Here is a 53,444-nt window from a genome sequence, read left to right as displayed (position 1 = left end):
CATATATTATGGCTCTGGTTTGTAAAACTAACCCACGGTCAGAGGCTAGCACCTCGTGGGGAGTCATTGTGTCTATGCGAATAGAACTATGCCATACACTCTTTCACACGCAGTAGTTGCAATACCCATATCGATTATTTCTCGAGGAATAGTTCCATTTGCATCGCTAGCAGTTGGGAGTTTGTCTCCTGACTTTCCATATCTTTTGGCTCTAACACCAACAAATGCTCCTGGTCATTCAGTTAATGGAGTGCTTATATACTGCCTTATTCCTTCGCTAATAATGCTTTTTGCATGGTATCGCTTGTTGGAGGCTCCAACTCTTCAGTTGCTGGGTTTGCCGAAAAGGAGTTGGTCACTCTGTTTGTCATCATGGTTCTTTATTTTGGTTGGTGTCTTATTTGGTGCTTATAGCCACGCCCTGTGGGATGCAACGAGTCATTCATATGGAGCATTTGTAATAAATAGTGAGTTCTGGAACTCAGAAATTTTCTCATTGCCTTTGTACAAATGGAATCAGTATGGTAGTGGTGTGTTGGGCCTCTCAACTCTGGCTGTATGGTATCTGTATGCTTTGGTTCTTAACCGTAAAGAGAATTACGAAGGTCAGTTGGTTACCGGTATACTGATATATTCAGTAAGCATTGCTTTTTTTGTTGTTCTAGCAAACCTCATTCATGGTTCTGATGTCTTGTCAGAATACGCTGTCCGCTCAGCTATTGGGATAATGGTTGGTGTTGTTTGTGGGATGTGCTTGTATACGCTGGTAGTATACTGGCAGGCGCGGGGAAAATTCGTCTAACAAGCAAATCAACAAGGACACGTAACAGTTGGCTACGTTTCGCTTTGATCTTGTACCACTTTAGCAAACTATTATTTAGCCGCTTATGCGGGCGTTATCGATACAAAATCTAATGAAAATCAACTTATGCCTTACATAGCTTAATGTCCGCTGTGTGGTAGCTACAGCCCTTTGAACAGTCTGCTGCATGCACTTTGATTTAACTTTAGAAACTTAATATTTCAATCACACCCTAACGGCTCTTTGGTGCGCATTATAGTCCTTTAAGTCTGAATACCACCATAATTAACGTGTTCAGATCATGTGCCTGCATCATACGAATAAATGACTTTACATACTCCAATAGAGTTATATCGACTAAATGATAATACTTTATTTCACGCGGTTAGAGAAAGCTTTACGCCTCCTTAAGTATTGCTTTAGTATATCCTCCTGAATTTTATATATTTGACGTTTAACAGTTTTTTTAAAGGCTTTACAATGGAGTATTATTACGGTGAGTGAAATAGCGGATACAGATACAGGGGATAGTCAGGATGATATTAAGTTTCCTCTTTGGCTTTATTGGTTTTTCGGTGGCGTGATTATTTTGGCCTGTTCTTTATTATGGCGATATTTTTCATTGTTTGATGGTACTTGGGGTGACCAAGAACTATTTGCCCAATTCGGTGACTTTGTTGGCGGTACGTTAAATCCTGTTTTGGGGTTCGCCACCATTGCTTTGCTGGTTTGGTCTATTAACGTGCAGATGAGAGAGTTGAGGTTAACCAGGGAAGAAGTTAAAGAAACAAAAAATGAAGCAGCGATGAGTCGTAAGGCGATGCAAGATCAAGTTGAACATTTAGAAAAAGAAGCGAAGCTTAGTGAAATATTTAGGCTAATTAAAGAACAACAACTGGAATTAGACGAACTTTTGTCTACGCCAATTGAGAATAAGTTAGAGGTCAGTAGAATCGTTCTTACGGGTAAAAGAGAATTACCGCTAACCTATAGTAACTTTATCTACAACGTGTATTGCGGTGCAGCATTAGATTTTGAGACAATAAGTGAGTTAACAGAACACTTCAATGATCAGAAAGGACTTAACTCTTTGAATGGTCAGAAATGGTTTCTAATACAGGATACCGCTCTTCAAGTTGGCAACTTAATAATCAAGTATATTGAGTTGAGTGGAAGTAAAGAGTTTGGCCATATCTATGCTAGAAGATCTACAAAACTAATTGGGCACTTGAGAGCCCTAACTATGTTCAAAGATTTTAAGTACTTAGAAAAATGTGAAAAAAGTTTAGATGTTTTAATGTATAAACTAAGCAATTAACATTTACTACCCACACAAAGTTTGCTGTTTTAACTTTGTATTCTCTGTGTTGGGATCAGTGGACTGTACCGTTGATTATACAAACCTAACGAATTTCAGCTATTACCTACTGTATATTTTATAGCTGATATCGATACAAAATCTAATCCGAAACTGTGTCTGACACTTATTAGCTAATGTCCGCAATGTGGTAGGAGCTGACAAAACATATTTAGTGGCAGTATGGCTTCTCATTGCTCTGATAGGACGAAATAGGGAAGCGTAGTACATATTTTTACTTCCGCTTGGCAGTGTGATTCAAAAAATTAAATCTACATATATTCCAGCTACTATCCCCAATTCATATAATTAAGTATCTATATGAATCATAAAGGCTCTATCCCCGCTCTCATCAACCATTATTCTATTTTATATAGCTAGATGTTAAATGCAGTGTGAACCATATTATGGCGATGAAATAAAATTCACATGTACATTTCAGTTACAAATCTGTTGACAATAATTACACTTGAAGTATGATGACGATTCGTCAGTGACGAATCGTCACATATTATATAAGTAGATTTTATGACACCACCTAAGTTACTCGATGAAGCTGCACTTAAGGAAAGAGAGTTGCTAATAATCAACTCGGCAGTATTACTTATCCAGACAAATGGTATTGAAAACTTGACCATGGATAAAGTTGTTGCCCAAGTGCCGTTTTCGAAAGGTACGGTTTACAAACACTTTATTGGTAAAGAAGATTTATTGTTAGCCATCAGTAATTACTCAATTAAAGTATTAGGTGATTTATTTTATCGCGCCTACCAATTTAAGGGTTGTGCACGTTCACGCATGTTACTTTTAAATTTCTCTTATCTGATATATGCAATGTTATACCCGGCACTTTTTCAATGTGTAATGTGTTCTAAATCACCGAATGTAGTGGGTAAATCAAGTGAAAAACATATTAATGAGGGTGAACTATTAGAAGTTAAGTTAATGACGTCTATTCACGGCATTGTCGAAGATGGCTTAAATGATGGCAGTTTATCCTTGCCGTTAAATATGGATATCCAGCAAATATGTTTTAGCAATTGGTCAATGGCATATGGCGCTATCACCTTGCTTTCAGGCGAAGTTGAACAGTGTAGTGGCAGAACAAGTTTGATTGTAGAACGTGAATTATTTAATCACAGTAATTTACTTCATGACGGTATGGGCTGGCAGCCTTTAAGCAAAGATCGAAACCACTGTGCAGAGTTAAAAACCGCTTTGGCAGAGTTATTCCCTGAAGAGCTAATGCAAATCAAAGCAAAAGGGCGCGAGCTAAATTTTGAAAGTTTTAGCTAGCCTGCTTAGCTATTTCTTTTTAGGAAAGTGAATACAAATAACGTGCGGTATCTAACCGCATTTTTTTGATAGATAAAGTGACGATTCGTCATCTAAAGAATCGTTTTCAATGATGAAAATTTATAATTTAAGGAGCTTAACAATGAGAGACAAACTCTATAATTTTGTCGGCAAGAATCCATTTTGGGTAATACTTGTTTGTATTACCTTCGCCATGGTAGCTGGTATGGGGGCACAAAAGTTAGAATTTAAAAGTGACTATCGTGTGTTCTTTAGTGAAGAAAACCCACAGTTAACGGCTTTTGAGTCAATGCAAAAGGTCTATGCCAAAAGTGATAATGTTTCTTTTGTCGTGGTACCAAAAGACGGTAATGTTTTTACCGCAGAGCATTTGGCGGCACTAAAAAAATTAACTAAAGAAAGTTGGCAAGTGCCTTATTCAACACGGGTTGATTCAGTCACTAATTTTCAATATACCTATGCAGAAGAAGATGACATGATCGTTGAAGATCTTGTTATGTCTACCCGTAACTTAACCAGCGACAAGCTTGATAAAATCAAACAAATTGCCATTAGCGAGCCTTTGCTGGTTAATAAGATTATCTCTAAAACAGGCCATGTTTCTGTTGTTAACGTTACTGTGCAGCTGCCAGGTGTTGACCCTATGGCGGAAACACCTGAAGTTGCCGCTAGTGTTCGTGCTATAAAAGCGCAGTTTTTAGCAGAACATCCTGAAGTAGAAGTGTATTTGTCGGGCATGATTATGATGAACACCTCTTTTGGTGAAGCTTCAATTAATGATGGTACAACACTTATTCCGTTAATGTTTCTTGTGGTTGTTATCACCATAGGCTTATTGCTAAGAACCATTACCGGTACTATCGCAACGGTACTTGTTATCATTATGAGTATTGTTACTACCATGGGACTTGCTGGTTGGTTAGGCTTTTATCTGACGGGACCATCATCATCAGCGCCAACGATGATATTGACCTTAGCGGTAGCAGATTGTATTCACATACTAACCTCTATGTTTTATGAAATGCGGCAAGGTGCTGATAAACGTACCGCCATTGCCCGTAGTATCAAAATCAACTTACAACCTATTTTCTTAACCAGTATTACCACAGCGATTGGCTTTTTAAGCATGAACTTCTCTGATTCGCCACCGTTTAGAGACTTAGGTAATTTAGTCGCTATTGGCGTAATGTTAGCCTTTGTTTTTTCTGTCACTATTTTTCCAGCATTACTTACGGTATTACCAGTGCGCGTTAAAATGCAGAGTGAAGGTAAAAAAGACATTATGGCTAAATTGGCAGACTTTGTTATTGCCAAGCGTAAAGCCTTATTACCTTTAACCAGTGTGCTCATTATCGCTTCAATAATGCTCATTCCTAACAATGAACTCAATGATGATTTTGTTAAGTATTTCGATGAAACAGTGCCATATCGTGCGGCAACTGATTTTATGCAAGATAACTTGTCGGGCATGATGATTGTTGAGATCTCAGTGAAAACAGGTAAATCTAGTGGCATTAATAATCCGCAATATTTACACAGTGTTAGTGACTTTACTGATTGGTTACGTGACCGTCCTGAAACGGATCATGTAAATACTATTACTGATACCTTAAAGCGTCTCAATAAGAATATGCATGGTGATGATCCTAGCTGGTATAAATTACCAGACAGCCAGGAAATGTCAGCGCAATACCTACTGTTGTATGAAATGTCTTTACCTTATGGCTTAGATTTAAATAACCAATTAGATGTTGATAAATCAGCGTCAAGAATCGTGGTGACCTTTAAAAATATGACCAGCAACGAGCTGATTAATATTGAAGAAGACATGATTGTCTGGTTTGCTAAACACGCGCCACAGTATGAGGTTGATTTTTCTAGCCCAAGTCTAATGTTCGCCCATATTGGCCAACGTAATATTATTAGCATGCTTATTGGTACCACACTGGCACTGATCTTAATTTCAATTTTATTAGGTGTAGCCTTAAAAAGCTGGCGCTTTGGTTTGATCAGTTTATTACCTAACCTAGCACCGGCGGCGATAGGCTTTGGTATTTGGGGCTTATATAGTGGGCAAGTAGGTCTTGGTTTATCGGTTGTTATTGGTATGACTTTAGGCATTGTTGTTGATGATACCGTGCACTTTTTAAGTAAGTATCTTCATGCTAGACGCGATAAAAATGCCAGCCCGCAAGAAGCAGTACATTATGCTTTTGATAATGTCGGACGTGCACTATGGATAACTACTTTTGTACTCGTGGCCGGTTTTACTGTGTTGGCACAATCATCATTTAAAATGAATGCTGATATGGGTTTCCTAACAGCATTGACCATCTTTATCGCACTTATCGTTGATTTCTTATTCTTGCCACCATTACTTATGTTGCTTGATAAAGATAAGAAAAAATCGACACAAAGCACTGGTGCAGTTGTTGAAGCACCGATTAAAAAAGCGATTGAAGCGGCGTAAGTTGGCTGTTATTTCTCAAAATAACTTTATTACTCAAGATTACTTTGCGGTACGTGTTGTCGCAAAGTTAAGTATAAAAAATTAGTCAAAAAAAATTATTAGAAAATTAATAAGGAATTTATATGTTAACTAAAACAATATTACTCAGCGCAGCATTATCGATAAGTGCGTTAAGTTTGACACTGGTCTCAAATAGCTCTTTTGCCTTAAGTGCAGAAGAGAAAAAAGGCTTAGATATTTCCATGGAAGCCAAAAAACGCGATCTAGGTTGGCAAGATAGTACCGCTGATATGGTGATGTTATTACGTAACAAGCAAGGCCAAGAAAGTATTCGTGAAATTAAGATGAAGTCACTTGAAGTGTTAGATGATGGTGATAAAAGTCTAACTATTTTTAATAAACCTCGTGATGTTAAAGGCACTGCTTTTTTAAGCTTCTCACATCCGGTTGATGCCGATGAACAATGGTTGTATTTACCGGCATTAAAACGTGTTAAACGTATTTCTTCACGTAATAAATCAGGACCTTTTATGGGCTCAGAGTTTGCTTTTGAAGATTTAAGTTCTTTTGAAGTAGAAAAATACAGCTACAAATATTTAGGCGTAGAAGAGCTTAATGGTTTAACAAACTTCAAAGTTGAGCAATACCCAGTAGACGAAAATTCAGGTTACACTCGTCGTATCGTTTGGCTTGACACGTTAGAGTATCGCATTCATAAAATTGATTTTTATGACCGTAAAAACTCATTACTTAAAACGTTAACTTTCAGCGATTATAAGCAATATTTAGCTAAACACTGGCGCGCGGATAACCAAGAGATGATCAACCATCAAAACGGTAAAAGCACTGAATTGAAGTGGACTAATTATGACTTTAAAACAGGCTTAACTGACAGTGACTTTAATCGTAACTCGTTAAAACGAGCGCGTTAAGTCGATGTCCTTATCATTAAAAAAGCCTTTAAATAAGTCGTCAAGTAACAAACTTACCGGCTCACTAATAGCAATAGCCGTAAGTGCAAGCTTACTGCTTAGTAACCTTATTTTTGCTAGTGAGGGGGCGAGTGATGTCGAATTTGAAGCCTCTGGTAATATTACTGTAGAGCAGCGCTACTTTTTTAAAGAAGCGTTGGATCCTCAGCAGTTAAGTCATAGTCAAACATCACTATCAGTAGAGCCTGAGCTTTATTGGCAGTGGAATGGTGGCGACGACAGTGTAATATTTACGCCTTTTTATCGTGTTGATAGCCAAGACTCGCAACGTACTCATGGTGATATTCGCGAGCTGGCGTATGTTCACGCCAGTGATGATTGGGAACTGCGTGTTGGTATTCGTAAAGAGTTTTGGGGTGTTACCGAGTTTCAACATCTGGTTGATGTAATTAACCAAACTGATGGTGTTGAAGATTTTGACGGTGAAGATAAATTAGGTCAGCAAATGATTAACCTTTCAGTGGTTAATGATTGGGGCATAGTTGATGTGTTTTTACTGCCAGGTTTTCGAGAAAGAACCTATGCTGGCGAGGAAGGACGTTTACGTGGACCGTTAGTGGTTGATGAAGATAATGTTAACTATGAATCTTCAGCAGGGCAACAGCATCTTGATCTCGCTTTGCGTTGGGCGCATAGCGTTGGTGATTATGATTTAGGTGCTTATTGGTTTCATGGTACTAACCGAGAAGCTTATTTAAGTCCATCGTCACAAAGTACTTTGCAGCCTACCTTGCAGCAATACTATAGCCAAATGGATCAACTAGGTGTTGACGTTCAAGCGACCTTAGGTGATTGGTTATGGAAATTTGAGGGCATACATCGCAGCACTAGCCTGGAAGATTTTTGGGCAACACAAGGTGGTTTTGAATACAGCTTTATCGGTGTGTTTGAGTCGAATATCGACTTAGGTTTGTTGATGGAGCATAGCTGGGATTCACGTGGTGAGGTTGCGCTTGGCGCACAAGGCTCGCTGATGCAAAATGATTTATTTGTCGGCGCTAGGTTAGCCTTTAACGACATGCAAAGTAGCGAGTTTTTAATGGGCTTTGGTAGTGACTTAGACCACAATGCTTTTAGCTTTCTCATTGAAGCTAATCGTCGCTTTGGTGATAACGTTATTGTCAGTGTTGATGTCAGATTGCTACAAAGCAATGATGAAAATGATTTACTTTATACCTTAAGTAATGATGACCATGCGCAATTATCTTTAGCTTGGTATTTCTAAGCCTCGCTTTATCCTTAACGAAAAGTGCGAATGAATTCCCGCCTACGGTAGGCGGGATTTTAATCGCGCGAGTTCTTAATATTTAATCACCATTAATTACCAATCAAACCATTAATATGGGCAACAACACTTCTGCCTAGTGCACTGGGTGCATAGCCGCCTTCAAGGACCGAAACTATCTTGCCGCCACTGTATTCATTAGCAATAACTTTAAGCTCATCGGTTATCCAACGATAATCCGCTTCAGTTAAGCTTACCTGCGACATATCATCTTCAATATGGGCATCAAATCCGGCCGAGATTATGATCAGCTCAGGTTTGAATTTATGTAATGCCGGCAACCAGTGCGCGCTTAACTTTTCACGGAACTCCTTGCCTTTAGTTGTTGCGGCTAACGGGGTATTGATAATCGGCGGAGTATCACTTTCTTCAATGTCAAAAGGGTAGAGCGGGTACTGATAACTTGAGCAAAAAAGGTAACCTTTATCATCTTTGGGGCTAGCTTTAAAAACGTTTTTTATAATATCTTCAGTACCATTACCATGGTGAACATCAAAATCGACTATCGCCACGCGTTTCAAGCCATACTTTTGTTTTGCATAAGCTGCAGCGATGGCAACATTATTAAAGAAACAAAAACCCATGCCTTTATCATGTTCTGCATGATGCCCGGGTGGCCGTGTCGCACAAAATGCCGAGCCTAAGGTGCCGTCCATGACTAAATCAACCGCATCAACAGCAGCGCCGGCAGAATATAAAATAGAGGTAAGTGTTTTGCTATTCATTACTGCATCTTCACCGACAGTAAAGTTTTCACCTGCTTCGCCCTTATCTTCACCTTTAGCTTCAGTAGGCGCATTATCAAAAACAAAATCGATATATTTTTGTGTATGCGCTAAAGCTAACAAACTTTTATCAATAGGTTTTGAATCAAACTGGCGAACAACATAATCTAAACCACTACGAATTAACTGGTCTGAAATAGCGGTCAAACGATTACCATTTTCAGGATGATGATCACCCATGTCATGTTCGCCACATTTGTAGTGGCCTATTATTCCAACTGGCATAGTTCTTCTCATAATTGTTAGTGACTATTCATCTTGTTGCGTTAAAGTCCAATTAATGCGTTAAAAGTACTCATTGACTAACGTCAACTCCGTGCTTTTGCCTTTTACTTGAACTCTAACGCTTAAAGCTGAACAGTCACTGGGCATTCAACCTGATTGCTTTTGATCGGTAATATTACTCGTTTTGATTACTCAGCTTTAAGCGTGAGCTTTAAACTCACTTCATCAAAATCTTCACTGGCTTGACGGACAAAACCGGAACGTTCGAATACTTTTAACATAGAGCCATTATCACTGCGCACACAAGCCACTAAGCTATCAAGTTTTCGAATCTTAGCTATGGCAATCATTTCACCCAGTAAGGTACTTGCCATACCGCGGCCGCGCAAGCTTTCTTTAATGACAAAAGCGACTTCACCACTGTTCATACTTTCGATAAAGTAATATCTTGCAACCGCTTGTATTGCTTCGCCTAAAGAGTCTTTTTTAGTAAAACATAAGGCAAGATCTACGTGTTGATTAACACTCACTAAGTTACACGACTTTTCCCGTGTCATCTGGGTAATGTGATGGTTGTAGCGCATCATCAAGGTTTCTTTATTATGCGAATAGAAAAACTCTTGCAACTTGCGCTCATCAGCCGGCGCTAACGGTCTTAAAATATAATTAACATCGGCAAAATTAAAGCGCTTCATTTCAATTGAGCCTAGTTCAGGTACCGAGCTAGGTGAACTTTCTTGGTATTCCGGCACCCAATAATGTTTGCGAACATCGGCAAGTAATTTATCCCTAAATTTAGGGTGAGCAATTCTGATCAGCTCTAAGGCTCGCTCTCTAATACTCTTACCTCTTAATGAGGCAATACCAAACTCGGTCACCACATAGGAAACATGACCACGCGAAGTTACTACGCCGCCACCTTCAGTGATATGGGCAACAATACGTGATATTTTGCCATCTCGGGTAGTTGAGGGTAGGGCAATAATAGGCATACCGCCCTTACTCAGAGATGCGCCACGAATAAAGTCAACTTGTCCGCCAATGCCGCTGTAAAATTGATAACCAATAGAGTCTGAAACTACCTGGCCGGTTAAGTCGACTTCAATGGCACTATTAATCGATACCATATTGTCATTTTTAGCGATTTTTACCGGTGAGTTGATATGTTCTGACGGATAAAACTCTATGTGAGGATTACCATCAACAAAGTCATAAACCTTTTGACTACCAATACAAAAAGTCGCTACCGCTTTACCTTTATGGTAGGTTTTTCGGCGGTTATTAATTACGCCTTTTAACATCAAATCAACGACACCGTCGGAGATCATTTCGCTGTGAATGCCTAAGTCTTTGTGATTACCTAAATAACGTAATACCGCTTCGGGTATTTTACCTATACCTATTTGTAAGGTAGCGCCATTTTCAACCAACATAGCAACATATTGACCAATTTGTTCGTTACGGCGATCCACTTCTGGTGGTATTACTTGCGGTAAATCTTGTGCAACGTTTATCCAAGCATGAATTTGATTTACATGAACAAAGCTATGACCATTGGTGCGCGGCATCTTCGGATTTATCTGGGCAATAACATATTTGGCCGCTTTTACTGCTGAAGAAACGATATCAACACTCACGCCTAACGAACAGTAACCATATTCATCTGGCGGACTGACCATAATAAGTGCCACGTCGAGGGGTAAAATATTTTCATGAAATAAGCGTGGCACATCGGAAATAAAACAAGGGGTATAATCACCACGCCCCTCGGCAATGGCTTCGCGAATATTTTTACCGCCAATAAATAAACTATTTACTTTAAATAAATCTTTATGTTCACGCTTGGCCCAAACATTTTCAGAAAGGGTTAAAATATGGACGGTTTCAATATCATGCAAGCCTTGGCTATTGGCAATTAAATCATCTATTAAGGCATTAGGTACCGCGGCATTGGAGCCGATAAAAATGCGATTGCCAGATTTTAGGTAATCAGCCCAGTTAACACTGTCGCGATGCTCATCTTGTGCTGTCATGAAATTTCCTTGGCTACTGCCTACTCTCAGAATGGACTAGGTTTGTGTTTGCTATGAACTCAGTATGCTCTCATAAATAAGGTATTTATTGATCACTGTCAATTGTGTGTTTGTTATATTAACAAATAAGTTATAATCAGCTATTTTTAATTTAATTAATTTTCAATTTTCTTTTTAATATAAAGGCTTAGCTTAGTGTCTGACGGAAAAATTTTTATCATAGGTTTACCCAGAACAGCAACTACCAGTGTTTGTTTAGCCATGTTAGAGCAGGGTTTTAAAACTGCACATAATGCCTATACCCAAGATGCTTTTATTCAAGCGCAGGTATTAGCCGATACACCAATATTTTGTGATTACCAAAAATTGGATAAACACTATGTTAATAGTAAGTTTATTTACCTGACTCGTGCCCCGGAAAAATGGCTGCCATCAATCAAGCAGTTATTACAACGCATGATTGTTAACTTACAACGCACTGATGGAGGTTTTAACCCTCACTTAAAGCGTTGTTATAATGAAATATTCTCGCCACTAAACGAAGAAAACCTTAACAGTGACGAGTTTTTACTTAACTGTTATAACCGTCATCAACAAGGTATTGAAGCTTATTTTAAAGACCGATCACAAGATTTACTTACCATAGATGTTGGTGATGAAAGTAGTTACCTCAAGATGTTAGCCTTTCTTGATATTGATAGTAGCAAGGCCAGAGAGGGCGGCTTTAAACAAATTAACCTTGGCGGCAAAGTAAAAGCTTGGCAAGGGCTTCATAACAAGCTAAAAGTAGAATCTACTAATAATGGTAAAATTGATAAGCTGCTTTATTAACATTTACCTGTAGCTTTTTTATTGAGGTCATTATATTAAACGAGAGTAGTTTAGCTATTGTAGAGTGAAAAGTTCACAGGTAAAATCACGCCAATTGTATTGTATAAATATTGTCTTAGAGAGTAGTAAATATGTTTGAATTAAAACACCACACTGGCCAAGATTGGGTTGATGCAGTTATGGCTGACTTTAACCTGTTTTTACAAGACCACGCCGCTGCTGAGAAGAAAGCTTCAGGTATGGCAATGTCAATGTTGTCTCATTATCCAGACAAAGCTAAATTGGTTCGAGCGATGACAGATTTAGCCATTGAAGAGCTTATTCATTTCAAGCAGGTATTAAAGTTACTTGTCGCCCGCGATGTTACCTTAGGTCAAGATAAAAAAGACCCTTACATCAACCAGCTTCGTGCCTTATTTCGTAACGGTACCAGTTATTTTATGATGGATAGATTACTGGTTGCCGCAGTAATTGAAGCGCGCGGTTATGAGAAGTTCTGGTTAGTTTCACAAGCTTTACCTGAAGGTAAAGACAAAGACCTATATGTCGCTATTGCTAAGTCAGAAGAGAAACATAAAAACTTATTTGTTGAGCTGGCGTATGAGTATTGTGATAAAGAAGAAGTTGACCAGCGTTTAGAAGAAATTCTAATTGCCGAAGCTAAAATTTGTGCAGCTTTACCTATTCGCGCAGTCCTCCACTAAATTTTATGACGGAAATACTGCAGTAAAGCTTCGTTCATTTTGCTGCAGCCCTTCCTCCTTATATAAGCCGGCTTACCAAGTCCCTGCTATTTTAATTGCCCTATAAAGTCTATTCGATGCAGTAATTCACCATCTTAAACCATTACTAATTTCATTTTTTATTTGATTAGGTTATTTAAGTTACTAGCACTAACAATAATAACTCACCGATAAGGCGCTATTACTATAGCGAGAAGGAAATTAGCCAATGTACTCGTCACCTGATAAAACCAAGCAAGAGTTAGATACGCCAGCAATTATTGATGAGCAAGAAGATAAGGTAATGATAGTAAACTACCCATTATCCTTTTTGCTGTTAGAAAGTGAAGAAGATAGTTTTGTAAGAGGTTATAACTAACCTCTACTCCGTAGTGGCATAGTTAAATAAAATCACCGATAAAAGCTGTGGGAGTTCAGCTTCTACCGATGAAGTGACTTTAGAGTGCGTTGGATTTAGCTCAACTCAGCTCAGCTAAATCCAACGCAGCTCAATTAGCACGGCTCAACTTAATTAGCGTTAGCCTTGCTTAGTTATTTTATTCCGCAAAGGTAAGATGAATAGACTGGCAAGAAATAGCAGTGCGCTGCTTGGCTCAGGTATCTCATTTACAGTGTCTATGTAGCCAGCAGTTCCAGTGGACGTCTCTTTAATTGCACCAACAATGGCATTGGCAAAATAGGTATCTCGTTTGGTTCGACTGCCGCGGATATTATAAGAAGCTTCTATATGAACAAAGCTGCCGCCCGCATCTCTTGAAAACTGTCCCTGTGGGTTATTAAAAGCGCGTAAATGATAAAATGGGTCATGGCCACTTTGATCCATACCGTTGACTTGAATATTGAGCGGGTCATCTTTATCTAATAAATTGTAAACATAGGAACTGCCAAATTTACTGTCATCAATATCCTCTAAAAACCTATCTAATGTGGCTAGTTCATTAGTGACATTACCGGCACCATCGGATAATACCGCATCGGTGCCATCGGGAAACTTTCTACCCGTGCTAGAGCCAAAGCCATGCAATTGCCATGCGGTGCTGTCACCATAACCGCCATTAAATATTTGATGCACCTCTTGGAATATTGAAAACTCTAGACTGGTTGGGTTAGCTGTTTGATAACCATTGGCTGAGCGATGTGCGCCGGCAATGGCAAATGCATTAGCCTCAGAGCGTTCAAACACTCTTGCGCCTAATCTATGGGTATTGGTATCGTTAGATGGATGAGCAACTTCAATGGTTACGTTGCTCGTCGATGCGGCATTGACAAAGTAGGAGCCCCAACCCTTAGCTTGTTTACCGCCAATTAGCTGTTCAGCAACGCCCCAATAGACATCTTGGGTGGTGGTATTATTAAATTGAATTAAGTCATAACCTAAGTTATTCGCTTGTGTCTCGGCAATCGACCAGTTGTGATCATACAAGTTCTTGGCTAACAGGCTAAAGTCAGATCTTTGTGTAACTGTTGGCGTTACATAATCGCCAGAATCCTTTTTGAATGCTTGGTTTTTTAATCCCGCGACATAGTCATAGAAGCTACCATCTTTTATTATCGCGGATTGAGCTGGTAGGGCAACCAAGGCTAATAAAGCTGAAAGGTATATTTTTTTCATAGAATTTCCTTATTGTTTTTCTATGATAATGGCTTAATAAACAACCACTAACCAATAGCCAATCGTGGCAAGGGTATAACCTTGGTTTATGGCTTGTGGCATAAAAACTTTAAATTTATTATTTTATTTCAGCTAGTTATGGATAGTGATCTTTAGTCAAAGTCATTGAAGAGCAAATAAAGGTTATTGGTGGTTGGGTTTCTGTATTTGGTGACAATGAACTTCGGGCTGCCGATATTTGTGGGGTTTTTGTTATTGCTTAGGGTTTTTAATAGCAATGTCTTATAAATAAAGTGGTGACAAAAATATCACCACTTTTAAGTTTGTATTAGAGCCATTTAACTATAAATAAAGCTAAAGTGATTAAATAAAGCTCAACTGATTAAGAAAGGTCAAACCAAGTGGTTTTCACTTCACTGTATTGGTCAAAGGCCATTAAGGAGTTATCTCTCCCACCAAAGCCAGATAACTTGTAACCACCAAAAGGTGTGCTGATATCACCTTCACTAAAACAATTAACTGAAACAGTGCCAGCCTTGAGCGCTTGGGAATACAAATGGGCTTTCTTCAAGTCACGAGTATATAACGAAGCCTGTAAGCCATAACAACTATCATTGGCGATAGCGATAGCTTCATCATCTGAATCAGCCTCAATAAGGCCAAATACCGGACCAAATATTTCTTCGGTGGCAATGGTCATAGTGGGTGTTACCGCATCAAAAATAGTGGGTTCGATAAAATAACCATTATTTAGCGAGATGGCATTACCGCCATAAATTAGTGTCGCGCCTTCTTTTTTGCCAATTTCGATATAGTTAAGTATTTTTTCATATTGCTGGCGGTTAATGATTGAGCCCAGCATAAACTGCGGATCAAGCGGGTCACCTGTTTGCCAAGCATCAAGCTTGGCGACTATCTTCTGGGTTAACTCAGCTTTTAAATCTTTATGAATAATGATGCGTGAGTTAGCGGTACAATTTTGGCCCATATTCCACAAGGCTGCGCCAACAACATGTTCGGCAATCGAGTCTAAATCATCAGCGTCACTAAGCACAACACTAGGGCTTTTACCGCCACACTCAAGCACTACACGCTTTAGGTTACTTAAGGCTGAATAATTAAGAAAGTGCCTACCTGTTGCTGTTGAGCCGGTAAAGGAGACAACATCAATATCATTATGTAATCCCAACGGCTCACCAACATTAGGACCGAAGCCAGGTAATACATTAAACACTCCAGGTGGAATACCTGCTTTTATCGCCAATTCAGCAACTTTAAGTGTGGTCATACTGGTTGATTCTGCCGGTTTGACAATAACCGAGTTGCCCATCATTAATGCCGGACCTAATTTCCAAGCTAACATCATCAAGGGAAAATTCCACGGTAGAATACAAGCAACAACCCCAGCAGCCTCTCGTCTAATGGTTGCCAAAGTATCACTTGCTGTCGGCGATATTTGATCATAAACCTTATCCGCGGCCTCAGCATACCAACGTATGCAGCTTATTGTTTCGGGCAGATCAGTTAAAACACACTCATGAATAGGTTTACCGGCCTCTAAGGTTTCTAGTACCGCTAACTCTGTTGCGTGCTCTTCGATTAAATCAGCTAACTTTAAAACGGCTGACTTTCTTTCACTTGGCGCTAATTTAGACCAAATGCCACTTTCAAATACCGCTTTGGCATTGGCAACCGCAACATCAACATCCTCGGCGTCACACGAGACTATTTCTGTCAGTACTACTTTTGTCGCCGGGTTTTCAGTCACCATGCTATTGCCATTAATGGCATTAACAAACTGACCATTAATAAAGGCTTTATTCGGTAGCTCAATGTCTTTGGCGAGGGCAACATAGGCTTGTTTTGATAATAACTCAGACATTACTTACTCCTACTTATCATTGATTAACGTTTCTAAGGTATTGGCGGCTTGTAACACCACGGCTTTAATTTGTGACTGCATTTCATCGGTTAATGCTTGCATAGGAAGGCGAACTGGACCTGTGCTTAGTCCTTGCAGTTGTGCGCCAAACTTAACACATTGCACAAACTTGCCACTTTGCTCTAAAAACGTCATTAACGGCATCAAAGCTGCCATGTACTTTTTCCCTTTGACAAAATCTTTTTCAATAACACATGTTTGATAGAATTCAACACAGGCCTGAGGGAATATGTTGGCACAAGCACATACCCAGCTTTGTGCTCCCCAAACGAAAAACTCCAATACTTGATCTTCAGCACCCGCGCTTAGCTGCAGTTGTGGGTAATCTAAGCTAAGTTGATGAATACGGTTAATATCGCCACTGGACTCTTTAATGGCGACAATATTTTCTCTATCGGCAATAAGATCAAGGAATTCAGAGCCCATTTCAACGCCAGTTCTGCCTGGGTAGTTATACAAAATAATGGCTAAGTCAGCCGCTTCATCAATACGGATAATATGTTCGGCAAGTTCTTTTTCATTGGGTAATGAATAAGGCGGCGCTGCCACTAACATGCCACTTGCTCCTGCTAATTTTGCTGCTTTGGCATAACTGTATACTTCAGTTGCCCTGACATCATTGATACCAGCAATCCAAGGAACTCTTTGAGCAATATAGTCATTAGCAAATTCGAATTGTTGTAAACGCTCTTCCTTTGACATGGCATAAAATTCGCCAGTTGAACCACCAATGATTAAACCATGCACACCGGCATCAATTTGATTATCTAATATTGTTTTCCAAGCTTGATAATCAATATTTCCATCAGGGTCAAAAGAAGTCAGTACTGGGGTATATATGCCTTGTAGTTTCATGGGTAAGTTCTCAATAATATTATCGGTAAAGCAACTAAAGTCGCTTGCTCGCTAGTGAATTATTAGCCGCTGTCAGCTAATATAAATTCAACATAACACTTGAGATATACAATATACAATGTGTTTTTTTATCACGTTTCCCCTCCGTTTTTAGCGAACTTCAGCTCGAGTCATATCTCAGTTATTTGGTGACAGCTACGAGCTGTTTGATGACATTAGCGCTTTTATTCATCGGCAAAATTAATTTTCATAGGGTTGAGGTTATTATTTTTGCTGGTAATTTTTATGCAATTCGAGTGAATAGAAATAACCGCGCTAAATAATAAAAACACCAGTTACAACATGAATTACAACACTAACGACAACAATAAAAAAAATGAGGAATACCCATGAAACCAAACCCTACCTTCAAGCTTTCAACACTTTCCGTGGCGATGCTTTCTGCTTCCGTTTTATTTTCGGCACCGGCGGTAATCGCCGCTGAAAAATCGGACTCGCTCAAAGAAGTTGAACGAATTTCTGTCACTGGCTCTCGTATTGCTCGCACAGAGCTGGTCGGTACAGCGCCGGTAACTGTTTTAGACCGCGCACAAATAGACGCGTCTGGCGCGGTTGATATCGCCTCACTCTTACAAGATATTCCCGCAGCTAATGGCGCAAGTTTAAGTACTAATCGCGCGTTCTCTAATGGTGTGGCAACGGTGGCCTTACGCGGTTTAAGTGCTAGAAACACCTTAGTTTTAGTGAACGGTCGCCGTTTATCTACGGTAAATCCAAGTGGCACCGTTGATTTAAATAACATTCCATTTGGCGCTATCGAGCGTGTTGAAGTATTACAAGATGGTGCTTCTGCTGTTTACGGCTCAGATGCGATTGCCGGCGTTGTTAACATCATCATGAAATCTGATTTTGAAGGCTTAGAAGTTCAACTTGAAACCGGTGAGAGTTCACGTGGTGATGCACAGCGTAATATTGTTGATATGACCTTTGGTGCAGATTTCGATAAAGGTAACTTCTTAATTAGTGCCAATAGAACCAGTCAAAAAGCCTATTTTATGTCAGAACGTAATGTCACGGCGACGCCTGATCGTAGAAGTTATGGCGGTCTTGATTTACGGGACCCAATTCCAGAGCATAGCGCGGTTGTTACTCACCCAGACGGAGGCCAAATGGTGATAAAGCCAGGAAGCGACCGGATAAATTCTTGGGGTGATATGGAAGCATTTGATTGGGAAAATGACGATCATATGCAAAATTACTGGGAGTACATGACTGCTGGCCCTGACATCCAGCGAGAATCCATTTGGACAAGTGGTACTTATGAATTGTCTGATACCATCACCGGCTATTTTGAATACAGTTACACCCACGCAGAAAACCAGGGTAAGAACCAAATACAATCACCGTTAGATATTTGGGGAGAGGGCATCGCTGTTTCTGCCAACAATAGTTATAACCCTTTTGGTGAAGAGGTTAGAGTCGGTCGTGCTATGTGGGAAACCACCTCTACTGGCACACGTCACTACATTGATAATAAAACCAATGACCGCCGTTATACCCTTGGCGCTTTTGGTGAATTAGGCTCTTGGGACTGGGATGTTTCTTATACTAGTGAGAAGTTTGACTCAACCAATTTGGCAACCGAAGTCTCTGCCAGTCGTTTAGCCGCAGCAGCCGGCGACTCAGCAGCTTGTGCCGCACGCAATGATGGTTGTGTAGCTATCGACTTATTTGGTCGTCGCGGCTCTATGACCCCAGAAATGGCGTCTTATATTTCTGAGCAGGGCACTGTGGTCAACGAAGGCATGATGAATACTTGGATGTTTAATGCCAGCGGTGCTGCTTTTGAGTTACCAGCAGGTGAAGTCTACTTAGCAATTGGCGCTGAACTCCGTGAAGAAGATGCTTCTACCAATGTTTCTCGCATTTATGAAGCGGGTGATACTGTTTTTGGTGGCGGTAGTGCCGATACCAGTACACCAGAGCCTAGGGAGATTACCGAGTTTTATGCTGAAGCCGTGGTACCTCTGTTAGCCGATGTCTTTTTAGCAAAGGGTTTAGAACTTGATTTTGCCGTACGTTATTCTGATTACAGTGACTTTGGTGATACTACTAATCCGAAAGTGGGCATTAAGTGGCGTCCAATTGAAGAAGTACTAGTTCGGGGCTCATGGAGTGAGGGCTTTAGAGCACCAGGCTTGTCTGAATTATATGCTGGACAATCAAGAGGCTATGATACTGGTGTACAAGATCCCTGTCGCAATGACAACTGGGCGTCGTTACCCGGTTGTAGTCAGCAAAATCCGACACCTGTGGCCGGTTCATGGACAGTGAGTGGCGGCGAACCAAGTGTACAGCCGGAAACATCAGAAAGTGTTACCGCAGGTATTGTTTGGACACCTGATTACCTTGAAGGTTTATCGGTAACCATTGATTACTTTAACATTAAGAAAGAGAACTTGATTTTTGGCCCAAGTGCTAATGAAGTAGTTAACGATGTCGCTAATGGCGGTGGCGTTTATGATCCTGCCCTTGTTATGCGTAATGCTGACGGCACCATTGATGCCATACGTGCGACCTTGTCAAATGTTGGTGAGCAAGAGATAAGCGGTATGGATTATGCCGTAAGTTATTTATTGCCATCAACCGAATTCGGTGATTTTGGTATTCATTGGGCCGCTTCTAATTTACAAAAGTATAAAAATGCCGGACAAGAGCGTTTAGGCCGCTACTTCCAAGAAGAAGGTTCTTGGACTGAATGGCGACAAACACTGCGAGCAAACTGGCGTTTAGATGACATTCAAGTGAGTTATAACAGCAGTTACACCGGTAGTGTCACCCAAGAAGAAAACTCTTGGGCATACCCTGAAGGCGCGGAACATTTGAAAGAGCTAGACCCATACTTTGTTCATAACATTCAAGGTGCTTATACCTTTGATAGTTTCGCCACCACGGTCACTCTAGGTATTGACAACTTTACCGATGAAGAGCCAGCGCCAGTGATGGGCGATTATCGTAACGGTTTTGATGGTTATGGTGCTATCACCTCTGTTGGCCGTTATTACTACTTAAGAGTGAAAAAATCGTTTTAAGGTAGCGTTAAAATGAAACACTGTTTTAATAGATAAGTTGTTATTTGAGTTAGTGTTTTCATTGTGACTTAAGCTGATTTATAGCGAGGGTATTTATTCGCTATAAATCAGCAAGTCGCTGATAATCATTTTTGCAACTTTATGACTTTTAAGTTAATTTGAACAGAGTTCGCTGATAAACATCAGCACAAACTGTTTTACCATTTAGGCAAAATTTACTATGCGTCATGTTTCGAGCAGATTAAAAACCATTGCATCTCTTATTTCTTTAAAGAGTATATTGGTGGTTTTCTTTATTAATTCTATGTGTGCATTTCTCAAAACGGTTTATCACCTGACCGTGGTTGAAAGCAGTTATGATTTCTTCTTTGCTGAATTTTATGGTTATTTTAAAACCATGAATACCCTAGGTTTTTCCCTGGCTTTTTCCTATTTAATCTTGTCTCGTGGGCCCGATAGTAAAATGTCAGTTGCTCGCATCGCCATGATAGGTTTGTTAGCCTTTGCGGTAAGCTACCCGTTTATTTTCATTACCGGCCAACCTTGGAATGAAAGCTCACTGCATCCTATCTTTCAAGTAACTATCTACTCACTGTCAACGCTGATATTTTCTGCTTGGGCGATAATGCTTATTATCTATGTGCAAAGTAGGGAGTCTCAGCCAAAATTTCAAATGCTCAAACAACAAATTGCCGAACAGTCCATTGAACGAGAGCGAGTTGAAATGGAGCTACACCTGCTGCAAGCGCAAATTGAACCACATTTTTTCTATAATACCCTCGCCAACTTACATAACCTTATTGATTACGATGCCGAAAAGGCTAAACATTTACTGGAAGAGTTGACCGAGTATTTACGCTCTACCGTACATCAATATCGCCATAAGTTTATTAACTTATCTGAAGAAGAAGATATGATTCGTCGCTATCTTAATATTCAAAAAATCCGCTTTGGTGAGCAGTTAACTTATCAAATAGATATTCCTAAAACTTTGCAGCATTATCCTATTCTACCAATGTCACTATTAACTCTCGTTGAAAATGCTATTAAACATGCGGTGGAAAAAAATAATGGCCAAGGGCTGATTATTATTAGTGCCAGCTTGCATAATAAAGATTCATTGATGCTGTCGGTTACCGATAACGTCGGCATATTAAAAGATAAATCCCACGGTACCGGTATTGCTAATCTTATTGCGCGTTTAGAGGTTACTTATGGTAATCGAGCTAAATTTAGTATCGATTGTAATCCGAATAAAAATACTTGTGCGCAACTTGAGGTACCCGCTAATGGTTAATATTGTTATCGCAGAAGATGAAGAAATATTACGCTTAAACCTAGAGAGAAAATTACAAAGCCATTGGCCACAAGGCAATATCATTGCCTCTGTTAAATGTGGCAAAGATGCGCTGTCATCCATTGACACTTTGAAGCCTGATGTGGTTTTTTTAGATATTCAAATGGGTGACTTAACCGGCATAGAAGTTATTCAGCAAAGTAAACATAATTGCCATGTAGTTTTTATTACCGCCTATGATAAATATGCTATAGAAGCCTTTGAAGCTGGCGCTATTGATTATTTGTTAAAACCCTATTCAGATAAACGTCTTAAGGATTGTATTGATAGGCTTAATGTCCGCCTGGCCTCAACACCTATCGACATAAAGCAACTATTAGGCAATATTTCATCGAGCAATGACCGCTATTTAAAATGGCTTAAAATTCAAATAGGCAGTAAATTCTGGTTATTAGATATTAAAGATATTATCTGCTTTAAGGCCTGTGGTCGTTATGTCAAAGTGCTGACCAAGGACAGAGAAGCGCTCGTGCGTATGCCGTTAAAAAGTTTATCTTTGCAACTTGACCCTGATGTTTTTTGGCAGGTACATCGCAGTACTATCTTGAGTATTGAACATCTCGACTATGTGCAAACCTCTGACGCAGAACAGATGCATGCTCATATGAAAAAATTAGTAGAGCCACTGGCGGTAAGTCGAAGCTTTGCTCACCTGTTTAGAAACCTTACCGTGGAATAAGCTGAGTTAATATCAGTCATATTTATCAATTATACCTATCAACCCATCTATCAGTTTCAAACTAATGTTGAGCTGATAGATTTTGATCTGCCAATTTTGTGCTTTTAATACCCTATGTCAGCAGTTGAGAACATCTGCGCTACTTTTTATTGTTTAGTTAAGTTATTAACTTATTTGATTTTGTATTAATCACTCGCTGGTAAGTATTTTAGCGAATCAAAAAACAATAAAAATAATCAGAGGTAATTATGGCTTTATTACAAAAAGTGGCCAAGGTTTTGTTAACCCTATCTTGCTGTCTATCGACTTATGCAGATGCCGGAAATAGGCAAATTAATTTAACCTTACACAGCTTCACAGAAGCAAAGATTAATGGCGAAAACGGAACAGCACAAAATACAGCGGATAAAACAGCAAACAGCGACAAAAAAAGTAGCAACACTGCAAGTCAAGCCAGTCAAGCCAGTCAAACGAATCAATCCATGCAACCATCGCTAACGCTTAACCGGGTTAGTCAAAGCCCGGTCAGTCAAAGTAAAGCGAAGTTCAATTTACAAGATCTAGTGGCGGTGTCTTTAGATGAACAGGGTAATGAATTGAGTCGACAAATTATTAAAAACCCATTGTATTTTCGTGCTGAAGTTTTTGATGAAGGCACTGGCGCTATGACTTTTTCAAAAGATATCAAAAGGCCTTCTGCGGTTTTAAACTTGATATTGCCAGATGATAATAAACTCCATAGTGTAAAAATTTACCAACCAATACAAGAAAAAAACCAGCTTGTTTTACAACAGCTTGACGAAATCACTCTCGAGCTTCCACAAGCCCAAGCTGCTATTAGCGATAGCCTTAACAGTAAAGCAATGAGCCAAAATGCGGCCAGTTCAAATGTGATAAAAGTCTTAGATAATGGCGATTCAACTAACCGAGTTGATTTAGTCTTTTTAAGTGAAGGTTATACCAATTACCAGTTAGCGCAGTTTTCTACCGATGTGAATAATATTGTTAATGGTTACTTTGATGTGCCGCCCTACAAAGAATATAAAAACCTCTATAACGTTTGGCGAGTAGAAGTTGCGTCAAACCAAACCGGGGCAGGTACTGGCGGCAGACCAATCGATACCCGTTTTGGTGCAAACTTTGGTTGTTATGGTATTGACCGTCTTTTGTGTGTTGATGAAGGCAAGGTGCTCAGTTATATAAATAGCATTATGCCATCACATCAAGCAGACCAAGTGGTGGTGGTGGTAAATACCACTACTTATGGTGGCGCGGGTGGCACAGTAGCGACCATGTCATTAGCACCAGCGGCAATCGACTTAGCACTACATGAAGTAGGGCATTCTTTTGGCCATTTAGGTGATGAATATACTAACGGTACATGTATCACGTCAGAGCCCTTTGAGCCTAATGTCACCACAAGCGCTTATGGTAGTAAATGGTCACATTGGTTAAGTGCCAGTAATGTAGATGCTTATCAAGGTGCTCGATATTGTACCAGCGGCATGTATCGTCCTACTTATGATTCTATGATGAACCACCTAGGTGTACCTTTTTATCAAGTGAATGAAGAAGCGTTGGTATTAAGAACCTATGATTTTGTCAGCCCAATAGACAGTGTAACTCCTACAAGCAATATGATAGAAATGCTGGCAGGACAGCAGCAAACTTTTACTGTTAATACAGTGCGTCCTAATCCCGATACTATGCAAGTGAACTGGTATATTGACCAAGTGTTTCAGGCATCAGGCAAGCAATTAACAATCCACGCTGATGTATTAGGCAATGGCACATTTAATTTAGTGGCTCAGGTAAAAGACAATACCGACAAAGTTATTAAAGATGATTATCAGAATACTCAAGCAAGCCACAGCTGGAGCATTAAAACCAATGGCAGCTGTAGCAATACAGTACCTACGGCGTTGGTCGCCAGTAATATCAGCAGTAATGCATTTTCACTTTCATGGGCGGCTACAGCAAATGCTAGCAGTTACCTAATTGAAGTGAATGATGGTAGCGGTTGGCAGGATAAAGCAACGGTTACACAAAATTCAGCTAGCTTAACAGGATTGAGCGCAGGCGCAGATCTACAAGTGAGGGTTAGCGCAATAAGTACCTGTGGTAGCAGTGATCCTTCAATAAGCCTAATGGTGTCTTTGACTAATGATTTAGAAATACCAGCGGTGCCGACAAATTTAACTGCTAGTGCTGTTACCAATAATTCTATGACTTTGTCTTGGGCAAGTTCAGCGCAAGCGAGTAGTTATAGTGTTGAGCGCTGGCTTGATAGTGATGGCTGGGTTAGTGTTGGCAACACCAATACCGCTTCAATTGCCGTTAATGGTTTAGTAATCAAAGATCAATGGTTACATGTTAAAGCCAACAACACCCTAGGAAGTAGCGCTTTTAGCGAATATCTTTATGTAGTCTTAGCGGATATAGCAACTTGTAGTGCAATTGCTGTACAGGAAAAACCAACAGCGAGTAATATTAGTGCCAGTGGTTTTACCTTAAATTGGAGCCAAACAACCGGCGCTGATTTTTATCAAGTACAGCTTTGGCAGGATGCAACATCATCGTGGCAGACTATCGAAACTGTCACTACTACCAATTATAACGTCAGCGGTTTAACAAGCACTACTACTTATGCACGTATCGTTGCTGGTAATGATTGTGATGATGAACCCAAAGCCAGTGACTGGCTTAGCATAACACTGGCAGAGTCATGTCAATATGCGCCAAATGTACCAACAGCTTTAAGTTTTTCTTCGCTAACCTTAAGTAACTTCACCGCTAACTGGCAAGCAGTGGCTGAAGCGACAAGTTATCAAGTTCAGCTTTGGAATGGTCAATGGCTTGATGCAGGCACAAGCGCTAGTACTGCGGTATCGGTGGATAAACTCAACGGCGGCAATGCTGAGTATTTCCATGTTAAAGCCAGTAATGCCTGCGGTAGCAGTGAATATAGTGACTACCTTACGGTTCAGTAATTAGTGGTAAATATTAATCACTAAGCAAAAATTATCAGCTTTACTTGTTTGTACTGGTCTTTTCTACGGATGATTAATCCGTTGGGTATAAGTACTAACAAGTAAAGTTATCTATTTTATCTTTAGCAGCTATCAGTCATTGCTTAAAACATATTCTTACCTATTGCCGCCCGGCTAAATTTTAATCACCAAATTCACTCGTTTGAATGCCCTTAGTTGTCTGTTGGTAACTTTGCTTATACCCATGTAACTATTGTTTTGCTAGTTTTTTAATGGCGAGTTATCAGCCTAAATATCACATTTTAAACCTGTCATAAAATATTATTTTTATGACAAACCTTTAGTGAAATAAAATATTGGTAACTAGCAATGATAAATAACAATTCATAAAAAATAACAAGTCATAAAAAGTAATAACCAATAAAAACAAGTTAACAATAATAATAGAGGGAAGCTTTATCATGAATAAATCATCTTTACTTACTAAAGGCATTAAATCAGGTCTGAGCGCTGGAGTTAGTGCTGGAATTAGCGCTGGTATTGTTGCAGCCACTTTACTTACTAGCTCAATGGCATTTGCTGCCGATAGTAGCCGTACAGACAAAGATAACCTGATGGGTTTTTCCAGTGAAGGCCGCGAACTGGTAACAATTAAAACCAATGACGGTAATGAAATTACTGCGGTAGATATTGATGGCCAAGCCTTTGTTGGCGATATCTTATTAGGTAATACTCAAGAATTGCTCAAACATGGCTTAATCGTGGTGGATAACTCCCAGCAGGTTTACCAAAGTGATGTTAATGCCAATGCTGCCATTATCTATCCTAACTCAGGAGCGGTATGGCCTAATGGCGTAGTGCCATATGTAATGAGCAGTAGCTTATCTAGCAGCGCGCGCAATGCGCTTTATTATGCTATTGATCATTGGAATAATAGTGGTACGGGCATTCAATTAGTAGCAAGAACGAATGAAGGTTCATACATTAACATGATCAATGCTGGCGGTTGTTATTCAATGATCGGCCGTCAAGGTGGTGTGCAAAATCTTGGCTTAGCAGCTAATTGTGGTAATGGTGCAGCGGTGCATGAAATTGGCCATGCGGTCGGTTTTTATCATGAGCAATCACGCAATGACCGCGATAACTACCTTACTATAAATTGGAGTAACATCTCATCTAGCATGCAGTATAACTTCCAAAAAATGGGCTCTGGTGGCATGGACCATGGCAGTTATGACTATTACTCCATCATGCATTATTTCTCTACCGCCTTTAGTATTAATGGTTACCCCACTATGGTGCCGACCGACAGTTCAATTAACTTAAGTGTTATGGGCTTTGCGCAAGTGTTAAGTAATAAAGACCTTAGTGCCGCTAGCTATTTATACGGCGGCGGAGTAAACCCTTCCTTACCAGCAACGCCAAGTAACTTAGTTGCAAGTGCCGTTACTAATAGCGCCTTTAACCTAACATGGTCCGCAGTCAGTGGTGCTAGCCAATATGATGTTGAGCGCTGGCTTGATAATACCGGTTGGGTATCGGCAGGCACAAGCACCAGTAATACCATTAATATTTCTGGATTAAGCAATACCGATCAATGGGTGCATGTTAAAGCGAAAAATAATGCTGGTAGCAGTGATTACAGTGATTATATTCATGTGCAACTTGCAGATGTTGCCCAATGTGATGGTATTGCCACACCAGCAGAGCCAGTAACTAGCAATATTAGTAGCGATGGTTTTACTTTAACGTGGTCAGCAACAACTGGTGCTGATTATTATCAAGTGCAAATTTGGAATCAAGACACCAGTGCTTGGAAAACTGTCGCTAATGTAAATGGAACTAGCCATGATATTACCGGCTTAACAGGAACAACAGCTTATGCCCGTGTGGTAGCACATAACAATTGTGATGATGAGCCACAGGCAAGCAGTTGGCTCACTATTACTTTAGCGGCTACTTCATGTACTGCCGCGCCAACTACACCAACGGGCTTAACTTATAGCAATTCTACTTATTATCAATTTGATGCTAGCTGGAACCAAGTGGCTGGTGCGACAAGTTATGATGTGCAGCTGTGGAATGGTCAGTGGGTTGATACCGCTAGTAGTGCCAATACTTCAGTAAGTGTTGATAAACTTTATCCTGGCGGAAGCAACTACCTACAAGTTAGTGCCAGCAATGCTTGTGGTAGCAGTAGTTACAGTAATTACATCGCAGTAAATTAATACTTAGTGTAATGCCTGATTAATACCTAGGTAATAGCATATTGATAGTATAAAACGAAGTATTTACAGGCTTTTGACGGTAACAACAGCTGTTGTTACCGTTTTTATTGAGGTTAAATAAAGTTACAGACGCAATGCTTTGTTATTCATTAAGTACCTGTGAGTAGGTAGCTATAAAGAACTATAAATATGTATCTGTAAATAAAGAGCAGGAAATAAGTTAACTGATAATTATTGTAGCTAGCTCTTCATTGGCAGGGCGTTTTTCGCCAACGCGTTTTCCCGTCGCACAGTGATATGCTAAGCCAGTCATAACTTTCTTGAAAACACTTTTCATCACAGGTCGCATTATTAACTGTCCCAATAACCAACCTAATGGGCCAGCTTTAACAACAAAATTCGCAGACATATATAGTTCACAGCTGTTTGCATCAATTGCTTTGACACGCATTTCTGCTTGCATACTTTTTAACGGTAGCGAAAACTCAGAAAGCGCCATTTTATAACCTTGGCCTTCTTGGTATTCAATAATCTCTTCCACTAAGCTTGAGCCATCAGTAAAGGTACATAATCTTTTTGCGCCTAATCCAGAGCTGATATCGTTCACAATGGGTGATGACTTTATCGTTGCAGCAAATTTTTCTACGCTGCTGAAGTCCTCTAATACTTGCCAAATTTTTTCTACTGAGATATTAACTTTGATGGTGTTTTCAGTGTGATGCGCCATGATATATTTCCTTATTTTAAATTAAATGTTTTCAGCTGTCTGAATATGGCTAGCCAAGCCGCTGTTGTCTGATTAACTTGCTCTTAAACCCCGAATAATGATTTCAATTGATGTGGTTAAATCTTTTTCAAAATCTGGTTTTAATGCTTGGAACTCATCGAGTTGATATATTTTCTTCAGTGCATCACTTTGCATCGTTGCAGCCCAATAATTAGCGGTTGCGGCATAACTTAGCGTTAGAAACTTAAACGCTTTTTCACCTGCTATTTCTGGGTATATTCTGCTGATATCGAGGGTGGTGCTATAGAGTAAATTCATCGCTAAGCGCTTAAATTTAAGTAGCTGTTCAAATGAGCTATTTCTTTCCAGAGAAACAAAAAGAATTGGCATTAAATCTAGCAATCTTGGATGAGATAACATTGAATTAAACCAAGCGTATGCAAAGGTTTCTACTTGTACATCCTGCTCGAGAGTTTGCAATTGCTTACTGTATTCATTAACCCAACTTTCAAATAAGTCAGCAAATACATTTAAAAAAATCTCTTCTTTGGAACTAAAGTAGCGATACATATTGGATTTAGTAAAGCCCGCTTCAACTGCAATGCCATTAAAACTTACTTTGTCGTAACCGCTCTTTTTAAAAAGTGTAAAAGCCGCCTTATATATAGCGCCTTTTCGTTCATTTCTTTTTTCGTCTGTTCTTGCTCGTTGCCAATTCATATATTTTAAATAAGGGTCCACTGGTCTCTTAAGTGTAATTTAAGTGACCATCAGTCTCTTGTCAATAGTTAATGCCAATATCATTCACCTATTAAAAAGAGAGTGATGATGTAATAGCTGGGATTTTTAGCTAAAGCTCATGAACGTAATTTAGAACATAGCGATAATAAAGCTCTGCTAAAGAGCCATTATCAAAGATAAGGAGAACTTTACTTAGATAAATACTGGGGCTGATGCTAAAGAAGGCTCGTTATAATCTAACGGGCCTTTTTTAGCTAAATACATATAAAACAAAGCTTTAAATTTAATTGACCTAAAGGGGGAATTATTGGATTATGTGGTTGATAATTAAACTATCATAATGAGAAAGGAAGCTCTGTGTATAATTTAACCAAGATAATTAAGCTTAAATATTCTATTCGGTTCACCGTTTTGACCGTCTTTATTTTAGCCAATGCCTTAACGGCAGGTGTTGCCATTAGTTTGCAATATTACTTTAGTAAAAGCATGGCCACTGAATCAGCGTTTAATTATTACGATAAAACAGCGACACAAACCAGCGCCTATTTAGAAGCACTGGATACGCGCGCGATTGAATCAACTAAGTTCTTGTCTAGCTACCCACATATCTTAGATCAGCAATGGATAGGTAATGCAACTCAGCAACTCTTTGCCCAGGTAATGCAAAATACCCCCGCGTTTTATGCAACCTATATAGGTTTCGAAAATGGCGACTTTTACGAATTAGTTAACTTGGAGTCTAGCCTTGAAGTTAGGCGAGGTTTTAATGCTGGGCCAACAGACCGTTGGGTGATGGTTACTGTGATTGGCGATGAAAAAACACGTCTGCGTGAGTTGTCATATTTTGATAAAGACTTTAATTTACGAGTAGCTCATGTTGAGAGCAGTGATTATCATGCGGCTAAACGTCCGTGGTATACCGAGGCTAAAGCCGGTGAAGTACATAAGACCGACCCCTATCTCTTTCAACATCTAAAAGCTCCTGGTCAAACATATTCAACCATTATTCCTGGTACATCAGCTGTGCTCGCTGTAGATATTGCGCTGTCATCAATATCTACCTATTTGAAAGAAGAGGAAATTAGCGCTGATGGAGAAATCTATCTATATCAAAAGACCGGCGAAATAATTGCCTCTAATCAAGCGAGTCAATTAGAGAAATCATTATTAGCAGTGCCCAAATTAGCATTGTCGTTAAAGCAACAGCGCTTTGTTGCTAAACACCCAGCGATTAAAGTTTCTAACTCTATCGACTGGTCGCCGATAGATTTTACTGTCGCGGGAAAACCACAAGGGTATGCCGTCGATATAATGTCTATAGTCGCTGCTAGCACGGGCTTACGGTTCGAGTATACCAATGGTTATGAGTGGCCTGAATTAGTTGATATGTATCAAAAAAATGAACTTGATATATTACAGGCGGTATTTTTAAATAATGAAAATGAAGCCTTAGGTAATTTATCGAAGCCATTTCTGGATTTACCCCTATCAGTTATTACTAAGCCTGGTGAAGACACTATCTCTCACGTGGAGCAATTATCGGGTAAGACATTAGCGATCACCAGAGGCTGGTCGATAGGTCATTTAATTCAGCGTTATTACCCTGAGGTAGAAATTATTGAAGTGCCTTTGTTAAAAGACGTATTTGATGCGGTGCGTGATGGTAAGGCGTATGCGGGTATCGATAGTAAATTAATTTTACGACATCTCGCTAAGCAGTTTTTTATTGACGATGTGCAATTTCATGGTGATATGGATTTTTTACCACTAAATATGCCTAATTCACTGCATTTATTGATGAAAAAAGAGCAAACACAATTATTAGCTTTAATTAATTTGGCATTAGGGGCTATTACTCCCGAGCTAAAAGCTGTGTTAGATGAAAAGTGGGGGATTAGCAATCAAACATCAGACTCACATAAACAGTCTGGCATTGTTCCTTATGCGAAATTAATAGAGATAGCGAATCAAAAATCTCAACAGGGCCAACTAAACATCCATGAGATCAATGGTCAATCATATTTCACCTATGTTAAACCGTTAAACAATAACGGCACCCACCAAGATATGTTCGCCGTCATAGTCCCAATTGAGCGTGTCTTGGGAGAAAGTTTAAATGAAATAAAACTGTCGATGTTAATCACTGGTGCTTGTCTGTTATTAATGTTGCCATGCTCTTGGTTTTTTGCATCGCCGATTGTCAATCCAATTCGTCGTTTATCCCGTCAAAACTGGAAAATAAAAAATCGCCAGTTTGACCAAATTTCTCATCAAGCAACCAACATTTCAGAGATAGAAGAGTTATCACTATCAATGATTGAAATGTCTGAATCGATTCAACAGCATGAACGTGCGCAACAAGAATTACTTGATGCTTTTATCAAAATAATTAGTCAAGCTATTGATGATAAATCACATTACACCGCAGGGCATTGCGCACGCGTTCCTGAACTCGCCATTGAACTTGCCCATGCAGCATCTAATGAAAACAAGGGTATTTGTAAGGATTTTACCTTTCATAGTGAAGATGAAGTTCGTGAATTTACCATTGCAGCTTGGTTGCATGATTGCGGCAAGGTCACCACACCTGAACATATTGTTGATAAAGGTACCAAGCTAGAAATAATTTATAATCGTATTCATGAGATTAGAATGCGTTTTGAAGTACTATGGCGTGATGCGGAAATTGAGTTTTTAAAACAGGCAGCCGCTGCGCCACAGCAAGAAACGCAATTGTTAAAACAATTACAGCAAACACGTCAACAACTACAAGATGATTTTGAATTTATTGCCCAATCAAATGTTGGTGGCGAGTTTATGGAAGAAGCACACGTCACGCGGTTAAAAAGTTTAACTCAAATAAAATGGCAGCGTAATTTTGATGATCGTTTGGGATTGTCACCCGTAGAAGAAGCTCGATACAACATGAATGAGGTATCGTTGCCGGTCACGGAATCGTTATTAGCCGATAAAGCCGAGCACATTATTAAGCGTACTGAACCTGTTGAATTTCCTGCTGAGTTTGAAATTAAGGTGGATGTACCTGAACATTTAGGTAATCAAGGTGAAGTCTATAATTTATCGATAGGTCGCGGCACACTAACAGCCGAAGATCGTTTCATAATAAACGAACATATTATCAGCACCATTAAAATGCTCGAAGCCCTACCATTACCTCCAGAGCTAGCTCGAGTACCGCGTTATGCATCAACGCATCATGAAACCCTCAAAGGTACGGGGTACCCAAGAAAATTAAAGGCTGAAGATTTATCTGTACCGGAACGAGTCTTGGTTGTTTGTGATATTTTTGAAGCATTAACTGCCGCAGATAGACCCTATAAAAAAGCCAAGCCGATTAGTGTTGCTATCAATATATTGCATAAAATGGCCCTGGATGAACATTTAGATATTGAGATTTTTGAATTGTTATTAACCAGTGGTATTTACCTTACTTATGCGCGTAAATATTTACCAGAGTCACAAATTGATAATGTCGATATTAGTCGTTACATTCGTAGCTCGACACCAACTGTAATCGCTGGTAGGGAGTCGGTTACAGCCTTAAGCTAGGAAGAAAATATAGCGCCAAACTCGTCGTAGGCGCTGCTTTTACTGCTCTTTAAGGCAAAGTTCTAACTGGCAGCCCCTTACTAATGACCATGCATTTTAGTCTGGCAATACTAGGATCCCTAAGCCTTCTAACAATTGCTCTTGTTGCCAAGTGCAAATCTTTACACCATCAAGTTTTACTCGTCTGATGTTAAGGCCATTTAATTCAGTATGTGTTAAATCGCAACCTTGCATTTGGAACTGCTCCCAAGCATCTTCTGAAAACTCACTGCGGCTTAAATCTGAATGTCTCAGTGACGCGCCTTGCAGGTTGGCACCATTCCAGCGATTTTCAAATAAGTCACACTTCTCAATACGTACACCAGAAAAGTTTGCATAAGATAAATTACAGCCGGTGATGTATGCCACGCAAAAATATGATTGGCGTGAAATTTGATTTTCAAAACTCGCTTTAACAAAGTTAGCGCCTTTCAAGTCGCAAGACCTAAACTCTATGCCCAAACAACTTGCGCCGACAAAGCTCGACATGGACAATCTACACTGCTTAAAGCTCGTATCACGTAAGTTAGCATAATCAAATCGGCATCCTTCAATACTGCCTTGCTCGACAAAGCTGCATTCAATAAATTCAACATCGGATAAATCAGACCGATTAAAGTTACAGCGATAAAAATTACATTGCTCAAAGCGCATGCCTTGAAAGTCATGGTTAGAGAAGTCGTGATCGATAAAATCTTTTTTAGTTGTCGGCATCAATAGCCCTCCAAGTGATAATGCGTGCAGGTTACCATCTAGATAGTTAAACACCTACCAATTAAACCCCATTAAAAACAACAGGTTAAAATCTCCTGAAATAGCCTTTTAAAGGGGGCAAAATGCGATTTTAAGTGATATTAAAATATTTTTAGAGATGCCAGGTGGATGAAAAAAGTTTGCGGGTGAAAATTAAGGTATAGGGAGTGGAAAGTGTACTTTAGTTAAATACCTTATCAGGGAGGAATGAGTAACTGCAATTGTCATTGCTGCCGTTGGCAGCTCTAACCTGAAACTATTAAATCAAAGCAAAAACGACTACTTCAAGTGCTTTGACCCCTTTGGTTTACTGGAGTAGCTTAATTTTCTTTGTCTAGAATCGAAAGTTGGGTTAATTCATCTTTGTTTTTTATTGAGAGTTCAGTAAAATAGTTAGTATTTAACAGTTATATAAAGGTTAGTGATGAAACGCGTTGTTTTATATATTTCAGATAAATGCTCCCATTGCCGTGAAGCTCAAAAATACTTAGATGATAATGGCATTAAATACAGATTAACGAATGCCAAAATGCAGCGCGGTAGAAAAGAGCTTGACGCTATAGGGGCTCGCTCTGTACCAGCCCTTAAAATTGGTAATGAAGTAATGATTGGTTGGAATCTAGATAATTTTAAGAAACTCTATGCTGAAGATTAATAAGCAGAATTATCTAATTAGATAATTGAGCAACCAATGGGCACAGAGTTATTGATTACTCTATTTCGAGTGGATAACAAAATATAGAGGAGCAGAGCATCATATAATCGCCCCTTAGCATTATAACGCCATAAATTTTTATCAATCTGCATAAATTGTGGCTCAGCTTTCACTAGGTAGTTCATATGTTCGCTGCGTCAACTTGTCGTGTGAGAGCTGCTGCTTTGAGTAAAAATCTCTATGGCAGCTACGGTGGCATTGGAGATAATATCCCTTAAATAATATCCATATATTTTCGGCTCTTCTCCGGTTATGTGAGGTTGATTTTTGGATAAAAGACAGAATACGTTGCGGGAAGTGATGTTTGCCTTATTTTTAGTTTGAAATATTCAGTATCCCTTACTCCTCTGGATCGTCTCCTAATCACCCCAATAGGAACATTCCCAGCCTCAATACGGGCACTTGTCAGTTTATATTTTCCATCGTTACAAATGCCTACTTTGTGGATCCTTAACCCTGTTGCGAAATTATGCAACTTGGTAGAATAAAAAACTATTGTAATAATCATCAATATTCTGTAATTTTATTTATCTGTTATCAGGCTGAGACAAAGGAAGAATATGATCGACTATTATAAAAAGAAAAGTGCCGAGTATTATGAAAAAGCCCGTGTTGCACAGGAAAATAATGAAGACTATGAACAGTTTAAAAGCGAGGCCGAAACTTATGATAAAAGAATTGCAGAGCTAGAGGCTTATTAAGTTGGATCAAAGGAGCTGTTGCACCTATTTCATTTTCGTTTGATGCAGTGGTCAACTATCTCGAAGGGGAGCCGATATTAGCTCGGTTTTGTGGTAAAAGAGTCGGTTAGCTCTAATGCGTTGTGGGGCTCAAAGTTCAAGGTAAGCAACATTAAACCAGGCTGGTTTAATGTTGCAATAAATGGCAATCGATACCGAAGTCAAACTGTAGATGTTTAGTCAATTATGTGAAATTCACTAATCAGCTAAATTAATGTCAGTATTGTTTCTTAGATTCTCTTACTCATTATTATGATGATATTAATTTGGCTAGATGTCTGTTGCAGGAGTTACTTTCACATATTCATAACTAAATGCTCTGACTTTTTTACCTGAATCTGCAACAAACTCTACAGTTGTTGAACGAGGTAATATCAATACTGCCTCGTACTCTTCTCCAGTTAAAAAAGTATCATTTCCACATTTTAGGTCTTGGGTTAATTTGATCCGCATTACTACTTTTCTCTATCTATGTTGAATAATTGAACTGATTATACCATTTTTTTTAAGTACAAATTAGTACAAAAAATGTTCTTACTGATTTCAATCACATTTCTGGAAAATAACACCCTATCTGAACATTAAATTGTACTTTGGCCGACCAGTAAAAAAGACAGTTCGATAGGACAATTGATACTTAAGGTTTCTATTCTACAGGTTAGAAAAACGACTCTATGGTAATACTTTGCTTATCAGCATCTAAAGTTGCCATAGAGCCAATAGGTAAAGTAATCATAGGATGTGTATGGCAGCAGTCATATTCGGCGAGGATGGGAGTGTTGGTTTTACCCATGACTTCCATTAATATTTGATAGGGTTTTTTTCCTGTACCTTGGTCGTCAAACTTCTCATGTTTCCCCAGAATTAACCCGCCAATACGGTCAAATATGCCCGTTATTTTAAGGTGCGAAAAAGAACGCTCCACGGTTGCGGCATCTTTGAAACTATCTTCTATCAGTAAAATATCGCCTTGCTTGATATCTGGCATGTAAGGGCTGGCAAAAATTCCTTGGATGGTATTTAAGTTTCCAGCAATGAGTCTACCGGTGACCTTACCAGGATTTATAGTGAGTAGTTGGTTGGCTGTTTTACTTTTCTCTTCGCTTTGTTTTTGCCAATCAATATAGTCTTCAGTCCAAAACTCTGGGTTTTTAATGGTATGAGGTAGCTTAGGCTTTTCAACCATATTATAAAAATATTGATAAGTTTGCTCTAAAAAGTATCCCATTTCACCGAACGATGAGACTAGTGCGGGACCATAGTAAGTAATAATCCCTGTTTGAGCATAAATACCAAACAACAAGGCGGTAACATCAGAATATCCGATTATTATTTTTGGATCTTTTTTCAGTGCTTGGTAGTCGATATAAGGCAACATAGAATTTGAAACCATACCACCCATTGTCGCCATTATGCAGCGTACCTTAGGGTCTCGAATCAGGGTATTTAATTCTTCTACTCGTGCTTGAATACTACCGGAACGATAATTATCTGACATGCCAGTTAAGCTGCCAGCTTGCAGTTTAAAGCCTTTTTTCGCCATAAAGTGCTTTGCTCTTTCAAAGCGCTTAAATGCGAAACTTGTTGCTGGCGTTGAAGGAGAGAAAAAACCGATGGTATCACCTTTTTTCAATGAAGGAGCGACAACATTGGCTGTGCGATCTCTTTGAAAAACATTTACCATAGCTATGCCACCGGCAGGTATTGTTGCTGCTGTAAGCAAGGTTCCTTTTAGTAGTCTTCTGCGGGAAATATTCAACTGACTCATTTACTGCTTCCTTTCATTTGAAAAACTGTTCATTATATTCGTTAACGCAAAATATATATGATTTTACCCCATGATAAGTAAACTATTTTTTGTTATTTTTATACTGATTTTTTCTAGTGATATTCTGGCAGGTAATGAAACAGTATCTGGTATAGGAAAATATGACAGTACTAATGTTTTTGCAAAAATATTGCAGGGAAAGATTCCTGCGAAAATTATTTTTGAAAATGAGTATGTTTTAGCTTTTGAGGATATTCATCCGGTAAAGCCAGTACATGTACTTATTATTCCAAAAGGGCAATATCGCTCAATAGTGGACTTTTCAACTAGCGCAAGTGATGAAGAAATTATAGCGTTAGTAAAATCAATGGCTAAAATTGCCAAGGTTATGGGGTTAACAAAAGATGGCTTTAGTTTGATGACAAATAGTGGCCATAATGGCGGTCAAACTGTTGCTCATTTGCACTTTCATTTGTTGGGGGGAGAGCAGGTAAATTGGGAAAAGGCTTTACGAGAAGAAGCCTCAGATAACTAAGCGCTAGGTTTTACTTTATCTAGCTTTGAGTAAGCTCTCAGCTTTAACTTTTAATACCACGCTCTATTTGGCTAAATAGAGCGGATTTAGAATATAGTCTCAAGCTAAAAAAGTTCGATCTCATCTTCTTCGCAATTACTTTTGTTTGCCATATCTTGGTTAAATTCAATTAATGCTTCTTCAATAGGCACTCCGGAAATAACCCTATCAAACATTCGACGCTCTTCTTCCATGGTATATTTGCTGCGGATTGTTTCTTGTAATGTTTGCCAAGCAATAGGTGAATATAATTCTTCAGGATTGCTAATAAGCGAAGTTAAAGCACTAAGACTTCCACTTACATGATCTAATCTTTGACTTAGTTTATCGTAAAACTGAAAGGCGATTATCGCTGAATGTACTTTATCCAAGGCCGTAGACGCAGAGCCTTCAATAATTACCTTCATCTTTTCAGCACTGCCATTTTGTTGACTTAATTGTGCAATAGAGCTCTGAATATCACTTAAGTTTGTCGCCAGTCCAGTAAATGATGTCGATAAAGTAGAAACAGAGGCGTTGCCTTCATTCATAGATTGATCAATTTGAGTAACGGCTAAATTAAGCATTAGGATAGTTTCTTTTAATTGACTCCAGTCTAAGTCTGGACGAGAAGAGGTTGATCTTGATAATGATAATGAGTTCATTTTGTACATCCCTGTTCTAATTAAATTTAAAATAAAGGTGAGATCGGTAATTATAGAAGTAAATGCAGATTTTTCAGGTAATTAATTCTTAGTTCTCAAAATGGAGAATTATAAAAGTAGAGGATATCAAAATAGAAGGTATCAGGTTTTTATCAACCTAGTATCAAATAAGCATTAAGAGCAGTTGAGTCAGTTGCTAACAAGCTTGCTTAGTGCCAATACTTATTTGTTACTAAGTTGACCTAAGCGATTGAATAACCTAGTGTCAACTTAAGTTAAGCTAGATAAAGCAAAGACTAAGACTAAGACTGAGCAATTAGCCTTTAAAGAGCAATAGGCATTCTTTAGAATAGCCATCGACATTAGTGACGACAGTTTAGGGATAGATCATGTCTAACCGACCTCCGCAACAAATGAATATTATTATATCCATGTACCTGGGTTATGCCGCCATGATGATTTGTCGTCAAATGGTCACTATTCTCAGCCCAGCCTTACTTGTGGATGAGACCTTGGGGTTATCAAAAACTAATCTTGGCGATTTTGCCGCTTATGGCACCTTAGGTGCGCTGGTGGGGAAACTGATTTGGGGTCCCTTTGCCGATAAGTTTGGCGGGCGATTTACTTTTTTAATTGGCATTCTTCTTACCGCGCTATTTATCATCGCCTTTGGGCTTTCAGCTAATGTCATGGTCTTTACTGGCTTTTCATTTCTGCTTTATTGCACTAAATCTTCCGGCTGGCCCGGTATGACTAAATTGATAGGGCAGTGGTATCACCCACAAGGTTATGGCCGAGTATGGAGTATTCTCGCTACCAGCTCGCGCTTAAGTGTGGTGTTAGCGACGCTGTTTTTTGGTTGGCTGTTGAGCTTTATGCATTGGCGCATGGTAGCGTTTATCGCGGCAGCTTTTGCGCTGGTTATTTTTGTTGGTTGTTATTTTTATTTGCAAGAAAACCCCGAAGAACCTGACTTTTTTAAAGTAGATGAAAGTAATGCCAATATTACTAGCGATATCACGCTCAGTACTGATACCGAGAGTGATACCCATACTGAGCATGATACCGTTAAACTTGAATCGTCTTGGGCAGAAAAACTGGCGCTAGAGAACCGATATAATCACCCACTGAAAGATACCGGCACAATTGCGGGACTAGTGAACTTTGCAAAAAGTCCTAGGGTTTGGCTGGTGGTGATCATGTTAATGGTGCTCACTTGCATGATGGCCTTTTTGGACTTTGTCGCGATTTACTTGATGGAAAGTTACCAGTTGACGCCATCACAGGCAGCAATGGCCTCTACCGTTTTTCCTGTTGGCTCTTTGGTCGGGCTGTTGGCTGCAATCGCCTTTTACGATCGCTTTTCAAAGCAGGGTATCAGGACGGTATTAACCATATCGCTGATGCTAAGTTTATTGAGTGTACTTACCTTGCAATATTTACCCTTGTTTAATTTGAGCGCACAATTGAATTACCTAGTGGCGCTGGTAGCAATTTTTCTATTCGCTTTTTCGATTTCCCCCGCTTATTACTTGCCGATGTCGATATTCTCTATTGAATACGGCGGTCGTCATAGTGCAACTTTGGTGTGTTTAATTGATGCTTTTGGTTTTGCCGCCAGTGCAGCTTTTGCTTTTATTGGCGGAAGGTTGGCAGATAGTGCCGGTGGTTGGTCTAGTTTTATGAATATGCTTATTTTGATTTCTGCTGTGGGCATTATCGCTGTTCGGGCATTTATGCAGGCAGAATATAGTGCGGCAAAGCAGGGTAAAATAAACAAAGCAGCTAGTAGATAAAAATGATGCGCCGATTGTTTATCATGCCTCTGTAGTTTACTCAGGAAATCTTTGTAAACGTCATCTTCGAAGTATCTGATCGAAGATCCATTGCTATTTAGACCCTGGATTCAGGACAATAAGCTCAGGAGAATGTGCATCCTGCATTCTTTAATAAGGTACTTCCTGTACCGTCTGCATTGTCTAATAAATGCCATCTATGGCACGTCCGATTAAAACACCACGGGGATGACGGTCCTGAGCCAAGTGCATAGGTATGTTGAGTCATTATTAGAAAAAATAATGCGCTATTGCTAGGTAGCTTAGCTGTTAAACAGCCAAGCCGTGAAGCAAAAGCGCATTATGATTATTGCATTCTAGATATTTTTATATTCTTATCTTTATAGTCAACTTTTAGTACCGAAATACTATTTTTCAGTGTTCAGTAAAGACATCGGCAGCTCTAGTACACCAATTGGTCTAGTCGTTGTTTGCACCGGTCTTAGTGGCACTGCAGTAGTACTAGGTATTGGCGCAGATTGCGGAGATGATATTGCCCCCGGTACTACATTCGCCGGTTCAATGGCATGTTTAGCCGCTAAATTAGCTGCCATTAAGAAGTTACCGTCGGTTGAGTAATTTAAATGACGGTAATAAAGGTAGATATTATCCCAGTCATTAAAATCACGCATATTGTCGTATCGACCCGAGACATAATCAGGTGCATGGGTATCATAGTTAATATTGTACGAGGTATTGCGGTTACTGACAGAGCCGTCGCAATTAAGATCTAAGCCGCCAAGTACATAAGCCTCATTGAAACTACTTTCACTAAAGCTGGCATGGTCGCCGTAAGAGTAATCTAAATTATAACTTTGCCAGTTAGTTTCTAAGCCGCCAGGGAAGTTACGACGAGAAACTCCTGCGCCATATTTATCTTCAAGTAATGCCATACAGCCAGCATTTTTATCACGGCGGACACTCACGTAATGACGGTCTTGCATCATCTCATTTTCGGTAAAACCAACACCATTGTTTGGTACACCACTTAAGGCGTAGGCATAGTTCATTACACTGGTATAGTTTGGCTTATAGTTCGGTTCATAGTTAGGGTAACTGTCTGGCCAACCGCCATGACTTAATCCTAATATATGTCCTAACTCATGCATAAATACCGAAGACTGACTGTTTATCATGCGGTTTAACTCGGTGTCATTGTCAGCATTTAAGAACCAGCGGCTCTTTGTTGCTTGTGATGGTGAGCCAAGTGCTACATAGAAGTAGTGGTCAAAATAATCAGGTGCTTGTCCTGAGGAGCCTTCACCGCCGGCAGCTTGTGAGCTGGCAAATAAGGCGTAGTAAAATAGCCGAGCACGCTCTGGTTTATTATCAAAATAAACTGGCATGTAACTAAATACTCCTGGGTAAGTATCATTGTTTTTCATCCCCGGTACCGCGTGGTTACCGTTGTATTCATTGCGCCAATCTGAGAGACCAATCCACGGAGAGTATTGTACCGATTGACCGCCACCTAGATTATAATTTTCAGGGCCTGAGCCATATAAGCCGCCAACATCAAAGTGCAGCGCGTAGCCTTGTTTAGCAAAAACATCTTTTACTTTATCAAAGACTTCTTTTCTTGGCTGGGTACCGTGATCGCCTGAGCTGGCTTTGCTCATATAATCCACTTCAATAAATAAGTCAGTGATACCTTTACGTGCACCCCAAGTATGTACTGGCATGCCAAAGAAAGTTTTTCCGGCTTCTTCCGCACAATCAGGAATACCATCAACATCTGCATCTAGGTTAATGTTATCGCAATACGGTTGTACTGGAGATTGTTGTGTTCCTATATTTAAGTTCCAAGACAGGGTTTTACGCGACATATAACCACCGCTACGCACTTCAAACTGAATAGATTCAACATTGCTTGAGCGAGCGCCAAAGTGAGAGTAGCTATAGGCAAACGGCACGTAGTTATCATCGTTGTAATCAGTGGCATTACTGACATGGCCGTAATCACCTTGGCAAGTAACTTTCATGGTGTAATTACTCGGATTAAAGCCGTTGCCTTGCACATAAAGATTGCCACTTACTGAGAAGTCATCAAAATATTCGCCGTATTTACCAATATCAATACCACCATTAACATCAGGTAAATTACAGCTTTGTGGCGCAGCAATAACGATACTTTGTGCGGCGGTGTTATTACTTTCAATATTGTCACAAACCGCTGCAACCTTAACTTGATATGAACCAGCAGTTAAGCCACTGATGGTTTTACTAACATTGGCCTGTGTTGCCAAGTTTTGCCAAGTACCATTGCTTGATAATTGAATTTTATAAGCTGTTGCGCCTGAAACCGAGTTCCAACGTGCATTAAAGCTACTTTCATTGACGCCACTTAAGATTAAGCCTGTCGGCGTTGCTAGTTGGCTAGGGCAGGTGTTTACTAAGTTAACTAAAGTCCAAGCACTTTCACTACTCAAATTTGTATCACAACTGGCTTTAGCAACAATGCGTACATATTGATCTGAACTTGCCGGTAAGTCAGTTAGTTGGTAGCTGTTACTTGCATTGGTGCTGCTAGAGCTTGCCACTGTTACCCAAGTGCTGTTTTGCCATAACTGAATATTATAACTATCGGCATTGTTGACTGCATCCCAAGTAATCGTGAACGAATCAGCAGTGGTATTACTTATTACTAAGTTTGCTGCTTTAGCTAAACTTTCAGGGCAAATTACTACACTGTCATCATAGATAACGCTTATCCACTGACTTTCACTGGTAATGGTTTCGTCACAATCTGTACGGGCAACAATGCGAACATATTGTGTTGTACTCATTGCAAGATTGGATAATTGATATGACAATTCAGTGGTGTTATCGAGTGTTGACCAAGCGCCATTTTGCCATAATTGCACGTCATAACTATCAGCATCAGTAACTGTGGTCCAAGTTAAGGTAAATTCGTTATTGGTGATATTACTTGTTGTTAGTCCTTGTGTTTTTGCTAAGGCGCTTGGGCACTCAATAGTCACCTCACCACTTATTACTACTGTGATATAACCACTGTAGTCACTGCCTCCACAATCATTTACGGCACCTACACGTATATATTCTGTACCAGCATCAAGCTGAGTAAAATCATAAGTTGTCGCTGTTGTTGTACTAACGTTTAACCAACCTGAAGAGTCATGCCATTGCTGTAATTCATAGCTTTGTGCCCCCGAGACAGCTGCCCAGCTAGCGGTAAAGCTGTTACCAGTTAAGTTTGACTCAACTAGGTTTGTTGGTGTGGTTGGTGGCACACATTGGGCGATGCCGGTTAGTTCAACCGGCAACCATTCACTTGCTGTGCTTTGTTCTCCACAGGCATTGCCAGCGGTAACATTAAAGTAGTAATAGCCTTGTGTTAGGTTGGTAAACGTTGCTTGATTGCTAGTACTGGCTACTTGCTGATAACCGCCATTGATATAAGTTTGTAACTGGTAGCTATTGGCGCCATATACATCATCCCACTGGATGGTAACCGCGGTGCCAGTATTGCTGACCACAGACAAATTAACCGGTTGGTTAAGCTGGCTACAGTTAGCAGCTTGTACTTGAGCGAGTGATCCCATGGTGAATAAAAATATCGCGGCGTATACCCTGATATTTTTCATCAGCGATAATACGCAATTGAATAATCGATAGTTCATAAGTTGTCCCTTATTATTGGTTTTTTTATAAGCTTTATTGATGTTTTTATACAGCTTCTGATGAAGCTGTTGGAATAATAACCAAGAGGAGGCTAGGGTCAATAGCTCAACTTTGTTAATGGGAGTAGCTGGTGTTTATGTTTAAAATTGAGCAAATACAGTCTATTAGTTATATATTATGAAAATTGATTACCCTAGTGAGTTACTTGGTGACCAAGTGACTACTGCCTATGACAATGAATTATTTCTAAATTAAGTGATGTTTTTTGACATAACATAGCGGTAAAAGTTTTAATGCAGTTCAGCGTCTTTTAACTGGCATGTTTTAGGATAGTTAATATCAAGACATTCAAGGGTGGAAATTCACAAATAACGGGTAAATATTCATTTGAAGGGGGGTGTTGCTTTTTTAGCTACACCTGTAAGGTTACTGACAACAGTCAGAGTACAGTTGGTGACTTTGCTGCTTATATGGCTTGATATTCCTTGTTAAAAATAACTTATGTTAACTTTAATTTAGGATATCTAATGATCAGTAATATAATATTACCGACTGCAAACTTATCAAATGCTGAGATTTTTTATGATGCATTCCTCGGTTTATTTGGCGCCAAAAAGATCAAGCAAAATAATTCTAAAATTTTGTGGAAATGTCGAAATGATAATGTCGGTTTAATGGTCTGTCAGCAAAATAAATCATCGTTAGCTCAGAAAAATCATTCATTGACGGTAGCATTTCAAGCGGATTCTCCGGCTGAAGTGACTATGATTTATCAAGTGGCGTTAAGGTTAGGTGCTACCTGTGCGGGTAAACCAGTAACAAGTGGCATTGGTGAACATGAGGCATATTTTTTGGATGCCGATAAAAATAAGTTTGGCATCATTTTTAGCAAGTAACTGACTAGTTTTTGTATTAATTTATATGTTAATCACCAATAAACATAGGAAGTACTTTCTATAAGTACTTCCTTTTTGATGGGTTGTTACTGTTATTTAGCTTTAATAGCTTTTATATAAAAATAAGCTTTATTTGGAAAGTATAACCATCATTGCCACCTAATAACATTTACCTTGACCATCCAATTACCTTCAATGCGGCCACACCCAGTTTGTAATTATTAGATCTGTCTTATAGGAGTATATTACCTATAGCGAATGATCACTTGTACCACAAAAAAGACCTAATTATCAGAGCGAACAACTCCATTTTTATGTCAACTACCTTCAGGGATAGCTGACATTAAGATATATACTCTATAGCGCTATCGCCCCCAAAGCGCCTTCTAAAATCAATGTTCGCTTTGTGAAAATTTAAGATTAAAGACCTAGCGCTATGGTTCTTATTTTTGTAAGTTGGCTAATAGCTTTTCACAGCTTGCTTTGAGTTGCTGTAATTCAGCCATTTGAAGTTGGCTTTTACAGAAAATCGCTTCTGGTACTGATTCAGCCTGACTTTTTAACTGTTGGCCTTGAGTGGTTAAAAATACCAATCTAACACGCTCATCTTCATCACTACGTTCGCGCGTTATAAAGCCTTTTGCTTCTAAACGTTTTAGTAAAGGGGTTAATGTACCTGAGTCGAGATGTAAGTCATGGCCGAGATCCTTCACGTTAATACCACTTTTCTCCCAAATTACCATCATGGTTAAATATTGAGGATAAGTCAGATCGAGTGCACTCAGTAGCGGACGATAAGAACGAATTAACGCATTTGAAGCGCTATAAAGTGAAAAGCACACTTGATTCTTTAATAATAACTGAGGCGTTTCTGCTTCACTTTGATCGCATGCTGTTGTTGATAAGCTCATATTATACCTCTGACTAAAAAGATTGTGCACAATATACTTGTATTTTGCTTTTGAATCGAGCTATAATCAACTAAATTAAATTGCGCGCAATTAAATTGCGCACAAACCAGTTACGGGCGATTATAGTAAATACCTAACTAATTAAACATATTCAAAAGGAAATCATTATGACAACGCTATATACAACAACAGCAACTGCTTCTGCAGGACGTAACGGGCAAGTAAGCACAGATGATAATATGCTCGACCTTGCACTAAGTTACCCAAAAGAGATGGGGGGAACGGGCGCAGCAACAAACCCTGAACAGTTATTTGCAGCGGGTTACGCTGCTTGCTTTTCAAATGCCATTTTACATGTAGCGGGAGGGCAAAAATTAAAATTAGCGACAGCACCGGTCTCTGCAGAAGTGGGGATTGGTCCTAATGAAGCGGGTGGTTTTGCATTAAGCGTTTCATTAGCGGTAACGTTAGAACTGGATGATGAGCAAGCAATCGCATTGGTTAAAACTGCACATCAAGTCTGCCCATACTCAAATGCCGTTAATGGTAATATTGATGTGAAACTGACTGTCAATGGCACTGCATTATAATTCGCTTTATTTGGATAGTCATTAGATAGTAACAAACAAGGATTGATAAAATGAACACTCTGTTATTAACGGTTGGACGTGTTTTACTCGCATTATATTTTCTGGTTCCCGGTATCATGAAATTTGTATCTTGGGATATGCATATACAGCTAATGGAAAAACACAATATGCCATTTGTCCCTGTGTTATTAGTATTGGCGGGTATTTTCCAAATAGTCGCTGCTTTGATGTTGATTGCAAATCGATTTACCGGAATCGTCGCATTGTTATTAGCAGGCTTGGTGTTAGTCATTAATATTTCGTTGCATGACTTTTGGAATTTTTCGGGTCTAGATGGTGCACATGAAATGCAAAATTTCATTAAGAACTTAGGAATTTTTGCGGGATTATTGGTACTTTCTGGTCATTCCCTGCCGGCATTTTTACAAAAAGAAAAGTAATGTTTTTAATTTTCATAAAGTTTATGAGCAATGTAGTTGCTTAATAGTTAACGATACAAAAAAAACGAATCTATATGATTCGTTTTTTATGGCTTCTTATAAATAATGATTGCGAGTAATGCGTCTATTTTACCTCGGTATTTAGCCCCCCGTTGACAGTGTTGTAGCTAAGTGATTTTAGCCACCAATTTAGGGTAAAATCATTCATATTTTCTAAGGCACTAAGGGAACATTAGCACTAACAGGAATTAGTGCTAAAAGCTGAACGGCTTGGGGTAAACGGCTTATGCTCACTTCTACCACAAAGAAGACATTAGCTTTTACAGCTATTGGACAGGTTGGATTAGATTTTGTACCGATAACGCTGAATTAAGGGGTGAGCAACGCTGCCATCTAGCCTAAACCATTGCACCGTAAACACAAACCGAACCTTGAACTATAAAAATTCCACGCGTTGGGAATCACTCTTAAATACTTTGTTAGCTGCGTTTTAACGTGGGAAAAACTTCCGGCACGTCACTGTCTAACATATCTAATACACTTTCAAAACCATACTTAGGAAACCAACCTAATTTTTCTTGAGCTGCTGAAGAGTCATACACACGATCCAAACGTGTGGGCAGTGGCCAACCTCTTTGTTCAAACGCTAACGCTATATTGGGACACTTTTTCTTAATCGCTGCATCAGCTGCACTATACAAACTTTCACAGTCTGAACGACTAAATGGTGTTGCTCCCGATAAGATAAAACGGTTAAAACCGTTTAGACGTTTTTCAACTGCACATAAATGAGCTTCAGCTACATCTCTGGCATCAATACCACGAGTAAGGCGATATACTGCCATTACGTCAGCAGGCTCAGGGAAACACCGAGACATTTGTAATACTGTCACGGGTAGATTAAATAGGTTTGAGATTTCTTGAAGCTTACATTCAGAAAGAATCTTGCTTCTATGATAGATAGACTTTGGTTGAGGTTTTATTTGCTCATTTACCCAGCCTGCAACACCTTTTGGTGTTGAAGCATATCCATAAAGCGCAGTTGTACTTGTAAACACAAAGTGCTTAATACCACTTTTAATACCTTGTAGCGCTAACTGTTCGGTGGCATCAACATTGATACTATGAAATTCCTCATCACTTAATAGCCCAACATGAGGCGCATGGAGAGCAGCAGTATGAACAATAACATCCACACCTTCTAACGCTTGAGTGATTAAAGATGTATCACGAATATCACCAACAAAATCAGCTGTAGAACAAGGCGTTTTATCAATACCAACCACATCATGAGTTATCATCAACTTGATATAGATTGCGCGTCCAACCCTACCCGCAGAACCCGTCACCAATACTCTCATACATACGCCTTAATATAATTTAATCCCAAAAAAGCAACGCCCTCGTTAATGGGCAAAACTTAGTAGGCTAAAATTGTTGAGGAACGAAACACAGCCAACTGTTACGTGTCCTGTTAATTTACTTGTTAGTTTACAATTACACCAACACTAATGAAAATACACTTAGCCACATTAGCTGAAAGCCATAAGAAATGCGTTGATGGATGCCAGGGTTACTTTTAGATTTTACAGCTTTTGCCATAGCAAATAGATAATAAACAGCAGCGATAACAGAAGCCACTGAAAAAACACGGAAATATAGAGGTATAATTTCAGTCGTTGGGCTTATAGCTATTAATATTGGTGCCACAACTAGTGAAAGCAACATGATAAAACCAGCCCAAGAATGTACCTTACAATTAAAAGTTGGATCCTTAGTAAATGGATCTGCGTCCATTGGGAAATAACCTGCTACCCAAGTACCAATACCATGAGCTATGACTAACCAACCGGCAGCATTAACTAAGATTGAAACATTTGACAGCTGCGCCAAATACCAACCAAAAAAGCAAAATAGAAAGCCTAGCGGATAATTGTTAATTAAGGGAGATAATTTTTCAGTTGGGCTGCCAGTTGCACCTAGTTCACTACAAAATTGTTTAGAATGACTGTAACCAGCATAAAATCGACTTGCTACATAAACACCAATGAAGATCCAGATTGTTGCAATTAACCCTGAATAGATCGCAATACTTTCAAACACTACCAAAATCCTTTTGTAAACTAACGCCGTTTTAAGCGGCGTGTAATAGTTTGCTAAAATGTGAAACGAAGTGGAACCAAGCAAACTGTTACGAGTCCGACTTGAAAACCCTTGTTATGTTTACTACTCCTCCCGTTTTTCAGTTATAACTAACTTGTGCTGCCCAGGAATTAAACTACTAAGTATAAACGCAGTAAATACCACTAGAACAAACAATAAAGGACTATAGAGAATTGAGCTTTCTTTTATTGGATAAAAAAAAGCAGTTAATGCTCCTACAGTTCCTGCAACATAACCATGCCTAGTAGTAAATTCATGTGTAGAACCACAATTTACACAGCGATATTTAGTCCACTTAAAGGCATTTAAAAACCAACTAAGGGATATTTTTTTAAAACAACTTTTACATTCGGGAAACATGAAAAAGACTCCATTCTTTATTTGAAACATAACAGCTTATTATGGAGCCGGCTCAGTAATGTCAGTTCCATAATTAAAATTTAATTTACATTAATGTCACACAAATTCAAAGAATTAGAAACCACTGCAACCAATTACTTAATAAAAGATAGGATGTTACTAAGCCCGCTCAGTAATACCCATCATAGAAAACGCTATAAATTACTCTAAGATCAATGAAATAGAGGTTTATTGGTGTTTTTAGGAGTGTTACTGAGCCGGCTCAGTAACATGACATAAAATATTCATTAGAAAATATAAGGCAAAAAATTAAATGCTAACGTCCTGAATGCGCACGAAATGATCCTAGTTCACTCGTGGTAAATCTAATCTAATGCAATGGACGTAGTAAGTGATATTCAATGGCAATTTTGGGTGATAATTACTGGCCGTTTTTATGTGTTGGGTGGCTAGACTAATGTAATTGTCCATTATTGATTTAGCTGTTATAAATAATTACCTTAAACACTCTGATTCTTGATAATTTTAACCATTAAAAAAGCCACTATATTGCTATAGCGGCTTTGGTTTTAGTCCCTGAATCGTTAACTAGCGAACATTAGAACTGCTGGCTAAAGCGAACAAACCAACTACGACCAAATAAACGGTAATTACTTTCATCAGTATTACCATTTTGCGCAGGCTCGATATAAATTGGCTCTTCATCCGTTAAGTTAGTAACACCAGCAGAAATTGTGGTGCCGGTATCAAAGCTATAACTGGCTGTTATATCATGATACATAATGGAATCAACGCTATACATATGGTTGCCTTGACTTGGATCATCAGCATTATTTGGTGTGCTGCCGTAATATAATAAATCATCATATTCTAGCCCTGAGATAAAGTAAGCAGCATAACTTAAGTTAAGGTTATCTAAAGTATAGTTAGCGGTGAAGTTTACTTTGTCAGTAGCGTAGCTATTATCATTTTCAAACTGACCATTTAAGTCCTCCATCTCAAACATGAAGCTGCTGGCGTTATATACTTGGTTTTCACGTTCTAAAAAGTGACTCCAAGAAAGGTTTAAGTAGAACTCACCAGATAAGGCTTCAAAAGTATAGTTTGCTTCAAAATCAATACCTTTAGCTGTCATAGCACTTAAGTTTTCAGAGCGTTCACTAATGTCAGTAATTTCACCTTTACTGTCTCGGGTAACGTTATTACAAAGTGAAGCAACACCACCTTTATAACAGCCGTCTAATGAGTCACCAGCACCAACAGCGTCAATAACGTTTTCAAGCTCAATTGACCAGTAATCTAGAGTCAAACCTAAGCCTTCGATAAAGTCAGGCGAATAAGCAATACCAACGGTTAGTGAATCACCTTCTTCAGGCGTTAAGTTTGCGTTACCACCAACGGTTGAACGTTGTTGACCGTCAACATTGATACTACCACCAGCAGGAACATTATCAGCCTGACAATTACCTTGTTGAGCGCTTGTTAAATCGCCCCAGTTAGCGGTGCTACATGGATCACTGGTAAATGGGTAGGAATCACCTGAAGGTGCATAAAGATCAAACATTGTTGGCGCTCTATACACAGTGCCATAGGTACTACGTATCAATAAACCATCAATGACATGCCACTCAAGACCAAGTTGATAGGTAGTTGAAGAGCCAAATAGTTCAAAATCATCATAGCGAATACCAATAGGTATCTCTACGCTGTTTGCGCCAGGTAAATCGCTTAATAATGGCACTCTAATTTCAGTGAAAATACTGGTTACATCAAAAGCACCGTTAGTGGCCTTTGAGGTATTACCGGTTACTTCACCCATAAACTTACCTGAATCTACTTGGTTTTCCGCTTCTTCTTCACGATATTCAAAACCAATACCCGCTGCTAAGGCACCAGCTGGTAATTCATAAATATCACCGCCAACAAAACCTGTTAGTGTTTGCAAGGTGTAATTACCTGAACTAGATAACGGTGCTGAGGTGTAATCAAGCATTTCTTGAGTCACTGAGCCAGGTCCGCCAAAGACGTTCATAGATACACAACCGGCAATGGGGGCCGCTGCGGTACCACAAACGATATTACCGTCTGCGTCTTTAAATGAAGGGCCCATAGCTTTAGCTAAGTTTGGTCCATAAAGTTGACCAAATTCAGTCAATGAATATTGGTTGTAACCATAATTATAATTTAAATCATAAGTCCAGCCGTCACCAAATTCACCTTCCATACCAATTACTTGTTGAAAGCCAACGTTATCTTGTTCAAAACTACGACCGCCTTCTAACATACGACGACGTGAACGGGTAACATCTTCACCAAAGGGGTTGTAGTAGTTGTCTTTTGATACACCATTAAAATCACTGCCATCAGGCAGTATGCCGCTATAAGCAGGGTCGTAGCGGGTATCATAAGGTACCGCGGCTAATTCTTGACGAGAAGTACGTTTGTTTATGCGCGTTTCAGTGTAGAAAGTAACATTGTTGTTATAGGCAAAACTGCCTTCAACAAACATGTTTAATTTTTTATAAGGAGTTTGTAAAAAGTTAACCGGTGCGTAGTTATAGGTATCATCAGGGTTAACGAAATCACGCATATCATTGATGCCTGCGACACCACCATCACAAGTCGCATTAGTTTGATTAGGGCGACCTTGCATATAATATTGGCCACAAGGCGTCGAACCACTACCAATAGAGGTGACGTTACCACCAGCTTGGTTTGGCGGAATTAAACCGTTCTGCCAAAAAGACAATTCATCTTGTTCAGCGTTAGCGCTCCATGGGCTAACAGACCAAGGGTGATTGAGGAACTCAACACTACTATCACCTTGATAAACAGCTTCTTGGTCGACATAGTCAACACCAAAAACTAAGTGACCATCGTCAAAGGCTTTACCTAATACTAAGCTGATTGTTGTTTGTGAATTCTCATTAACATCAAAAGAATTCGATTGTTGGGCATTAAATTCTACGCCTTCAAAATCACGACGAGTAATTATGTTAACAACACCAGCTACGGCATCGGCGCCGTATGTTGCTGAAGCACCATCTTTTAATATTTCTATACGGTTAATCATTGAAGCAGGGATGGTTTGAAAATCACTTGTCGCTGGTCTTCTACCATTAATTAACACTAAGGTACGTTCTGAGCCTAAACCGCGCAGCTCAACTGATGTACTACCATTGCCGCCATTGTTGGTTGTGGTCATGGCAGGTGAGCCTGACATTACCGCGCTGCTTTGTAAAAACTGACCTACATCTTGTATACCTCGTATCTTTAGATCTGCGGCGGTAATTATGGTCACAGGGCTGGCTGATTCCATATCGGTACGCTTTAATCGTGAACCGGTAACTTGAATACGTTCAACCTCTTCTGAGGCACTTTCCTCCGCTGACAAAGCGGTGTTTGAAAATGATAGGGCGCTGCCAGCACCTATCATCATGGCGATTCGTATAGCTTTAGCGACTTTATTATTGTTATACATTTTTTCTCCCTTAATCACGGTAGTGATTCAGTTTTTTGTTATGCCAGCGCGAAATGACTAGCCTGACTTGGTAACAATGACTTTGTTATATTTTGTTTTTATTGGATTTGTTTTTGTGTCTTTAATATTAAAAACACTTCAAATGTATACAATATAAAATCTACGTCAAGAGGTAGGGAGGAGTCTGAAAAATAGCGAGGTAAATAGGTGGTTAATGTGATTAATTACTTATTATTCAATGTGTTGTGATATAGCTTTGTTTTTGGTGATATTTTTCATGACTCAAATAACTCAGTTGATGACAACGTAACAACTGTTAATGTCATGAAAATAAATTGAAATATTTTGTAATAAATCGAAGTGTTTTCACTTTGAGAATTTCTAGCTCTGCTATTGAAGTCTCTAATAAAGTTTACCGATGCAAACGGCTCTAAATTAAAAAGTAAAAAACCCCAGAATGAAAAACAAACTGAGGTGGGTAAGCCTTATTTTTAAGTCAACTTAGTAGCGTTTCGCCCCATGTATGAAGGCAAGGTAAAAACAATTGGTATTAATAAGCGAATTACCAAGTAAACACTGACAGACCAGGTTGAATTATTGTCAAAATAAGTAATTCCCTAAGACACAACATATATGAATTAAGTACACTAGTGGGAGCTTGGTGTACTGAGTTAGGCACTTCAATAACTGAAGTGCCTAGACTTTTCTAAATCAACGAAGCCATCTTATGGGCATGAACGGTAGAACGGGCTGTTACCGAAAATTTCATAGATGATGCCATACAAGGTTGGATCTGCAGCTTGTAGTGCACTACGCGTATTTGGTCCGCCACCCATATTGGCATTAAAGAAACTTTGCACACCTTCAGCGAAGTACTCTTTATAATCATTCATGGCATAATGACCGGCACCCCAAAGGCTGTAGTAATTAGCATTTGCATGGGCTGATTGTAACCTTGAGCTAAAGCCAGGGAATACATAATCTAAACCAAGTAGATGTAATGAATGCGCATATTCATGAATGGTAATATCTTCACCTAGGTAGCGGTCATTAGAATGACACATGGCATTTTCTTCAGCACTTGAACCTAAAGGTACTGAAGGCATACCACCTAAACCACGGGCACGTTCATCCCAAAAGGCAGAGTCAAGGTGACTATATTCAGGCATCCAAGTCGTTAATTCTGAAGGATATGTACCCATAACACCATGACGGAAACCATTGGCAACCATCATAGGTACTACGCGGCTATCAACCGTT

The 53,444-nt window shown here is 39.3% G+C and carries 40 protein-coding genes (1 of these 40 running past the window's edge); 22 read left to right on the top strand and 18 right to left on the bottom strand.

Annotated elements, in window-relative coordinates:
• Positions 1-88 precede the first annotated feature (88 nt).
• The 6 genes from HRT55_RS12880 (at position 89) to HRT55_RS12855 (ending at position 8,163) form a co-directional block, all read left to right on the top strand.
• Entirely contained in the window at positions 89-802 is a 714-nt protein-coding gene (locus HRT55_RS12880; RefSeq protein WP_291621840.1) for a DUF4184 family protein, read from the top strand.
• A 496-nt stretch (positions 803-1,298) separates the two neighbouring features.
• Positions 1,299-2,120, top strand: coding sequence for a hypothetical protein (locus tag HRT55_RS12875; RefSeq protein WP_291621838.1), 822 nt, complete (start codon positions 1,299-1,301; stop codon positions 2,118-2,120).
• A gap of 567 nt (positions 2,121-2,687) precedes the next feature.
• Positions 2,688-3,455 (top strand): TetR/AcrR family transcriptional regulator, encoded by a 768-nt coding sequence (locus HRT55_RS12870; RefSeq protein WP_291621836.1) that lies wholly within the window; start codon positions 2,688-2,690, stop codon positions 3,453-3,455.
• Between the two features lie 142 nt (positions 3,456-3,597).
• On the top strand, positions 3,598-5,946 hold the full coding sequence (locus tag HRT55_RS12865) for an MMPL family transporter (protein ID WP_291621834.1): 2,349 nt from the start codon (positions 3,598-3,600) through the stop codon (positions 5,944-5,946).
• 122 nt (positions 5,947-6,068) lie between these two features.
• Positions 6,069-6,878 (top strand): outer membrane lipoprotein-sorting protein, encoded by an 810-nt coding sequence (locus tag HRT55_RS12860; RefSeq protein WP_291621832.1) that lies wholly within the window; start codon positions 6,069-6,071, stop codon positions 6,876-6,878.
• Between the two features lie 4 nt (positions 6,879-6,882).
• Entirely contained in the window at positions 6,883-8,163 is a 1,281-nt protein-coding gene (locus HRT55_RS12855; protein WP_291621830.1) for a hypothetical protein, read from the top strand.
• 92 nt (positions 8,164-8,255) lie between these two features.
• Here the strand turns inward: HRT55_RS12855 and HRT55_RS12850 are convergent, their stop codons facing one another.
• Complete coding sequence (locus HRT55_RS12850; protein ID WP_291621828.1) at positions 8,256-9,233, bottom strand: histone deacetylase family protein; 978 nt, start codon at positions 9,231-9,233, stop codon at positions 8,256-8,258.
• A 188-nt stretch (positions 9,234-9,421) separates the two neighbouring features.
• The gene (locus HRT55_RS12845) at positions 9,422-11,266 is read right to left on the bottom strand and encodes a GNAT family N-acetyltransferase (protein WP_291621826.1); all 1,845 of its coding nucleotides are present in this window, start codon (positions 11,264-11,266) and stop codon (positions 9,422-9,424) included.
• A gap of 195 nt (positions 11,267-11,461) precedes the next feature.
• Between HRT55_RS12845 and HRT55_RS12840 the strand changes: the two genes are divergently transcribed.
• From HRT55_RS12840 to HRT55_RS12830, 3 genes are all read left to right on the top strand, one after another.
• Positions 11,462-12,097, top strand: a complete 636-nt coding sequence (locus HRT55_RS12840) for a sulfotransferase (RefSeq protein ID WP_291621824.1) — start codon at positions 11,462-11,464, stop codon at positions 12,095-12,097.
• A 131-nt stretch (positions 12,098-12,228) separates the two neighbouring features.
• Positions 12,229-12,801, top strand: coding sequence for a tRNA-(ms[2]io[6]A)-hydroxylase (locus HRT55_RS12835; RefSeq protein ID WP_291621821.1), 573 nt, complete (start codon positions 12,229-12,231; stop codon positions 12,799-12,801).
• 247 nt (positions 12,802-13,048) lie between these two features.
• Positions 13,049-13,198 (top strand): hypothetical protein, encoded by a 150-nt coding sequence (locus HRT55_RS12830; RefSeq protein WP_291621819.1) that lies wholly within the window; start codon positions 13,049-13,051, stop codon positions 13,196-13,198.
• A gap of 159 nt (positions 13,199-13,357) precedes the next feature.
• On the opposite strand, the gene HRT55_RS12825 is transcribed toward HRT55_RS12830, so the two are convergent.
• From HRT55_RS12825 to HRT55_RS12815, 3 genes are all read right to left on the bottom strand, one after another.
• The gene (locus HRT55_RS12825; protein ID WP_291621817.1) at positions 13,358-14,452 is read right to left on the bottom strand and encodes a hypothetical protein; all 1,095 of its coding nucleotides are present in this window, start codon (positions 14,450-14,452) and stop codon (positions 13,358-13,360) included.
• A 382-nt stretch (positions 14,453-14,834) separates the two neighbouring features.
• The gene (locus tag HRT55_RS12820) at positions 14,835-16,334 is read right to left on the bottom strand and encodes an aldehyde dehydrogenase (protein WP_291621815.1); all 1,500 of its coding nucleotides are present in this window, start codon (positions 16,332-16,334) and stop codon (positions 14,835-14,837) included.
• Between the two features lie 9 nt (positions 16,335-16,343).
• Complete coding sequence (locus HRT55_RS12815; RefSeq protein ID WP_291621813.1) at positions 16,344-17,249, bottom strand: dihydrodipicolinate synthase family protein; 906 nt, start codon at positions 17,247-17,249, stop codon at positions 16,344-16,346.
• 389 nt (positions 17,250-17,638) lie between these two features.
• On the opposite strand from HRT55_RS12815, the gene HRT55_RS12810 reads away from it, so the two are divergent.
• From HRT55_RS12810 to HRT55_RS12790, 5 genes are all read left to right on the top strand, one after another.
• The gene (locus HRT55_RS12810; RefSeq protein WP_291621811.1) at positions 17,639-20,341 is read left to right on the top strand and encodes a TonB-dependent receptor; all 2,703 of its coding nucleotides are present in this window, start codon (positions 17,639-17,641) and stop codon (positions 20,339-20,341) included.
• Positions 20,342-20,561: 220 nt separating this feature from the next.
• Positions 20,562-21,638 carry a sensor histidine kinase gene (locus HRT55_RS12805; protein WP_291621809.1) on the top strand — a complete coding sequence of 359 codons (1,077 nt, stop codon included), beginning with the start codon at positions 20,562-20,564 and terminating at the stop codon, positions 21,636-21,638.
• Positions 21,631-22,377 carry a LytTR family DNA-binding domain-containing protein gene (locus HRT55_RS12800; protein ID WP_291621807.1) on the top strand — a complete coding sequence of 249 codons (747 nt, stop codon included), beginning with the start codon at positions 21,631-21,633 and terminating at the stop codon, positions 22,375-22,377. The genes HRT55_RS12805 and HRT55_RS12800 overlap by 8 nt, the downstream gene beginning before the upstream one ends.
• A gap of 248 nt (positions 22,378-22,625) precedes the next feature.
• On the top strand, positions 22,626-25,367 hold the full coding sequence (locus tag HRT55_RS12795; protein WP_291621805.1) for a M64 family metallopeptidase: 2,742 nt from the start codon (positions 22,626-22,628) through the stop codon (positions 25,365-25,367).
• A 461-nt stretch (positions 25,368-25,828) separates the two neighbouring features.
• Positions 25,829-27,595 carry a M12 family metallopeptidase gene (locus HRT55_RS12790; RefSeq protein WP_291621803.1) on the top strand — a complete coding sequence of 589 codons (1,767 nt, stop codon included), beginning with the start codon at positions 25,829-25,831 and terminating at the stop codon, positions 27,593-27,595.
• 220 nt (positions 27,596-27,815) lie between these two features.
• On the opposite strand, the gene HRT55_RS12785 is transcribed toward HRT55_RS12790, so the two are convergent.
• Positions 27,816-28,322, bottom strand: a complete 507-nt coding sequence (locus HRT55_RS12785) for an SRPBCC family protein (protein WP_291621801.1) — start codon at positions 28,320-28,322, stop codon at positions 27,816-27,818.
• A 72-nt stretch (positions 28,323-28,394) separates the two neighbouring features.
• Entirely contained in the window at positions 28,395-29,063 is a 669-nt protein-coding gene (locus HRT55_RS12780; RefSeq protein WP_291621799.1) for a TetR/AcrR family transcriptional regulator, read from the bottom strand.
• A 357-nt stretch (positions 29,064-29,420) separates the two neighbouring features.
• Between HRT55_RS12780 and HRT55_RS12775 the strand changes: the two genes are divergently transcribed.
• The gene (locus HRT55_RS12775; protein ID WP_291621798.1) at positions 29,421-32,633 is read left to right on the top strand and encodes an HD domain-containing phosphohydrolase; all 3,213 of its coding nucleotides are present in this window, start codon (positions 29,421-29,423) and stop codon (positions 32,631-32,633) included.
• A gap of 96 nt (positions 32,634-32,729) precedes the next feature.
• On the opposite strand, the gene HRT55_RS12770 is transcribed toward HRT55_RS12775, so the two are convergent.
• On the bottom strand, positions 32,730-33,386 hold the full coding sequence (locus HRT55_RS12770) for a Qnr family pentapeptide repeat protein (RefSeq protein ID WP_291621796.1): 657 nt from the start codon (positions 33,384-33,386) through the stop codon (positions 32,730-32,732).
• Between the two features lie 463 nt (positions 33,387-33,849).
• Here HRT55_RS12770 and HRT55_RS12765 point away from each other — a divergent pair, with 463 nt between their 5' ends.
• The gene (locus HRT55_RS12765; RefSeq protein WP_291621794.1) at positions 33,850-34,080 is read left to right on the top strand and encodes a glutaredoxin family protein; all 231 of its coding nucleotides are present in this window, start codon (positions 33,850-33,852) and stop codon (positions 34,078-34,080) included.
• A gap of 310 nt (positions 34,081-34,390) precedes the next feature.
• Here the strand turns inward: HRT55_RS12765 and HRT55_RS12760 are convergent, their stop codons facing one another.
• Positions 34,391-34,648, bottom strand: a complete 258-nt coding sequence (locus HRT55_RS12760; protein ID WP_291621792.1) for a transposase — start codon at positions 34,646-34,648, stop codon at positions 34,391-34,393.
• A gap of 52 nt (positions 34,649-34,700) precedes the next feature.
• Between HRT55_RS12760 and HRT55_RS12755 the strand changes: the two genes are divergently transcribed.
• Positions 34,701-34,841, top strand: coding sequence for a hypothetical protein (locus tag HRT55_RS12755; protein ID WP_291621790.1), 141 nt, complete (start codon positions 34,701-34,703; stop codon positions 34,839-34,841).
• Between the two features lie 309 nt (positions 34,842-35,150).
• Here the strand turns inward: HRT55_RS12755 and HRT55_RS12750 are convergent, their stop codons facing one another.
• On the bottom strand, positions 35,151-35,333 hold the full coding sequence (locus HRT55_RS12750) for a hypothetical protein (RefSeq protein WP_291621788.1): 183 nt from the start codon (positions 35,331-35,333) through the stop codon (positions 35,151-35,153).
• 205 nt (positions 35,334-35,538) lie between these two features.
• The gene (locus tag HRT55_RS12745) at positions 35,539-36,648 is read right to left on the bottom strand and encodes a S66 peptidase family protein (protein ID WP_291621787.1); all 1,110 of its coding nucleotides are present in this window, start codon (positions 36,646-36,648) and stop codon (positions 35,539-35,541) included.
• A 70-nt stretch (positions 36,649-36,718) separates the two neighbouring features.
• On the opposite strand from HRT55_RS12745, the gene HRT55_RS12740 reads away from it, so the two are divergent.
• Complete coding sequence (locus HRT55_RS12740) at positions 36,719-37,183, top strand: HIT domain-containing protein (protein ID WP_291621785.1); 465 nt, start codon at positions 36,719-36,721, stop codon at positions 37,181-37,183.
• 104 nt (positions 37,184-37,287) lie between these two features.
• Here the strand turns inward: HRT55_RS12740 and HRT55_RS12735 are convergent, their stop codons facing one another.
• Complete coding sequence (locus HRT55_RS12735) at positions 37,288-37,866, bottom strand: hypothetical protein (protein WP_291621783.1); 579 nt, start codon at positions 37,864-37,866, stop codon at positions 37,288-37,290.
• Positions 37,867-38,255: 389 nt separating this feature from the next.
• Between HRT55_RS12735 and HRT55_RS12730 the strand changes: the two genes are divergently transcribed.
• Entirely contained in the window at positions 38,256-39,662 is a 1,407-nt protein-coding gene (locus HRT55_RS12730; protein ID WP_291621781.1) for an MFS transporter, read from the top strand.
• Positions 39,663-40,069: 407 nt separating this feature from the next.
• On the opposite strand, the gene HRT55_RS12725 is transcribed toward HRT55_RS12730, so the two are convergent.
• The gene (locus HRT55_RS12725; RefSeq protein WP_291621779.1) at positions 40,070-43,342 is read right to left on the bottom strand and encodes a fibronectin type III domain-containing protein; all 3,273 of its coding nucleotides are present in this window, start codon (positions 43,340-43,342) and stop codon (positions 40,070-40,072) included.
• A 528-nt stretch (positions 43,343-43,870) separates the two neighbouring features.
• Here HRT55_RS12725 and HRT55_RS12720 point away from each other — a divergent pair.
• Positions 43,871-44,239 (top strand): hypothetical protein, encoded by a 369-nt coding sequence (locus tag HRT55_RS12720; protein ID WP_291621777.1) that lies wholly within the window; start codon positions 43,871-43,873, stop codon positions 44,237-44,239.
• Positions 44,240-44,682: 443 nt separating this feature from the next.
• On the opposite strand, the gene HRT55_RS12715 is transcribed toward HRT55_RS12720, so the two are convergent.
• Positions 44,683-45,150 (bottom strand): MarR family winged helix-turn-helix transcriptional regulator, encoded by a 468-nt coding sequence (locus HRT55_RS12715; protein WP_291621775.1) that lies wholly within the window; start codon positions 45,148-45,150, stop codon positions 44,683-44,685.
• A gap of 167 nt (positions 45,151-45,317) precedes the next feature.
• Here HRT55_RS12715 and HRT55_RS12710 point away from each other — a divergent pair, with 167 nt between their 5' ends.
• Complete coding sequence (locus HRT55_RS12710) at positions 45,318-45,740, top strand: organic hydroperoxide resistance protein (RefSeq protein WP_291621773.1); 423 nt, start codon at positions 45,318-45,320, stop codon at positions 45,738-45,740.
• A 50-nt stretch (positions 45,741-45,790) separates the two neighbouring features.
• Positions 45,791-46,180: a DoxX family protein gene (locus tag HRT55_RS12705; RefSeq protein WP_291621771.1), complete on the top strand. Its 390-nt coding sequence runs from the start codon at positions 45,791-45,793 to the stop codon at positions 46,178-46,180.
• A 479-nt stretch (positions 46,181-46,659) separates the two neighbouring features.
• Here HRT55_RS12705 and HRT55_RS12700 read toward each other — a convergent pair whose 3' ends face one another.
• The 4 genes from HRT55_RS12700 to HRT55_RS12685 all read right to left on the bottom strand — a co-directional run.
• Entirely contained in the window at positions 46,660-47,541 is an 882-nt protein-coding gene (locus HRT55_RS12700) for an NAD(P)-dependent oxidoreductase (protein ID WP_291621769.1), read from the bottom strand.
• Positions 47,542-47,677: 136 nt separating this feature from the next.
• Positions 47,678-48,283: a DUF998 domain-containing protein gene (locus HRT55_RS12695; protein ID WP_291621767.1), complete on the bottom strand. Its 606-nt coding sequence runs from the start codon at positions 48,281-48,283 to the stop codon at positions 47,678-47,680.
• Positions 48,284-49,301: 1,018 nt separating this feature from the next.
• Positions 49,302-52,184: a TonB-dependent receptor gene (locus HRT55_RS12690; protein ID WP_291621765.1), complete on the bottom strand. Its 2,883-nt coding sequence runs from the start codon at positions 52,182-52,184 to the stop codon at positions 49,302-49,304.
• 725 nt (positions 52,185-52,909) lie between these two features.
• On the bottom strand, positions 52,910-53,444 hold the final stretch of the coding sequence (locus HRT55_RS12685) for a collagenase (protein ID WP_291621763.1). The gene runs 2,195 nt beyond the window's last position; 535 of the gene's 2,730 nt are visible here — the last part of the coding sequence; its start codon lies beyond the right edge, outside the window — the gene reads right to left on this strand; its stop codon occupies positions 52,910-52,912.

The organism is Colwellia sp., assembly GCF_013214175.1.
In the GTDB taxonomy this organism is placed as follows: Bacteria; Pseudomonadota; Gammaproteobacteria; order Enterobacterales; family Alteromonadaceae; genus Colwellia.
The sequence above is the reverse complement of the archived record's forward strand: the minus strand, read 5'-3'. Positions and strand labels throughout refer to the sequence as shown.

What these genes read in the sequence shown, in the direction of transcription:
- HRT55_RS12880 (WP_291621840.1), top strand. Translation starts at nt 89, where the DNA reads ATGCCATACACTCTTTCACACGCAGTAGTTGCAATACCCATATCGATT.
- HRT55_RS12870 (WP_291621836.1), top strand. Translation starts at nt 2,688, where the DNA reads ATGACACCACCTAAGTTACTCGATGAAGCTGCACTTAAGGAAAGAGAG.
- HRT55_RS12865 (WP_291621834.1), top strand. Translation starts at nt 3,598, where the DNA reads ATGAGAGACAAACTCTATAATTTTGTCGGCAAGAATCCATTTTGGGTA.
- HRT55_RS12860 (WP_291621832.1), top strand. Translation starts at nt 6,069, where the DNA reads ATGTTAACTAAAACAATATTACTCAGCGCAGCATTATCGATAAGTGCG.
- HRT55_RS12855 (WP_291621830.1), top strand. Translation starts at nt 6,883, where the DNA reads ATGTCCTTATCATTAAAAAAGCCTTTAAATAAGTCGTCAAGTAACAAA.
- HRT55_RS12850 (WP_291621828.1), bottom strand. Translation starts at nt 9,233, where the DNA reads ATGCCAGTTGGAATAATAGGCCACTACAAATGTGGCGAACATGACATG.
- HRT55_RS12845 (WP_291621826.1), bottom strand. Translation starts at nt 11,266, where the DNA reads ATGACAGCACAAGATGAGCATCGCGACAGTGTTAACTGGGCTGATTAC.
- HRT55_RS12835 (WP_291621821.1), top strand. Translation starts at nt 12,229, where the DNA reads ATGTTTGAATTAAAACACCACACTGGCCAAGATTGGGTTGATGCAGTT.
- HRT55_RS12830 (WP_291621819.1), top strand. Translation starts at nt 13,049, where the DNA reads ATGTACTCGTCACCTGATAAAACCAAGCAAGAGTTAGATACGCCAGCA.
- HRT55_RS12825 (WP_291621817.1), bottom strand. Translation starts at nt 14,452, where the DNA reads ATGAAAAAAATATACCTTTCAGCTTTATTAGCCTTGGTTGCCCTACCA.
- HRT55_RS12820 (WP_291621815.1), bottom strand. Translation starts at nt 16,334, where the DNA reads ATGTCTGAGTTATTATCAAAACAAGCCTATGTTGCCCTCGCCAAAGAC.
- HRT55_RS12815 (WP_291621813.1), bottom strand. Translation starts at nt 17,249, where the DNA reads ATGAAACTACAAGGCATATATACCCCAGTACTGACTTCTTTTGACCCT.
- HRT55_RS12810 (WP_291621811.1), top strand. Translation starts at nt 17,639, where the DNA reads ATGAAACCAAACCCTACCTTCAAGCTTTCAACACTTTCCGTGGCGATG.
- HRT55_RS12805 (WP_291621809.1), top strand. Translation starts at nt 20,562, where the DNA reads ATGCGTCATGTTTCGAGCAGATTAAAAACCATTGCATCTCTTATTTCT.
- HRT55_RS12800 (WP_291621807.1), top strand. Translation starts at nt 21,631, where the DNA reads ATGGTTAATATTGTTATCGCAGAAGATGAAGAAATATTACGCTTAAAC.
- HRT55_RS12795 (WP_291621805.1), top strand. Translation starts at nt 22,626, where the DNA reads ATGGCTTTATTACAAAAAGTGGCCAAGGTTTTGTTAACCCTATCTTGC.
- HRT55_RS12790 (WP_291621803.1), top strand. Translation starts at nt 25,829, where the DNA reads ATGAATAAATCATCTTTACTTACTAAAGGCATTAAATCAGGTCTGAGC.
- HRT55_RS12785 (WP_291621801.1), bottom strand. Translation starts at nt 28,322, where the DNA reads ATGGCGCATCACACTGAAAACACCATCAAAGTTAATATCTCAGTAGAA.
- HRT55_RS12770 (WP_291621796.1), bottom strand. Translation starts at nt 33,386, where the DNA reads ATGCCGACAACTAAAAAAGATTTTATCGATCACGACTTCTCTAACCAT.
- HRT55_RS12765 (WP_291621794.1), top strand. Translation starts at nt 33,850, where the DNA reads ATGAAACGCGTTGTTTTATATATTTCAGATAAATGCTCCCATTGCCGT.
- HRT55_RS12760 (WP_291621792.1), bottom strand. Translation starts at nt 34,648, where the DNA reads ATGATTATTACAATAGTTTTTTATTCTACCAAGTTGCATAATTTCGCA.
- HRT55_RS12755 (WP_291621790.1), top strand. Translation starts at nt 34,701, where the DNA reads ATGATCGACTATTATAAAAAGAAAAGTGCCGAGTATTATGAAAAAGCC.
- HRT55_RS12750 (WP_291621788.1), bottom strand. Translation starts at nt 35,333, where the DNA reads ATGCGGATCAAATTAACCCAAGACCTAAAATGTGGAAATGATACTTTT.
- HRT55_RS12745 (WP_291621787.1), bottom strand. Translation starts at nt 36,648, where the DNA reads ATGAGTCAGTTGAATATTTCCCGCAGAAGACTACTAAAAGGAACCTTG.
- HRT55_RS12740 (WP_291621785.1), top strand. Translation starts at nt 36,719, where the DNA reads ATGATAAGTAAACTATTTTTTGTTATTTTTATACTGATTTTTTCTAGT.
- HRT55_RS12735 (WP_291621783.1), bottom strand. Translation starts at nt 37,866, where the DNA reads ATGAACTCATTATCATTATCAAGATCAACCTCTTCTCGTCCAGACTTA.
- HRT55_RS12730 (WP_291621781.1), top strand. Translation starts at nt 38,256, where the DNA reads ATGTCTAACCGACCTCCGCAACAAATGAATATTATTATATCCATGTAC.
- HRT55_RS12725 (WP_291621779.1), bottom strand. Translation starts at nt 43,342, where the DNA reads ATGAACTATCGATTATTCAATTGCGTATTATCGCTGATGAAAAATATC.
- HRT55_RS12720 (WP_291621777.1), top strand. Translation starts at nt 43,871, where the DNA reads ATGATCAGTAATATAATATTACCGACTGCAAACTTATCAAATGCTGAG.
- HRT55_RS12715 (WP_291621775.1), bottom strand. Translation starts at nt 45,150, where the DNA reads ATGAGCTTATCAACAACAGCATGCGATCAAAGTGAAGCAGAAACGCCT.
- HRT55_RS12710 (WP_291621773.1), top strand. Translation starts at nt 45,318, where the DNA reads ATGACAACGCTATATACAACAACAGCAACTGCTTCTGCAGGACGTAAC.
- HRT55_RS12705 (WP_291621771.1), top strand. Translation starts at nt 45,791, where the DNA reads ATGAACACTCTGTTATTAACGGTTGGACGTGTTTTACTCGCATTATAT.
- HRT55_RS12700 (WP_291621769.1), bottom strand. Translation starts at nt 47,541, where the DNA reads ATGAGAGTATTGGTGACGGGTTCTGCGGGTAGGGTTGGACGCGCAATC.
- HRT55_RS12690 (WP_291621765.1), bottom strand. Translation starts at nt 52,184, where the DNA reads ATGTATAACAATAATAAAGTCGCTAAAGCTATACGAATCGCCATGATG.